The following is a 44,736-nucleotide window of genomic DNA, read 5'->3' as shown; positions in this document are numbered from 1 at the left end:
CTTGGGGCCGCGCCGGCCACGGGGGCGGGCCCCCCGGGGGGGGGGGCCCCGGGGGTGGGGCCGGCCCGGCGGTGGGGACGACGGCCCGGTGGGGACGACGGCCCGGTGGGGACGACGGCCCGGTGGGGACGACGGCCCGGTGGGGACGACGGCCCGGTGGTGGGTGCGACCCGATGGTGAGGACGGCCCGGTGGTGGATGCGGGTCAGCGGTCCAGGGTGCGGTACCGGCGGACCGAGAGCGGGAAGAAGACCGCGATGAGCAGCAGCGGCCAGGCGAGCGCCAGCAACGGCGCCTGCTGGGCCGCCCAGGAACCGCCGCCCCAGCCGGGGTTGCCGAACAGCTCCCGGGTCGCCGCGACCGTCGCCGACATGGGATTCCATTCGACGACCGCGCCGAGCCACCCCGGCATCGTGGCCGGCGAGGCGAAGGTGTTGGACAGGAACCCCAGCGGCCACACCAGGATCTGCACGGCCATGACCGCCTCGGGGTTGCGGATGGCCAGCCCGAGGTAGACGCCCGTCCACAGCAGGGCGAACCGCAGCAGCAGGAGCAGCCCGACGGCCGCCAGGGCGGGTCCGAGACCGTGGTGCCACCGCCAGCCGACCGCCAGCCCGCAGGCGATCATGACCGCCAGCCCGAGCGCGGAGTTGAGCATGTCGGCGGCGCAGCGGCCGGTCACCACCGCCGAGGGGGCCATGGGTATCGAGCGGAACCGGTCGGTGACGCCCTTGGCCGCGTCGGCGCTGACCGCGGTGAAGGTGGCCTCGATCCCGAAGACCATCGTCATGGCGAACATTCCCGGCATGAGGAACTCGCGGTAGTCCCCTCCTCCGGGGATGGCCATGCCGCCGCCGAACAGGTAGGCGAACATCAACACGATCATGACGGGGAAGAGCAGCTCCACGACGACCTGGCCGGGCCGCCGGGCCCGGTGCGCCAGGTCGCGGTGGGTGATGGTCCAGCCGTCGGCCAGCGCCCACCGCAACCGCGCGGCGGCCGTGCGGGGCGGCGCGGGCGCCGCCACCGAATCCATGACGGTCATGCCGCCACCTCCCACCCGTGCCGCGCCCCCGCGTCCCCGCATCCAGCGGGCCCGCCGAGCGCTCCGGGCATCACCAGGACCGTCCCCATGCCGCCGTCCCCCTCCGTCCGCGCCACGCCTCCACGCGCCCCGCGTTCACCGAGTCCGATGGGGGTACTCGTGATCGTCTCTACGCCACCGTCAACCTCCGTCCCCGGCCGGCCGCCGCGCCGCCTGTATCCACCGGGTCCGATGGGGGTACTCGTGGTCGTCCCCATGCCGCCGTCACCCTCCGTCCGCGCCACGCCTCCACGCGGCCCGCGGTCATGGGGTCCGACGTGGGTGCTCGTGGTCGTCCTCATGCCGCCGCCGCCTTCTTCGTCGGGTCGGGTGCCGTCGCCTGGTGGCCGGTGAGGTGGAGGAACACTTCGTCCAGGGTGGGACGGCGCAGGAGGATGTCCTCGACCGGTACCCCCTCCTCCGAGAGCGCGCGGGTCACGGCGGTCAGCGCGGCCACCCGGTCGCGTACCGGGACGCTCACGCGCCGCCGGTCGGTGTCGCGGTCGGCGCGCGCGCCCGCCACCCGTTCGGCGACCGCCGCGGCGGCGCCCATGTCGGCGGGCTCGCGCACCACGAGCTCGACGCGGTCGCCGCCGACGAGCGACTTCAGCTCCTCCGGGGTGCCCTGGGCGATCGTCCGGCCGGCCGAGAGGACGCAGATGTCGGTGGCCAGCCGGTCGGCCTCCTCCAGGTACTGGGTGGTGAGCAGCACGGTGGTGCCGCCGGCGACGAGCGAGGCGACGGCCTGCCAGACCTCTCCGCGTCCGCGCGGGTCCAGCCCGGTGGTGGGCTCGTCCAGGAACAGGACCGGCGGGGTGAGGATGAGGCCGGCGGCCAGGTCGAGCCGGCGGCGCATGCCTCCGGAGTACAGCTTGACCGGCTTGTCCCCGGTGTCGGCCAGCCCGAACCGTTCGAGCAGTTCGTCGGCGCGGCGGCGCGCTCCCGCCGTGCCGAGGTGGTACAGCCGGCCGAACATCACCAGGTTCTGCCGGCCGCTCAGCACCTCGTCCAGGGCGGCGTTCTGCCCCACCAGCCCGATGCGGCAGCGCGCCCGCGCGGCGTCGCGGACCACGTCGAAGCCGGCAACCTCGGCCCGGCCCGCGTCCGGCCGCAGCAGCGTGGTCAGGATGCGCACCGCCGTGGTCTTACCCGCGCCGTTGGGCCCGAGCAGCCCGCATACCGTGCCCGCCGGCACCGCCAGGTCGAACCCGGCCAGGGCCTCGGTGCGGCCGTACCGCTTGCGCAGCCCTTCGGCGAGGATCGCGTGTCCTGTGGACCCCACTCCCGCCTCCTTCCCATTAACTCCGTACGTTGTACCGTACATCATACGGGACATCGTACGGAATAACCGGGTCCGACGGAGACCTTGGGTGGGCGAGCGTTCAGCGGCCGGGTTTCGCCTCCGCGAACGGCCACGAGGACGGCGCGGGAAGCGGCGCGGCGATGGCGCCGGCGATGACCGTGCGCAGTGAAAGTTTCACGGTCGGTTGACGCAGGACGGCGTCAGCTCCCAGGATCATGGGTGCTTCCCGGTCGGGAGGCATGAGATGTCCATGGCGAGGGGTCCGATGCCGAAAGCTCTGTTAGCGCTAACATCCGCCGTCGTGCTGACGCTGGCCGGCCTGAACGTGCCCGCCGCGCACGCCGATGAGCCCGCCGCGGTCGCGGTGACCGTCAACGCCCGCGCCGCCCTCGCCACCGTCCCCGCGACCGGCATCGGCGCCAACCACGCGATCTGGGACGCCAACCTGGGCACCGACGCGACCGCCGACCTGCTGAAGGACGCCGGCGTGAAGGTGCTGCGCTATCCCGGCGGCTCCTACTCCGACATCTACCACTGGGCCGATCACACCGCGCCCGGCGGGTACGTGGCGCCCGGCACCGACTTCGACACCTTCATGCGCGGCGTACGGCGCACCGGCGCCCAGCCGATGGTGACCGCCAACTACGGCACCGGCACCGCCGCGGAGGCCGCCGCCTGGGTCCACCAGGCCAACGTCGTCAAGGGCTACGGCGTGAAGTACTGGGAGATCGGCAACGAGAACTACGGCAACGGCCGCTACGGCAGTGCCTGGGAGGCCGACGACCACGCCGACAAGAGCCCGGCCGAGTACGCGCGCAACGTCGTCGCCTACGCCGACGCGATGAAGGCGGCCGACCCCTCCATCAAGATCGGCGCGGTGCTGACCACGCCCGCCAACTGGCCCGACGGGCTGGTCGCCGCCGGCGACGACGGCACCTGGAACAAGGTCGTCCTGTCGGCCGCCGGACCGAAGATCGACTTCGTGATCGTGCACTGGTACCCGGGCGCGCTCGACAGAGCCGGCCAGATCCCCGACATGATCGACCTCACCCGGCGGCAGATCGCCGCGTACGCGGGCCCGGGGGCCGAGCGCATCGGCATCGCGATGACCGAGTTCAACACCGGCACCAGCAGCGCCGGCGCCACCACCCAGCCCGGCGCGCTGGCCGCCGCCGACGCCTACGCGACCCTGCTGGCGAACGGGGTGTTCACCGTCGACTGGTGGAACACCCACAACGGCATCGGCCCCGTCACCCAGGTGGCCGGGCAGACCGACTACGGCGACTTCGGCCTGCTGTCGAGCGGGGCCTGCACCTCCGGCGGCGAGGTGTGCGAGCCGGCGCTGAACACGCCCTTCGCGCCGTACTTCGCGCTGCAGATGGTGAGCAGGTTCGCCCGTCCCGGCGACCGGTTCCTCCGGGCCGCCACCGACCAGCCCAAGGTGGTCGCGCACGCCGTCCGGCGCCCGGACGGCGACCTCGCGGTGCTGCTGCTCAACACCTCGGCCGACACCTCCTACCCCGTCACCATCGGGTACGCCGGCTTCGCCCCGGCCGGCGCGGCGCCGACCGTGCTCACCCACACCAACGGCGCAACGAGCATCACCACCGCCACCGCCGGCAGCGCGACCGCCCAGACGCTGCCGCCCCTGTCGATGACGACGATCGTCGTGCGTCCCTCCTCCTCCCAGACCGGGCTGCCGGGGGCGCCCGGCCAGCCCACGGTTTCGGGGGTGACCGACCACGGAGCCACCATCTCCTGGCCCGCCGCCTCCGCCGGCGCCCGCCCGATCGTCAAGTACGAGATCCACCGCCAGAACGGCGTTGTCAGCGAGCAGCTCGGCGAGACCGCGGGCACCTCCTTCACCGTCGCCAACCTCAACCCCGGTACGCGCTACACGGTGAATGTGATCGCCCGGGACGGCGGCGGCGGCCTGTCGCCGGCGTCCCCGCCGCTGACCTTCACCACCGGCACGCCCGCGTCCAGTTCCTGCACGGTCCGGCTGAGCGACCAGAACGACTGGGGCAGCGGGTACGTCGGCGCCATCGACGTCACCAACAACGGCGCGCCGATCGACGGCTGGACGCTGGACTTCGCCTGGCCGCGTTCCTGGCAGAGCCTCGGCAGCGGCTGGGGCGGCGTCTGGACGCAGGACGGATCGCAGGTCAAGGTCGTCAACGAGGCCGGTCACGGCTCGCTGCCCACGGGGGCGACGGTCAGCGTCGGCTTCGTCGGCAACTACAGCGGCCCCAACGTCCTGCCCACGGTCTTCACTCTCAACGGGACACTCTGCTCGGCCGCGTAGCCTCCGTCCTCCTGCGGCGTCCCGCGGCCGTCCTCCTCTGAGGGCCGCGGGACGCCGGCGCAGTGCCCGTCCGTCCGGTGACGCGGGGCGCCGTTCACCGCCGGGCGGGGTGCGTCCGGCGTGGAGGGGGGCCGTTCGCCCGGGGCGGCGGGGTGCGGGTCCGGTGTGGTCCCGGGCGGCGGCCGTAGGATCGGGACCACGATGACCACGGAGTACACCGGCGGGGGCGACCCCGCGCGCAGCCTCGCCCTGCTGTGGCGCACCCGCGAGAAGTCCGGGCGCAAGGGCGGGCCCGACCTCAGCGTCGACCGCGTCGTCCGCGCCGCCGTCGAGCTCGCCGACGCCGACGGCCTGGCGGCGCTGTCCATGCGGCGCGTCGCCCAGCGCCTCGGCGTGGGCACCATGTCGCTGTACACCTACGTGCCGGGCAAGGCCGAGCTGCTCGACCTCATGCTCGACACGGTGTGCGGCGAGCCCGCCCGGCCGGCCGAGGTGCCCGGGGGGTGGCGCGGCAGGCTGGAGTTCGTGGCCAGGGAGAAGTGGGCGCTCTACCAGCGCCACCCGTGGATGCTGTACGTCGCCACCAGCCGGCCGCCGCTCGGTCCCAACGTGGCCGGCGCCTACGAGTACGAGCTGGCCGCCGTCGAGGGCATCGGACTGACCGACCTGGAGATGGACTCCGTCGTCACCCTGGTCGCGGGGTTCGTGCACGGCGCCGCGCGCGGCGCGGTCGACGCCGCCCAGGTCGCACAGCGCACCGGCGTGTCGGACGAGCAGTGGTGGTGGGCCCACGCCCCCTACCTGGCCAAGGTGATGGACCCGTCCCGCTACCCGCTGTCGGCGCGGGTGGGCACGGCCGCCGGGGAGGAGTACGGCGCGGCCTCCGCTCCGCAGCAGGCGTTCGAGTTCGGCCTCCAGCGGGTCCTGGACGGCGTCGAGGCCCTGGTGACCCGTCGGACGGCCGCGTCCTAGGACGGCCGGCGCCCTAGACGAGTAAGTCCTAAGTCCGGTCAGTGGTCGTAGGCGATCAGTGACCGGGTGATGGGCTGGCTGGTGGCCCGGTTGTGCCAGATCGCGGCGGTCAATGCCAGGATCCGTTGGGCGACGCGGGCGGCGACGCCCAGCGGGCTGCGTCCGCCGTGCAGTTCCAGGTCGAGTTGGCCTTTGAGGGTGTCGTTGACTGACTCGATGAGCTGGCGGATGGGTTTGAGGTGCTGTTCGCCGGGGCGGGGTGTGCGGTTGCGGTAGGACGGGCGTAGCAGCTGCATCCCACGTTCGGCCAGGTAGGCGTCCAGTTCCGCCGAGATGTACCCCTTGTCGGCGACGATCAGCAGGCCGGGGCGTTCGGCGAGCAGGTGCGGGTCGTGGTCGAGTACGGCCATCAGGACCTGACGTTCGTCGACCTTCGGGGTGGCCAGGGCCCAGGTGATCGGCAGGCCGGCCGGGGTACAGATCAGGTGCAGGCGCAGGCCCCAGAAGTAGCGGGAGCGGTGAGAAGGGTGTTGATGTCTGTCGTCACAAACGGATCATCGACACCCTTCACCCTTCCCCACAGCCCGCCTCAAAGCGACTTAGAGTTTACTCGGATTAGTTGTCGGCGGTAAGACCTTCGGCGATCTTGGTCAGCTCGCGGTCGACGGCCTTGGCGTTGGCGAATCTCTTCGCGTACGTGGGGCTGAACATGATCTCGGCCCGCCGCTGCTCCCCCATGTTCAGGATGAGCGTGGGGGTGCCCTTCATGCCGTCCTCGCCGACGTCTGCGATGACCGAATAGCCGGTCCGGTCGCCGACGGTCACCTCTTCGCCCTCCCCCTCGTCGCGGTACCCCTGCACACGGTCGTCGACCTCCTGGACGGCCTTACCCTCGTACACGAAGATCTGCACGCAGTAGAAGCTGTGCTTGTCGCCATCGAAGTTCCACGAGGTCGAGTAGCTGTCGCCGTAGTCCACCGACCAGTGGCCCCACTGCAGGACCTCGGGCAGGTAACCCACCTTGACGTGCTTGAGCGTCTTCCCGTCGCCCAGGTCCCCGAGGCTGGGAGGGGCGGACGGCACGGGCGGGATGTCGTCGATGGCGGGCGGCCCCTGCGTCTCGGAGGCGGCTGGCGTCTCCGAGACAGCGGGCGTCTGCATGGCGCCCGGGGCCACCGTCAGGTAGAGGGAGCCTGCCGCGAGGACGGCCGCCGACGTGGCCAGGGCCGCGACCCCGCCCCGCCTCCTCTTCCGCCGGGTTGACCGGACGACCCGGTCCACCAGGTCGGGCGCGGCGTACAGCCTCGCGGATTCGTCCGCCATGACCTGGCGGAGGCGTTCCTCAAGCGTGGGCATTGCCGATCACTCCTTCCACGGATGCCTCGCCGAGCGCTGCACGCAGCTTGGCCATCGCCTTCGACGTCTGACTTTTCACCGTGCCGACCGTGCAGCCGAGCACCTCCGCGGTCTGTGCCTCGCTGAGGTCCTCCCAGTACCGCAGGACGACCACCGCGCGCTGCCGGGGAGGTAGGCCACGCAGCGCGTCCATGAGCAGGTGGCGCAGATCGACGTCGGTCGAGCGCGCCGCCCTCTCCGGCAGGATGCGCATCGGGATGATGCTCAGGATCGCCCGGCGGCGGGCCCGGCTGATGGCGGTGTTGATGATGACGCGGCGCACATAGGGCTCGGGGCTGTCGTGCCGCACCCTGTCCCAGTTCCTGTAGGTACGCTCCAGCGCCGTCTGCAGCAGGTCCTCCGCCTCCGCCTCGTTCCCGCAGGCGAGATAGGCGACCCGCAGCAGCGTCGTGGCCCTTGCGGCCACGAATGCGCCGAAGTCGTGCTCCGCGCCGCTCACGTCTGTCTGTCCCGTTTCACGCCTCCTAATACGCCTTGGATCCTCCAGCAGTTGCCCGAGTGCCGCAGGCAACCTTGTGAGGCGCCCAGGCGTATTGGGGGACGTCACTTCGGACCTCTGGAGGAAACATATGAAGCTCGCGACAGCACCGGTCCGGCCGCTGATCGCCGTCGGCACCGGCCTGGCCGCCGTGGGCACCGCCGCCCTGCTGGGCCTGCCGAGCGTCGTTAAGGCGCCGGAGACGCGGCTCGCGGCCGCCGCGTCGGCTCCGCCTGAAGGCGCCTACTGGCATACGAGGGTGCTGACCCAGCGCACCGGTCCCCGCCAAATGGGCAGCGGCGCGAATCGCTACTGGGTGGTGGAGCAGGAGCTCAGTGAGGAATGGACCGCGCCCGACGGCAAGGCCTGGTTCGGATACCGGAAGGCTGGGGCGCACCCGAAGAGCGCGACGGACCGGAAGGCGTGGCGCCGCGACGGCTCGCCGGCCAAGTGGACCCGCACGGCCGACGGCCAGGTCGTGAAGCTGTCGACCGAGCCGGACAAGGGCCACGTCGGGCCCGTACGCGGCAACGACGACCAGTTCTTTCTGGCCGGGCAGAAGTTGACGTACGAGGAGGTCCAGCGGCTGCCCGCGGACCCGAACGCGTTGAAGTCCTGGCTCTCCGAGGCCGCGCGGGTCTCACGGGTCAAGCAGAACAACGTGGACCAGTACATCACCGGGGCGCTGCCGGGCATGCTCAACCAGCTTCCGGCGCCCAAGAACGTCCGCGCCGCGGCCTACCAGCTCTTGCTGACGATGCCCAGTGTCCGTTCGCAGGGAGAGACCAAGGACCGCATGGGCAGAGCCGGCGCGGCCCTGTCGATCGACCACCCGAAGGCCGTTCAGGACAACGGACTGACGATCAAGGAGAAGACCGACCTAGTCGTGGACACCGGCACGATGCTTCTGCTGTCCCAGAGCCAGACGACCGCGATCAGTGGCAAGCTGTCCCTCAACGAGACGAGCACCCAGATCGTGCTCGAGGCCGGCTGGACCAACACCGCGCCGGCCGTGCCCGCCCTGCCGTAGCGGCGCCCGCGGGTGAACTTGTCACCCGCGCTCTTTCGCCAAGCGCGGGGCCGGCCCGTCGGAAGCCGGTCCGACCTGGCGCCGGCCGCGATCGCCCGCAGTGCCAACGACCTGCGCGCCCGCGCGGAGGCGGAGTTCCCCGGTTCCGAGCTGCGCCGCTCGGTCGAGGAGACGTTCGCCTGGCTGCGCACCCGGCTCGCCGGGGTCCTCGCGGACGCGTTGTCACAGGGCGAGCTGGACACCTCGCTCGACCCGGCGGGCGCGGGGGGCTGCTTCGGCGCCGGGTTCGTCGCGGGGTGGCCGGACTTAGGACTTACTCGTCTAGGACGCGCCCGCCTGCGTGGAAGCGTTGTGGAAGTAGTGGCCTTTGTCCAGGTCGTCGATAAGTCCCGGCTGGGTCGGCCGCCACCCCAGCAGCTCGCGGGTCAGTGCGCTGGAGGCCGGGCTGTCGGCGGCGAGGAAGCCCGCCAGCCAGCCGAAGTGCGCGCCCGCGTCCTCGGGAGCGACGGCGGCCACCGGCAGGCCGAGATGCCGGCCGATCACCTCGGCGACGTCGCGGATGGGCACGCCCTCGTCGGCGACGGCGTGCAGGACCGATCCCGCCGGCGCCTGCTCCAGCGCCAGGCGGAACAGGTGGGCGGCGTCGAGCCGGTGCGCGGCGGGCCAGCGATCGGCCCCCTCGCCGACGTGGCCGGAGATGCCCTTGCCGCAGGCGATCGCGACCAGGACCGCGATGAAGCCGGGGTCCCCATCCCCGTGCACCGTCGGGGGGAGCCGCACGACCGACGAGCGGACGCCGCGCGAGGCCAGTGACAGCGTCATCTGGGCGGTCGCCAGCCGATCCCGCGCCGCGCCGCCCGCGTGGGCCACGTCCGGGCCGGACTCTCGCCCGTCCTGCTCGGTGGCCACCCGCCCGGGGGCGAGTCCGAGGATCCCGGAGGCGATGACCAGCGGCCGACCAGAGCCCGCGAGCGCCTCGCCGAAGGTCTCGACGGCGCGCCGATCGGCCTCCGTGGCCTCCGCGAAGCCACCGGAGAAGGCGATGTCGTGCTTGAACGCCAGGTGGATCACCCCGTCGGAGGCGACGGCCGCGTCGCGCAGGCCGTCGAGATCGTCGATGGTGCCGCGACGCACCTGTGCGCCGGCCGCGGTGAGCGCGGCGGCGGAGGCATCCGAGCGCGCCAGCCCGACGACCTGGTGACCCGCGCCGACCAGTTCGGGGACGACGGCGGAACCGATCCATCCGGAAGCGCCGGTGACGAATACGCGCATGAGAAGTACTCCAAAGGGTCGATCGTCCGGGGCATCCAGGCCCCCAGACCGATGTCAGTGACTGTCATCAACGTAGCACTGATGTCAGCCACTGTCATCAAGGTAGGATTCCGGCATGGGACGATGGGAGCCGAACGCGCGCGGCCGGCTGGAGCAGGCGGCGCTGGAGCTCTACATCGAGCGCGGGTACGAGCAGACCACGGTGGCCGAGATCGCCGGACGGGCCGGGCTGACCGAGCGCACGTTCTTCCGGCACTTCGCCGACAAGCGCGAGGTGCTGTTCTGGGGCTCGGGCCCGCTGCGCGAGCACCTGGTGGCCGCCGTCGAGGACGCCCCCGACGCGGCGGCCCCGATCGAGATGGTGGCACGCGCCGTCGAAGCCGTGGGCGAGCTGCTCGGCGAGCGCCGCGAGAGCGCCCGGCGGCGCCGGTCGGTCATCGCCGCGAACCCCGAGCTACAGGAACGCGAGCTGATCAAACTCGCCACGTTGTCCGCGGCGCTCGCCGGCACGTTGCGCGGGCGCGGCGTCACCGATCCGGCGGCGAGCCTGGCCGCCGAGGTCGGCCTCGCCGTCTTCAAGGTCGCGTTCGAGCGCTGGGTCGGCGACGACCCCGGGCAGCCCGGCCTGTCCGAGCTCATCCGGGAGTCCTTCGACGAACTGAAGGCCGTGACCGCGGGCGGATGACGACGGACGGCGCGTCCGCCGCGCCCGGCTCCCCGGCCGGACGGCGGTCACCGTCCGGCCTGCGAGGCGACGGCGGTCACCGGCCGCCGGCCGTTCGGCGAACGAAGAGGCGGCGCAGAGCCGAGCGGCTGCGTACGGCGAGATCGTCTGAGATGATCGCGCCTGGAGATCATCGGACCCCGGCGCACCCCTCGGAAGGTCGGCAGTGGACGGGTTCTTCGTCGATCACGGCGGACTACGTGACCTCGTACGGGGACACTCGGCGCGGCAGCTGGACGTGGACGCCTTCCCCGGCGTTCTCTCCGAGCTGACCGGGGCCCTGTCGGAGGTGGCCGAGAGGCTGGGGAGGGACCGCCCCGCGCCGGGCCGGCCCCCCACGGTGACCATCTGACGCGACGGTCCCGCCGAGGACGGCCCCCTGCCCGCCGCGCGGCCTCCAGGAGGTCAGAGGTTCTCGGCCAGGACGATGACGTTGTCGTCGGCGCCGAAGGTCAGCGGCGCGGTCTTCGGCGGGTTGAGCATCACCCCGAAGGAGGGGGTGTGGTCGCTGTGCCGCTTGACCCGGTAGCCGATGGCGGTCTGCCCTCGCCGCTTGGCCACCTCCACGACGGTCGCGAAGTTCGCCTCCACGCCAGGGACGAGGTAGTCCGAGGCGGGCAGCAGGTGGATCTCCGGGCCGGTGGGGTCGAACAGCTGGGAGAACACGCCGTGCAGATGCCGGTTCTCCGCGAGCTGGGTCAGCAGCAGGCTGATGAGCTTGGTGCTGATGATGAAGTCGTCGGCCTTGGTGACCTGGAAGATCTCCCGGTTGGCGTCGTCGTTGATCTCGGTCACGATGGTGTAGGGGTCTCCGAGGCTCACCTTGATGTCGCGCAGGTGCAGCAGCGTCACCAGCGTGCGGTCGTCGGCGTGCTCGGGGTCGACCTCGTCGTCGGCCAGCACGACCAGGTGCCGGTAGCCGCCGAGGTCGAGGTTCTCCAGCGACCGCCGGCTCGTCGGCCGGCAGTACTTGTAGCCGACGGTCAGGTTCTCCCGACCGGTCTCAAGGACGTCCACCGGCCGGCCAGGGGCGGCGATGTCCACCACCGACGCCGGCTCGACCAGGCGGTCCAGCAGGTCGATCAGCTTCAGAGCGCGCGAGTTCCACCCGATGAGCAGGGTGCGGTCGGGCGTCTGCGCCCGGTCGGGGGCCGCCGCGACGGCCTCCGGGACGATCGCGGGAGCGGAGCCGGCGAGCTGGATGAGCAGGTCGTCCTCGGCCAGGACGATCACCTGGTCCCTGGCGTCGATCACGGTCTCCTGCGCGGGGTTGAGCATGACCCGCCCGTCCATCCGGCGCAGCCCGACCGGGATGCCGAGGTCGTAGGCGCTGAGCGCCTCTCCGTAGGTGCGGCCGGTGAGCGCGGGCTCGGGGCGGATGTACAGCTCGTTGCCGTCGAAGTCCAGTAGGTCGGTGCAGACCGTGGACAGCCCCGACTGGCGGTGCGACTGGGCGACCAGCCGCACGGTGATGTCGTCGGCGTCGATCACGATGGCCGACTCGCCTCCGGCGAGGCGCGCGGCGGCGAGGTTCTCCGACTCCTGCACGGCGGCGACCACGTGCGGCCGCGCCCCCCGCCAGGCGCGGTTGTTCAGCAGCAGCAACGCCTTGATCACATCGACGTCGGCGTCCTTGTCCGGAGAGGGCAGCACCATGATCGCTTTGGCGGTGTCCGGGCTGACGAGCTCCAGGTCCACCCGCTTGAGCGGGCTTCCCGACCGGCAGATGACCCTGGTGCGGCCGGTCTCCCCCACCCGGGCGCGGATCTGGTCGTCCATGTCGACCTTGTCGCGGTCCGCCAGGATCACCACACAGGACCGCCGTTGCCCCTCGTTGGCCTTGACCAGCTCCTCGATCACGGTGAAGACCTGCTCCGACCAGCCGAGCACGATCGTGTGACCGCTCTCGATCAGCCGGGACCGGCCCTTGCGCAGCTCGCTGATCCGGTTCTCCAGACCGGTGGTCAGCACACCGATGAGCGAACTGACGATGAAGATGCCGCCGATGGTGATGGTCAGCATCAGCGCCAGGAACACCGGGCTCCCGCTGTCGCCGCCCATGGTGCCGGGGTCGATGGCGCGCATCAGGCTCATCCACCCGACGGTCCCCCAGCCGCCGTTCTCCTCGGTATCGGTGAAGGCGACCACCGCGGCGGTGACCACCACGATGAGCACGACGGACGCCAGCGCCAGCCAGCCGATCAGCGCCGGTGTGCCGCGGTCCATCGTCCCGTCGAACCAGTACCGCAGACGCCCGCGCAGTCTCCGCATCCTTGCCCCCGCCCATCGCAGCCGTGAAAAGCCGGCGTCCTCAGCCGCCGGCCATCGATCATTGAAGCAGTAACCCAGGGCGAACCGTGCACGTGTCAGGACATCGCCCCGGCTCCCCGGCGGAGACAACGCCGTTCCGGCCCAGCTCAGAGGGCTCCTCGCCGCCGGACGCCGTCCGCAGGGGTCATGCGAGGACTGCCGCCACCGACAGGGTGAGACGGGCACGTGCTCGCAGAGGTGAGGCGGGGTCGCGGGCGGCGGAGCGGTACTCCGCGGCTCGCCACGGCGGGCCCTCAGAGGCCGGACAGCAGGGCCGCGGCGTCCGGGGCGGGTGAGGAGGCGCCCGCGCGCCATGCCGCGGCGAGAGCGGCCTCCCCCAACGCGCCCCGGCATCGGGCGACCAGCGCGGCCACCTCGCGGTCGGCGCTGTCGGGCACGCCCCGCAGCCGGGCCGCCGCCGCCAGAGCGGCGGCGGCCCGTCCGGGCTCGCCCGCCCCCACGAGCCACTCGGCCGCTCCCTCCAGGACGGTGGCGCGCGCGGTGTCGTCCGAGGTCGCCGCCACCGCCTCCAGAGCCTCCCGCAGACGCCGCCCGCCGGCGGCGAGGTCGCCCGCCAGGGTCTCCACCCGGGCCGCCTCCAGCCACACGAACGCCACCAGCTGCGCCGGGATCATCGGCGGCCGTGACCCCGTGCCGCCGCCGGCGGACCGCTCGGCCGGCAGCAGGTCCATCGCCCGGCGCAGGCGCGTGCGCGCCCCCGCGTGGTCTCCCGCGCGGCGCGCCGTCTCGCCCAGGGCGTGCCAGGTGCGGGCCTGCGCCAGCGCGTCCCCCGCCCGCTCGGCCGCCACCCGCGCCTGCTGGAGCACCGCCTCCGCGCCCGCGAGGTCGCCGGTGCGGGCCCTCAACTGGCCCAGCCGCACCGGCAGCATCGCCGGGCCGGGCAGCGCGTCGACGCCGCCGATCTCCGCCGCCCGCGCCGCCGACTCCTCCAGCAGGACCAGCGCCTCCGCCGGCTCGCCGCGGTTCTCCGCAACCAGCGACAGCCAGAACAGCGCCAGCGCCATCCCCCAGCGCTCGCCGAGCCCGTGGAAGGCCCGCGAGGCCGAGCGCACCATCACCTCGGCGCGTGGCGCGCCGCCGGGGACGAACTCGAACTCCACGATGCCCTCGATGAGCAGCGTCGTGGCCCGCGCCCACGCGTCCGGGTGGCGGCCGAAGTGCTCGACCGCGGCGGCGCGGCGCCGGATGTCGGCGACGCCGCCCGCGTACGCGCCCACGATCGCCCACGAGCCGAGCACCGCCGGCCGGTCGGACCGGTACATGCGGTCCAGCAGCTCACCGGGCCGCGTCCCGGCGACGCCCGCGCCGTCGCCTTCGCCGCCGGTGTCCCCGGACCCGGCCAGGAGCAGGCACATCGCGTGCTCGGCGGCCAGCCCGGGCGGCGGCGCGTCGCCGGTGGCGCGGGCCACCGCCGCCGCCCAGTCGGCCGCCTCCCGCCGCCTGCCCCGCATCACCCACGACCACAGCCGCGCCGTGTACAGCCGGACCGCCGTCTCGGCCCACCCGCACTCGATCGCGTGGCCGAGGGCCGCGTCCAGGTCGCCTTGATGGCCGTCCAGCAGGCGCAGCGCGGCGGCCTGCTCCGGGCCGCGCAACGACGGCTCGCAGCGCTCGGCCAGCTCGAGGAAGTACGCGGCATGCGCCGCCCGCACCCGCCGTTCCTCCGCCCCCACCCCGGTGCCGTCCGCGCACTGGGTGCTCTCGGTGCCGTCCGGGGTCTCCGGGGTCTCCGGGGTCTGGGCGAGTTTCTCGGACGCGTAGTGGCGCACCGTCTCCAGCAGGCGGTAGCGCACCCCGCCGCCGTCCCCGGCGAGGGGCGGGCCCGGCCGGGGGTCATCGGCGGCCTGGACCAGCAGGGACCGGTCGACCAGCGACGTCAGCACGTCCAGGCCGGCTCCGCACACGCGCGCCGCGGCCTCGGCCGACGCCCCGCCGCCCGCGAACACCGACAGCCGCCGCAACGCCGCCCGCTCGGGCTCGGTGAGCAGCTCCCAACTCCAGTCGATCGTCGCCCGCAACGTGCGGTGCCGCCGCTCCACCGCGCGGCTGCCGCGTCCCAGCACCTCCAGGCGGTCGCCGATCATGCCGGCGAGCTGGGCGAGGGTCAGGGAGCGCAGCCGGGCGGCGGCCAGCTCGATCGCCAGCGGCATGCCGTCCAGCTCCCGGCACAGCCGCACGACGTCGGCGAGGTTGCCCTCGTCGACGGCGAAACCCGGGCGGACGGCCGCGGCGCGCTCGGCGAACAGGGCGACCGCGGCGAACGACGGCGCCGACAGCGGCGTGACGTCCTCGCCGGGCACCGCGAGCGGCGGCAGGGGATGCAGGGCCTCACCGGGGACGCCGAGCGGTTCCCTGCCGGTGGCCAGCACCCGCACGCCCGGCGCGGCGGCGAGCACGCGCTGGACCAGCTCGGCGGCCTCCTCCACCACATGCTCGCAGTTGTCCAGCACCAGCAGGGCACGGCGCCCGGCCAGCGACGCGCACAGCCGCTCGGCCGGCCCGGCCCCCGGGGCGCCGCCGAGGCCGGCGAGCAGGCCGGTGCCGGCCAGGGCCGCGTGGACGGCCGCCGCGACGCCGGACGGACGGGCCAGGTGGCCCTGGACGCCGGACGGAGGGCGCAGGTGACCCAGGACGCCGGACGGACGGGTCACGTGGGCCAGCTCGACCAGCCATACCCCGTCCGGCGCCCGTTCGCGTCGCGCCGCCTCCACGGCCAGCCGGGTCTTGCCCGCCCCTCCCGGCCCGGTCACGGTGACCAGGCGCGCCTCCCCCAGCAGGCGGCCGACCCTGGCCAGGTCGTCGCGCCTTCCAACCAGGCGGGTCAGCGGCGCCGGCAGGTTGCCCCCGGCCGCCGTGCCCTGGACGGCCGGGGAGGCGTCGGCGCGGAGGGCGTGCAGGTGGGCCGCGCGGAGTTCGGCGCCCGGGTCCACGCCGAGCCCGTCCGCCAGCGCCGCGCGCACGCGCTCGTACACCCCCAGCGCGTCCGCCCGCCGGCCGTCGGCGCACAGCGCCCGCATGAGCCGGGCCTGGAACGGCTCCCTGGTGGGATGCGCGGCCGCCAGCTCCTCCAGCTCGGCGACCAGCCCGGGAACCGCGCACGCCAGGTCGGCGTCGATGCGGGCCTCGAGCGTGGCCAGCCGCAGCTCCTCCAGCCGCGCGGCGGGCGCGGCGGCGAAGGGGAACCGGGAGGCGTCCACCAGCGCGGGCCCGCGCCACAGCTCCAGCGCCTCGCGCAGCGGCCCGCCCGCGCCGGACGGGTCGCCGGCGCGCAGCAGGGCCGCGCCCCGGGCGGCCCGCGCGTCGAAGACCCACGCGTCCACGGCCGGCCCCTCCGCGCCCAGCCGATACCCCGACGGGTGGGAGGCGACCGCCTCCCGTCCGCCGAGCTCACGGCGAAGGCGCGCCACAAGGGACTGCAGCGCCGCCGCCGGGTTGGCGGGCGGCTCGCCCGGCCACAGGTCGTCGACCAGACGCTCGACGGTGACGACCCGCCCGGGGTCGAGGGCGAGCCGTACGAGCAGCGCCCGCAGCCGCGCGCCCGCGACCTCGACCGGGTTCCCGCCCGCGTCCTGGACCCGGAGCGGCCCGAGGATCCCGACGCGCACGGCATCCCGCCCTTCCCTCGATCACGACGGCTCCATTCTCGTGGACCCGCGTCGGCCGCGTGGTTCGTCCCTGCACTTACCTGGACCGGAACGCATGGAGTGCCGTATCTCTGTTATCGCCGGGCTCACGGGGTAACAGGTGAATTCTCCGGCCCCGGGATGCGGCGCGCCGATTCGTCCTTACCGTACGGTTGTGCGGACGCCGCGCCGCCGGGGGTGGGAGAGCGGCCGGTGCGTGACCCAGGACGTCCAGGCGTTATGGTCAAGCCCGTGGCGGAGTTCTGACAGGTGGACGACTGGCGGCGTGGCAGGAGGGTGCCGGTGGATCGCAGGGGGCATGCGTCCGCGCAGTGGCCGATCACCGATGATCTCAGCACCTTGCGGGGGCAGGTGCGCGGGTACGCCGCTCTGGCGGGTCTTTCCGGCGTGCGCCTGCAAGACCTGGTGCTGGCGGTGAACGAGGCCGCCGCCAACGTGCTCGACCACGCCCACGGCGAGGGGCACGTCCAAGCCTGGCATGACGAGCGCTCCGTCACCGTCGAGGTGCACGACCGTCTCGGGCAGCTCGTGCCCGCGCACGCCACCGCCGGCGACCCCGGGGTGACCACGCTGCGCGGCCGGGGCCTTTGGCTCATGCAACAGCTGTGCGACGAGGTGCGCATCACCAGGGACGCCCAGGGGTCGGCGGTGCTGCTGCGCCAGGAGATCAACGGCCTGCCGAAGGCCTGACCCCGACCGGGTCCCCTCACTTACCGATCAAGCATCGCTCTATCTGTGGGCAGGGGTGGCCGCTTCGCATATCGTCACCGATGTGGAGCATCAGCTAGTCGCCATGCGGGCCGGTCCCGGTGCGCGCACCCCCGGTCACTCGCCCGCGGCCCTGTCCGCCGTCCCGCCGATCCAATGCTCGCTCCGTGAATAGGTCGCCCATGAACTTCACCGTGCAGGTCGAAGGCGGCTCCGCCGACGGCCACTCCTCCCCGGTGCGCACGCTGGTCCTGACGGGGGAACTGGACCACGGCAGCGTCCCGCACCTGCAGAAGGCGCTCGACAAGGCCTACGCCGACCAGTGCCGGCACCTGATCATCGACGTCACCGGCCTGGCCTTCTGCGACTCCACCGGCATCAGCGTGTTCCTGGGCGCCCGGCGCGCGCTGGCCGCCCGCGAGGGGAGCGTCGCGCTCGCCGGCCTGAACGCGCGCGTCCAGCGCACCTTCCGCCTGACCGGGGTGGCCGACGCCTTCTCGACCTACCCCACCGCCGACGAGGCCCGCGCCGCCCTGTCCGCGTCCTGACCGGGGCGCCCGCACCGCCCTCTCCCGGCCGGGCATCTTGACCGGGGCCATGACCGCGCGCCCGCACCGGCGCCACCGCCGAGCGGCGCCGGCCTGCACGTCCTCCATGCCGGGAGTAAGGGGATCGTTGACCGGCCCCGGGAGAGAAGTTACGTTACGTCGGCGGGGCGGGGGTTTCCGGTGTTCGGAAGGGAGAACCGTCCTCATGCTCCGACGAATGCTCTTCTCCGCCGCTGCGGCGGCACTGCTGCTGCTCGGCGGCGTCCCGCCGGCCGCGCTGGCGGCGGACGCGACCCGCACGCCCGCCACCGCCGTCTACACGGTCACGCTGGCCAGTAACGCCTCGGGCAGCACCTGGACCGGCCATCAGAGCGTCAGCTTCGGCAACCCGTCCGCCGACCCGCTCACCGAGGTCTACCTGCGGCTGTGGGACAACTACCACGGCAGCTGCCCCTCCACCCCGGTCACGGTCACCAACGTGACGGGGGGCACGCCCGCGCCGCTGTCGGTGAACTGCACCGCTCTGAAGATCACGCTCCCGTCACCGCTCAACCAGGGCCAGAGCACCTCGATCGGATTCGATCTGAGCATCGTGGTCCCGAGCGGCGCCGACCGGTTCGGCCGAGACGGGTCCTACAACTTCATCGGCAACGCCCTGCCGGTGCTGGCCGTCCGGGACGGCAACGGCTGGCACCTGGACCCCTACACCGACAACGGCGAGGCGTTCTACCAGCTGATCAGCGACTACACCGTCACCCTCGACCATCCGACCTCGCTGCTGGTGCCCGCCACCGGCACTTCGGTGGACACGCCCGGCGCCTCCGGCCGGACGGTGACCACGGCCACGGCGAGCAAGGTGCGCGAGTTCGCCTGGGCGGCGGGGCCGTTCGTCAAGACGACGAGCACGACCACCACCGGCGTCACGGTGAACGTCTACCGGGTGAGCTCGATCAGCTCCAGCAGCGCCGCGTCCATGATGACGACCGCCAAGAACGCGCTGGTGGCGCACGCGGGGCGTTTCGGCGCCTTCCCCTACGGCGAGGTCGACGCGGTGCTGGACAACAACTTCTGGTTCGGCGGCATGGAGTATCCCGGCTTCGTCCTGGACGTGATCAGTTCCACGGCGCTGGCGCATGAGCTGGCCCACCAGTGGTGGTACGGCATCGTCGGCGACGACGAGTACAACAGTCCGTGGCTGGACGAGTCCTTCGCCGACTACGCGACCGACCTGTACAACGGCATCTCGGGCACCAACTGCTGGAACAGCGTCTCCTGGCAGTCCTCCGCCGAGAAGATCAGCAATTCGATGGCCTACTGGGACGCCCATTCCGGCCGGTACGGCACGGTCGTCTACGGCTACGGCAAGTGCGCGCTGCACGACCTGCGCCGCGCCATCGGCACGACCGCGATGCAGAACCTGCTGAAGGACTACGCCGCCTCCCACTGGCTCGGCGTCTCCACCACCGCCGACTTCAAGGCCGCCGCCCAGGCCGCGACCTCGGTGAACCTGTCCTCGTTCTGGACCACGCACCGCATCGACGGCTGACCGCCCCGGCCGGACCTGAACTAATGTTCAGGTCCGGCTAGCCTTGGCGGCATGACACGAGTCTCCTGGCGGGCCGCGCAACTGACGGTCGGCGAACTGTCCGAGCGCAGCGGCGTGCCCGCCTCGGCCCTGCGGTTCTACGAGCGGCAGGGCCTGATCCACAGCCGGCGGACGGCCGGCAACCAGCGGCGCTACACCCGCGACACCCTGCGCCGGGTGGCCTTCATCCGGGCGTCCCAGCGCGTCGGCATCCCGCTGGCCACGATCAGGGACGTGCTCGCGCTGCTGCCCGAGGGGCGCACGCCCACCCGCGCCGACTGGGCCCGGGTGTCCCAGTGCTGGCGCGAGGACCTCAACGGGCGCATCGAGCAACTGGAGCAACTGCGCGACCGCCTCGCCGACTGCATCGGCTGCGGCTGCCTGTCCATCGACATCTGCGCTCTGGCCAATCCCAAGGACGCTCTCGGCGAGCGGGGTCCGGGCGCGCATCGCCTGATGAAGACCTGAGGTTCAGCAAGCCGGCCCCTTTACAAAGTATATCGTGTCGGTGCGGGATCCGGTTCGCGGCCACGCGGCGCCGCCGGCGCCCGGGTGGGCGTCAGCGGCCGTCGGCGACCATGCGCAGGCCGAGGCCGATGAGCACCACGCCGGAGACCTGCTCCAAGCGGCGGCGCACCGAGGGCCGCTCGAACACCGGGCGCACCCGGCCCACCATGGAGATCACCCCGAGGTACCAGACCGTGTCGACCAGCACCCAGACCACGGCGAGCAGCATGAGCGTCACCGGCACGTCAGCGCCGGCCGGCACGAACTGCGGCAGGAACGACATGGCGAACACCGCCGCCTTGGGGTTGGCCATCGCCGTGCCGAGCCCGAGCAGGAACGACCGCCGCGGTCCTCCCGAGCCGTCCGGGCGGGCGGTGACCGCGGCGGGAGCCGGCGAGGCCACGGGACGGGAGCGGCGGGCCTGCCACAGCGACTGCGCGCCCATCGCCAGCAGCAGCGCCGCGCCGGCGACGCGCATCACCTCGTAGGCCACCTCGGACGCCGCGACCAGGGCCGACAGGCCGAACACCGCGGCGAGCGCCCACAGCAGCACCCCCACCTCGTTGCCGAGCATCGCGGCGACCCCGGCGGGGCGACCGGCGCGCACGGTCTGGCGGAGGATGATCGCGGTGCTCACGCCGGGGATCATCGCGATCAGGAAGCAGGAGCCGATGAAGGCGGCGAGGTACATGCGGGCATCCTCGCCACACCATGTCACCGCGGGCAACCCTTTTTCCCACCGCCCCGGCCGCCCTGACCCCCAGCCGGCTCACCCGTCATGCCGGGCAGGGGCGGTCACGGGGCAGGGGATGCATGGCGGGCTGCGACGGGGCGAGCAATGCCACACCCAGAGTGATGAATTGTGTGTGTATTGTGACATTTAGTGAGCATTTTTCCCGAGCTTTGGCGGCTCGTCACCTGTCTCACGCGATGATCGATGGGGAGGAGGTCCCCGTGACGCACAACACGAGTCGACCACGCATCGTCGTGGGCGTGAGCCACTCCCCCGCGGCGACGGCCGCCCTGCGCTGGGCGCTCGGCGAGGCCCGGCTCCGGGACGCGATGATCCAGCCGGTGCACGCCTGGCAGTGGTCGGGGCAGCACCGCGCGTCGTACGCGCCCATGGGCACCTGGCGCTCCCACGACGAGGAGTACGCCGCCGCCAGGGAGCAGACCCGCCGTGTCGTCGCCCAGGTCGCGCCCTCCCTCACGCCCATCGTGGCGCACGGGCCGCCCGCACAGGTGCTGCTCACACACTGCGAGGGCGCCGAGATGCTGGTGCTGGGCATCCGCAACCCCGAGCCCGGCACGCCGGTCGCCGCGACGCCCGTGCTCGCGGCGCTGATCATGAGCGCCCCCTGCCCGGTGGTGGTCGTCTCCCCCAAGTCCGTCCCCCGGCCGGCCTTCCCCTCCTACGAGGTCACCCTCAGCGTGGCGCCGACCGGATGACCCCGCCGGGGTCGTCGCGGCCCGCCGTGTCGCCGTACATGGCGGCCAGGCGCGTCACGGTGCCGGCCATCATCTCGCGCAGCTCCGGCGGCCCGAGGACCTCCAGGTTCGCGCCCAGGCGCAGCAGCTGCCAGCAGGCGTGCCGCACCGACTCGACCGGCAGCCGCAGCACCGTCCAGCCGTCCTCGCCCGGCGGCCCGGCCTCGGCCAGCGCGGCGTCGACCGGGCGCGCGCCGAGGGTGTGGCTCAGCAGACCCTCCATCCCCGGCGCCAGCCGCACGGTGGCCTCGGCGGTGTACATGCGCTCACGGAACTCGGCCGTGTAGGTCTGCCAGAACTCCCCGAGGTCGAAGCCCTCCGGGCGGGCGAAGCGCTCGGGCAGCACCTCCAGCGACACGATGCGCGAGACACGGTAGGTGCGCGCGGCCGACTCCTCCGGCGCCGCGACCATGTACCAGGATCCGCCCTTGAGGACCAGACCGTACGGGCGGACCTCCCGCACCACCTCGGCGGGCCCCCAGCGGCGGTAGACCATGCGCAGCCCGCGCCCCTCCCACACCGCGTCGGCGACCTGCCCCAGGTGGGGGGCGTCGTCGGCGTCGCGGTACCAGCCGGGGACGTCCAGCAGGAACCGCTCGCGCATGCGTGAGGCCTGGGAACGCGGCTCGGGCGGCAGGGCGGCCAGCAGCTTGAGCTCGGCGGCGGCGGCCACCTCGGCCAGGCCGAGCTCGGCGGCCGGCCCGGGCAGCCCGGCCAGGAACAGCGAGGACGCCTCCTCGGCGGTCAGGCCGTTGAGCCGGGTGCGGTAGCCGTCCAGCAACCGGTAGCCGCCCGCCGGGCCCCGATCGGCGTAGACGGGGACGCCCGCGGACGACAGCGCCTCCACGTCGCGGTAGACGGTGCGCACGGACACCTCGAGCTCCTCCGACAGCTCGGCGGCCGTCATCCGGCCGCGCGCCTGCAGGACCAGCAGTAGGGAGATCAACCGGCTCGCGCGCACGCCCCCAGTCTCCACGATTTGCCAAACAAACACCAAAAATGTTCATATGAACACATGGATCGATTGCGGGCGATCATGGACGCCCTGATGACCGCGGACAGCGTGTCGGTCGCCGAACTCGCGGCCCGGCACGGAGTCTCGGAGATGACCATCCGGCGCGACCTGGACGAGCTCGCCCAGCAGGGCGTGGTCCGCCGGGTGCGCGGCGGGGCCCAGAGCCTGCTGCTGCGCGGCGAGGAGCCGCCGTTCGGCGTGCGCGAGCACGAGGCGCCGGAGGCCAAGCTCCGCATCGCCGCCGAGGTCGCCGGCCTGCTCGCCGACGGAGAGGCGGTCGTGCTGGACGGCGGCACCACCGCTCTGGCGGTCGCCCGGGAGATCCGCGACCGCCGGCTCACCGTCCTCCCGCTGTCGGTGCAGGGCATCCAGGCTCTCAGCGACGCCCCCCGCGTACGGCTGGTCCTGCCCGGCGGCGAGGTGCGGCACGGCGAGCTCAACATCGGCGGCCCCCTGACCGTGAACACCATCGCCTCCCTGCGCTTCGACACCGCCGTCATCGGCTGCTGCGGACTGTCGGCCGAGCACGGGGTCACCGCGCACGCGCTGGACGACGTCGCGGTCAAACAGGCCGCCATCGCCTCCGCCCGCCGGGTGGTCGTCGCCGCCGACTCGGCGAAGTTCCGCCAGACGGCCTTCGCCGCCGTCTGCCCGCCCGCCGCGGTCGACGTACTGGTCACCGACGAGGGCATTCCCCGCGACCAGCGGGAGGCGTTCGCCGCCGCCGGCGTCACCGTGCGCGTCGCCGCATGACGCTCACGCTCCACCGCGACGCCGCCCTGCGCGGCGCCCGCCTCGCGGTGTGCCTCGCGTTCCTGATCCCCGGGATGGCCATCGGCGTGTGGACCTCCCGCATCCCCGCGCTCAAGGAGGCGCTGGCGCTCGGCGACGGGCAGCTCAGCGTCGCCCTGCTCGCCATCGCGGCGGGCGCGCTCGCCGGGATGCAGCTCGTCGGGCGGCTGGTCGACCGGCTGGGCAGCGCCCGGGTCACCGTGCCGCTGGCCTTCGCCCAGGCCGCGGTCCTCCCTCTGCCCGCCCTCATGCCCTCCCTGGTCTCCCTCGCCGCCTCGCTGGCCGTGTTCGGCGCCGTCCACGGCATGCTCGACGTGGCGATGAACGCGCGCGCCGTCGAGGTCGAGCGGGCGTGGGGAGGGCCGCTGATGTCGTCCTTCCACGCCGTGTTCAGCATCGGGGGCTTCCTCGGCGCCGCGCTCGGCGGGCTGTCGGCGCACGCGGGCGTGGGCCCCCTGCCCGCCTTCGCCGCCGTCGGCGTCCTGCTCGCCGCGCTCGCCGCCCTGATCGCGCGCCGCCTGGCCGGCGGAACGCGCGGCGGACGGGACCGGACGGCCGACGCCGTCCCCGAGCCGCTCCCCGGACGTCGGCGCGGGCTCGGGGGAGGGCTCGGCGGGGTGCTGCTGCTCGGCCTGCTCGGGTTCTGCTGCATGGTCGGCGAAGGCGCCTCGGCCGACTGGGGCTCGGTCTACCTGCGCGAGCACCTCGGCAGCTCACCCGGCTTCGCCGCCGCCGCCTACGCCGCCTTCTCGATCGCGATGACCGCCGGCCGCCTGACCGGCGACCGCCTCGCGGCCCGCTTCGGCCCGGTGGCGCTCGTCCGCTGCTGCGGGACGCTGGCCGGCGTCGGCCTGGCCTCGGCGCTGCTGATCGGCGACCCGCTGGCCGGGGTGATCGGGTTCGGCTGCTTCGGCGCCGGTCTGTCGTGCATCGTCCCGCAGGTGTTCTCCGCGGCCGGCAACCGCGACCCGGCCCGCGCCGGGCAGGCGCTCGCCCGGGTGGCGAGCCTTGGATACCTGGGTTTTTTGACCGGGCCGGTACTGATCGGCGCCGTCGCCGAACTGCTGGACCTGCCGCGCGCCCTGGCCATCCCCGCCCTGCTCGCCCTCTTCGTCGCCCTGGCCGCCCCCGCCGTCCGTCCTTCTCGTCCCTGACGCCCCTCAGATGGGGTCGCCCTCGTCGCCGGGCAGGCTCGGGCCGGGTGAGACGGTGCCGCTGTCCCCCGGAGAGGGCACCGGCGACGGCTTGAGGGTGTCGTCGGGCGAGGGCAGCGGCGGCGGCGTCGGCACGAACATCGTCGGCGGCAGCGGCCGGGACGGCGGCGCGGTGTCCTCGTCGCGGCCCAGCAGCAGCCACGCGATCGCCCCGGTCAGCACCACCAGCACCACCAGGGCCGACAGCGCGGCCAGCACCGCGCGGCGGGTCTCGGTCAGGGGCGGCGCGGGCGGCGGCGGCTCCGGGACCGCCGGGGCGCGGTCGCCGAGCCAGTAGGGGACGAAGTCGGGCCCGTGGGTCTCCCCGATCAGCGTGCCGCTGACCAGCACCGACCGCAGGAACCACGCCGCGCCGACCCCGCCGGACGCGTACGGCACCGCCACCCAGGGCGCCGCGCCGTCGTCCATGGCGATGATCTGCGGCGCGCCGGCCGGCCCGCGGCCGCGGGCCCGCGCCATCCACCCGCGCACGCCGCCGCGCGCGGGCGCCGCCTGGCGCGCCGCCGCCAGGAACCGCTCGCGGGCCGCCGCGTCCAGCGCGGCGCCGCGGGTCAGCAGCGCGATGGACACCGCGCGCCCCTCGGCGTCCTGCGCCAGGTACACGAACCCGGTGGCGAGCGACTGCAGCCGCGCCTGCACGACGTAGGGACCCAGCCTGGGCGGGTCACCGTACTGGAGCGGAGTGGCCACGCAGCCATGAAAGCACACCACGACACCCGGCTCACCGCGACGGTGCCGTGCACCTTTGCGCCGTGTTTGATGGAATGGCCGCATGACCGTTGCCGAAGAGCGCAGTGACGGGTCCGGGCCGGACGACGGCGCCGACGCGGACCTCCGTCTCCTACAGCAGTCCCTCGCCGAGGTCCGCCGGGTGATCGTCGGCCAGGACCACATGATCGAACGGCTGCTGGTGGCGTTGCTGGCACGCGGTCACTGCCTGCTGGAGGGCGTGCCCGGCGTGGCCAAGACGCTGGCCGCCTCCACCCTGGCGACCGTGGTGGGCGGCACCTTCGCCCGCATCCAGTTCACTCCCGACCTGGTGCCCAGCGACATCGTCGGCACCCGGGTGTACCACCCCTCCAGTGAGAGCTTCGACATCGAGCTCGGCCCGGTGTTCGTCAATTTCCTGCTCGCCGACGAGGTCAACCGGGCCCCGGCCAAGGTGCAGTCGGCGCTGCTGGAGGTCATGGCCGAGCGGCAGGTCACCCTCGCGGGGCGCACCCATCCGCTGCCGCGGCCGTTCATCGTGCTGGCCACCCAGAACCCCATCGAGTCCGAGGGGGTCTACCCGCTGCCGGAGGTGCAGCGCGACCGGTTCCTGTTCAAGGTGAGCGTCGCCCACCCGACCGCCGGCGAGGAGCTGGAGATCCTGCACCGCATGAGCGTCTCCCCGCCGCTGCCCTCCCAGGTGCTGGACCCGGCGCGGCTGATGGCGCTGCAGAAGCTCGCCGACCAGGTGTCGGTGCACCAGCTCGTCGCCGACTACGTCGTCCGCCTGGTCATGGCCACCCGCTCCCCCGCCGAGTACGGGCTGCGAGAGCTGGAGGAGGCCGTCGAGATCGGGGTGAGCCCGCGGGCCACGCTCGGCCTGGTGGCGGCCGGGCGCGGGCTGGCGCTGCTGCGCGGGCGCGACTACCTGCTGCCCGACGACGTGCGCGACGTCGCCGTGGACGTCATGGGCCACCGCCTGATGCTGACCTTCGACGCGCTGGCCGACGGCGTCGAGCCGGAGGACGTGGTGCGCCAGATCCTGGCCGCCGTGCCTCCTCCGCTCGTCGTGTGGAACCAGGCGCAGCGATGAGCGGCGCGCACGCCCCCGCCACCGGGCGGGCGGCCGGCCCCGAGCACGCCCTGCGGCGCCTGGAGCTGACCGTGGTCCGCCGCCTGGACGGCCTGCTGCACGGGCAGCACCAGGGGCTGCTGCCGGGCCCGGGCAGCGAGCCCGGCGACAGCCGGGTGTACGTGCCCGGCGAGGACGACGTGCGCCGCATGGACTGGTCGGTCACCGCCCGCACGACCGTCCCGCACGTCCGCGACCTGGTCGCCGACCGCGAGCTGGAGACGTGGGTGCTGGCCGACCTGTCCCCGAGCATGGACTTCGGCACCGCCGCGATGGAGAAGCGCGACCTGGTCGTCGCCACGGTGGGCGCCATCGGCTTTCTGACCAGCCGCATCGGCGACCGGTTCGGCGCGTATGTGATCCACGGTGACGAGGTGCACCGCCTGCCGGCCCGCACCGGCCGACCGGCCATGTACGCGCTGCTGCAGACGCTGCTCGACGCCCCGCGCGGCGCCGCGGTCTCCGGCCCCACCGGCCTGGCCGAGGCCATCGACCTGATGGGCAAGGCGCGGCGCAAGCGGGGCCTGCGGGTGGTCGTCTCCGACTTCCTGGACCTCGGCAGGGACGGCGACCTGGCGACCGAGCGCGACTGGGAGCGGCCGATGCGCCGCCTGGCCGCCCGCCACCAGGTGCTGGCCGTGGAGGTGGTCGACCCACGCGAGCTGGAGCTGCCCGACGTGGGCCTGGTCGCCCTGACCGACCCCGAGACCGGGCGCACCCGGGAGATCCACCTCACCCCGAAGATCCGCCGCGCCTACGCCGAGGCCGCCGCGGCGCAGCGGGAGGCCAACCGGGTGGCGCTGCGCCGGTGCGGGGTGGGCCACCTGGTGCTGCGCACCGACCGCGACTGGGTGTACGACATCGTCCAGTACACCCTCAGGCACCGTCGCACCGCCCACCTGGCCGGTCGGCACCCCACCAGGAGGGCGGGCGCGTGACCTTTCTGTCTCCGGGATGGCTGTGGCTGTTCGCGGCGCTCGCGCTGATCGTGGCGGCCTACGTCTACACCCAGTTCGCCCGCCGCCGGTACGCGATGCGCTTCACCAACCTGGCGCTGCTCAGCCTGGTCGCGCCCGAGCGGCCCGGGTGGCGGCGCCACGTGCCCGCCGCGCTGTTCCTGCTGATGATGGCCCTGCTGATCACCGCCGCGGCCCGGCCGGCCGACGCGACGCGGGTGCCCAGAGACCGGGCGACGATCATCATCGCGGTGGACATCTCGCTGTCGATGGAGGCCGCCGACGTCTCTCCCACCCGGCTGGTCGCGGCCCAGCAGGCGGCCCAGCAGTTCGTCAAGGACCTTCCCGAGCGGTTCAACGTGGGCCTGGTCTCCTTCGCCCGCTCGGCCGCGGTGGTCATCTCGCCGACCACCGACCACCTGGCGGTGATCACCGCCATCGGCAACCTGTCCACCCGTCCGGGCACCGCGATCGGCGAGGCGGTGTTCAACTCGCTGGACTCGGTGCGCTCGTTCGACCAGCGCGCGGTGACCGACCCGCCGCCCTCGGCGATCGTGCTGCTGTCCGACGGCGACAACACCTCAGGCCGCTCGGTCAACGAGGCCATCCAGGCGGCGTCGGGCCTGCACGTGCCGGTCTCCACCATCGCCTACGGCACGCCGGACGGCACGGTGAGCATCGACGGGCGCGACGTGCAGGTGCCGGTCAACAAGACCACCCTGCAGTCGCTGGCGGACGGCACCAGCGGGCGGGCCTACACCGCCGAGTCGGGCGACGAGCTGCGCGAGGTCTACAGCCAGATCGGCAGCTCGCTGGGCTACCGCATCGTGCACCAGGAGGTCGGCCAGTGGTTCACCGTGGCCGGCGTCCTGGCCGGCCTGCTGGTGGCCGGGGCCGCCATGCTCCTCGGCACCCGCCTCCCCTGACGCCGCCGCCGGGGCGGGCGTGGCGGCGAGCACCGCCGTGTGGTTGGTAACGTCTCTGCACGTGACGTCCAAGGGGGCACACTACTTCGACGAGCGGCCCGGCGCGGCCGCCCGGCCGGGCACGGTCGACGTCGTGCTGCCCGACCTGCACCTGCGCCTGGCCACCGACAGCGGCGTCTTCTCGCCCGGTCGGCTCGACCCGGGCACCCGGGTGCTGCTGGAGAGCGTGCCCGCGCCGCCGCGGGAGGGCGACCTGCTCGACCTCGGCTGCGGCTACGGGCCGGTGGCCCTCACCATGGCCTCCCGCGCGCCCGAGGCGACGGTGTGGGCGGTGGACGTCAACCGGCGCGCGCTGGAGCTGTGTGAGCGGAACGCCCAAAGCGCGGGCCTTTACAAAGTAAGAGCGGCCCATGTGGAAGAGGTGCCGCGGCACGTGCGGTTCTCGGCGATCTGGTCCAACCCGGCCATCCGCATCGGCAAGCCCGCGCTGCACGCCATGCTCACCCGCTGGCTCGACCGGCTCACCCCCGACGGCACGGCCTACCTGGTGGTGCAGAAGCACCTCGGCTCGGACTCCCTGCAGCGGTGGCTCGGCGAACAGGGCTGGGAGGCGACGCGCGCGGCCTCCCGGTCGGCCTACCGCGTGCTGCGGGTCGCCCGGGGCGGCCGCACATCCCCAGGCGACGACGAGGAGCGATGAACGCCCGATGAGCACAGGCACCCGCAGGCAGCTGCGCCCGACCGACGTCAAGCGGCTCAACCGCTCCTGGCGCCGGGGCACCGAGAACCGGCTGTCGCTGATCCTGGAGTCGGTGACGGGCCCGTTCAACGTCGGCTCGATCTTCCGCACCGCCGCCGCGTTCGGCGCCGACCAGCTGTGGCTGGCCGGCAACGCCATCCCGCCCACCAACCCCAAGGTGCAGAAGACCGCCCTCGGCACCGACCGGCTGGTGACCTGGCACGACCCCGTCCCCGCGCTGGAGGCGGTGCGCGAGGCCAAGGACCACGGCTACACGGTGATCGCCGTCGAGCTGACCGGCGACGCGGTGCCGCTGCACCGGGCGAGACTCGGCCGCGACGTGTGCCTGGTGCTGGGCAGCGAGGACCACGGCTGCTCCCCCGCCGTGCTGGAGGCCGCCGACGAGGTGATCTACATCCCGCAGGTCGGCCGGGTCGGCTCGTTCAACGTGGGCGTCGCCGCCGCGATCGTGCTGGCCGAGGCCCGCCGCCAGGAGTGGGCGGCGGCCGACGCCTCCGGCGCCGCGCCCGACGGCGACACCGATTCCGATTCCGATTGGGGCGCCGAGGGCGACACCGAGGACGCCGGCGGCACCTGACGGCCGCCCGCGGACCCGCCGCCCGCCGACCCGCCGCCGGGACGTGACCTGCCATGGCGGAGACCCGTCGGCGGCACCTGACGGCCGCCGCGCGAGCCCGCCGGAAGCATCCGGCGGCCCGCGCGGGCCCGTCCCGATCGGGTGATCGACTCCTCCCCGCGCCGGGAGAAGTGGCTTCGTGACCCGAATGTTCATCCAGGTAGGCTGACGTGACAGCCTTACACAGGGGATACTCCTCGTCGTGCAACGCCGCTACCCGTTCCTGGACCATCCCGGACCGCTCGCCTTCGCCCACCGTGGCGGGGCCGCCGAAGGCCGGGAGAACACCATGGCCGCCTTCTCCCGGGCCGTCGAGATGGGGTACTCCTACCTGGAGACCGACGCCCACGCGACCGCCGACGGGGTGCTGCTGGCCTTCCACGACCACACCCTCGACCGGGTGACCGACCGCCACGGCAGGGTGGCAGAGCTGCCCTACCGCGAGGTGCGCCGGGCGCTCATCGGCGGCGTCGAGCAGATCCCGCTGCTGGAGGAGGTCCTCGGCACCTGGCCGGACGTGCGGGTCAACATCGACGTCAAGGAGGCCCCGGCGATCGGCCCGCTGGCCGAGGCGATCCGCCGCACCGCCTCCTACGACCGGGTGTGCCTGACCTCCTTCTCCGACATGCGCCTGGCCAGGGCCCGCATGGCGGTCGGCCGTCCGATCTGCTCGGCGCTCGGCCCGCGCGGGGTGGCCCGGCTGCGAGCCGCCGCCATGGGCTCCGGATACGGCCGGCTGCTCGGGGGCCTCGCCCGCGAGGGCGTCCCGTGCGCGCAGGTGCCGGTCGGGTTCCGCGGCGTGCGGGTCACCACCCGCGCGCTGGTCCGCACGGCCCACGCCCTCGGCATGCAGGTGCACGTGTGGACGGTGGACGACCCGCGGGTCATGGAGCGGCTGCTCGACCTCGGCGTGGACGGCATCATGACCGACAACATCTCCGGGCTGCGCGACGTGCTGCGCGACCGGGGCCAGTGGCACCCGAGACGTCCCGCCGCCCACGCCTGAGGCTTCCCGCCGCCCCTTCCCTGGGGCGGCGGCCCCCACTCCGCTCCCGCCGCTCCTCGCCCCCTCCGGGGCGCCGGACGGCAGTCCGCTCCCCGTCCCCTTCGCGGCCCGGCGCCCGCCGCGGCGCCGCCCGCACCCCCTGTGACCCATCAGGAGACCCCCATGAGCAGCACCTCCGTCGTCGCCGAAGACCCCCCAGAGTCGCGCAGGCGGGAGCAGCGGGGCTGGTACTGGTACGACTTCGCCAACTCCGGCTTCCAGACGACGGTCATCACGGTCTTCCTCGGCCCCTACCTGACCTCCCTGGCCGAGCGGGCCGCCGGCGGGGAGGAGGGGCTGGTCGGCTTCCTCGGCTTCGACGTGCGCGCCAAGGCGTACTTCTCGGCCGTCGTGACGGCGTCGGTGGTGCTGCAGATTTTGATCATGCCGATCGCCGGGGCGCTGGCCGACCACACCGGCCGCAAGCGGGAGCTGCTCGGCCTGTTCGCCTACCTGGGCGCGGCGGCGACCCTCGGGTTCTACTTCGTCGCCGGGGACGCCTACCTGCTCGGCGGCGTGCTGTTCATCGTCGCCAACACCTCCTTCGGCGCGGCCATGGTCGTCTACAACTCCTTCCTGCCGCAGATCGCGGGCGCCGAGGAGCGCGACGCGGTCTCCTCGCGCGGGTGGGGCTTCGGCTACCTCGGCGGGTTCGCGCTGCTGGCGATCAACCTGGCGCTGTACCTGGGCAGCGGCATCGAGGAGGGCCTGGCCGTGCGCATCAGCCTGGCCTCCGCGGGCGTGTGGTGGGCCGTGTTCACCGTGATCCCGCTGCTGCGCCTGCGAAACCGCCCGGTGGGCACCCACGACGCCACGTCCGTCAGGGCCGTGGCCGGCAGCTTCCGCCAGCTCGGCCGCACGCTGGCCGACCTGCGCCGCTACCCGCGCAGCCTGCTGTTCCTGCTGGCCTATCTGATCTACAACGACGGCGTGCAGACGGTGATCTCGTTCTCGGCGACCTACGCCGACCAGGAGCTCGGGCTGAACAAGACCGTGCAGATCACCGCGATCCTGGCGGTGCAGTTCTTCGCCTTCGGCGGCGCGCTGCTGCTCGGCCGGCTCGCCGGGCGGTTCGGCACCAAGCGCACGGTGCTGGTCAGCCTGGTGGTGTGGACCGGCGTGGTCGCGGTGTCGTACTTCCTGCAGAAGGGCGCGGCCGTGCAGTTCTACGCCATCGCCCTGATCATCGCGATCGTCCTCGGCGGCACGCAGGCCCTGTCGCGGTCGCTGTACTCGCTGGTGATCCCGGCGGGCAAGGAGGCGGAGTACTTCAGCCTGTTCGAGGTCAGCGACAAGGGCTCGGCGTTCCTGGGGTCGTTCACGCTCACGCTGGCGCTGCAGCTGACCGACAGCTACCGCTCGGCGATCCTTTCGCTGCTGGTGTTCTTCGTGGCCGGTTTCGCGTTGCTGCTGGCGGTGAACCTGCCCCGGGCCGTGCGCGAGGCGGGCAACGCGGTGCCCTCCCACCTGTAACCCCGCGGGGGCCGGGCGAGCGCCGCCCGGCCGGAGGGCGGGAAGATCGGCGGGTATCGAGGACCGCGCGAAATGGCGCGATTGGATCACCCTCAGGGTGGGAATCCATCCACGGTATCAAGCGTTGTAAGCCGTGGAGACCCACCCCTCATGATGGGGCCCTCAGGAGGCATTGAAACATGGGCGAGCGTGCACTACGCGGTACCCGTCTCGGAGCCACCAGCTACGAGAACGACCGCAACACCGATCTGGCCCCGCGCCAGGAGGTGCCTTACACCTGCCCGAAGGGCCATCGCTTCGACGTGCCCCTTGCCGCGGAGGCGGAGATCCCGGCGACCTGGGAGTGCCGTAGTTGCGGCGCCACCGCCCTACGGGTGGACGCCGAGCAGCCGCAGCAGAAGAAGGCCAAGCCACCGCGCACCCACTGGGACATGCTACTGGAGCGCCGCACGATCGAGGACCTGGAAGAGGTGCTGAACGAGCGCCTGGCGATCCTTCGGGCACAACGGCGCAAGAGCGCCTGACCTACCGGCCGATGCCTCCGAGCCGCCCTCCGCGGGCGGCGCCGGGGGCATCGTTGTTCTCACCGGACTTTCATCCGGTCTTCACCGGTCGTGTACCCGCTCACCGCGCCGCGGCCGCCTCACGCCGTCGGACGGCGCCGCGCGGCACGAGGTGGACGGCCCTGCCGCGCAGGAACGGCGCCTCGAAGGGACGGGTGTCGAGGTCCCCGCCGCCGCTGAACACCTCAAGGCGCAGCTCGCGGCCGGGGCGGGGTCCGGCGTAGGCCAGGAAGAAGGACGGGTCGCTGAGGCGGCCCAGGTGGAGCAGCAGGTCGGCCTGGTCGGCGCCGGTTTCGGGGTCGACGCTCTGGGACGGGACGCCGGTGAAGCCCAGACGCCACTTGAAGCCGAACAGGCCCGGCTTGGCGACATGGCCGTAGATGTTGGGGTCCATCCCCAAGGTGAGCGTCGGGTAGCCGCGCTCTCTGGCCACCTGGGCGGCCGCCATGTAGAGCACTCTGGCCAGGCTGGACTCCCGGTGGCGCGGGCCGACCGCCGAGAAGCGCAGGTGGACGGCGGAAAGGTGCGGCCGCTGCCAGGCCAGGCAGCATCCGGCCAGCTCGCCGCCATCGTAGGCGCACACCGCGAAGTGCTCCCCCGCGTCCCGCATGAGCGCATCGCGCTGCTCGGCGGCGACGGCCCAGCCGTGCCGCATGCCGGCGACGCGCCCGGCGTACAGCGGCAGGAACGCCGCGAGCAGGCGTTCGTCCACCGGTTCGGCGCGCACCGTGAGCCCGTCGGAGGCGGCACGGCGCCGCGCCGTCCTGACGTTCTGGCGCTCCTTGGTGGACAGGCGGGCCAGGAACTCCTCCTCGCTTCCGCCCGTGGCGGCCGTCCAGGTGATCAGGAACGGCTTGGGCAGGAACCCGGTCCGGCGCAGCCGCGCCCACTCGGCCACGGGCGGGTCGGGCACCCGTACGACGTCCAGTCGCTCGCGGTGGGCCCGCCAGCCGCCCTCGAGGGCCTCGGCCGCGTCGACCAGGCCGATCCTGATGCCGCGGAACTCGGTGATCTCCATCGTCTCCCCAACCGCGCCGGGCAGGGCCGGCGCCTCGTGACCGGTGGTGTCAGGCTCCGGACCGCGCCGGCACGGCGGCCGTACCGGCCGTCCCGGCCCGTCCGGCCGCGGCGGCGGGCCGGTCCTGCGCGGCCGCCGGCGGGCCGGTGGCGGCGGCCAGGTGGGCGCCGGCGCGGCGCAGCGGGCTCGCCAGGAACCCGGCGGCCACGACGAGCTGGACGACTCCGAGCCCGGCGAACACCGGCGCGGCCCCCACCCGGGCGGTCACCCACCCGCCGAGGACCGCCCCGAGCGGCACCGGCGTCCAGGACATCACCTGGCCGACGGTGACCACCCGGGCCAGCATCCCGGCCGGCGCCAGGCGCTGCCGCAGCGTGCGCAGGTTGACCACGAAGAACATCCCGAGTCCCGAGCCGAGCGCCCACAGCAGCACGACCGCCGGGTAGGAATCCACGACGCCGATGCCGAACATGCACGCCGCACCGCCGAAGAACGGCAGCAGGATGGCCCGCCCGGGGCCGAGGCGCCGTCCCAGCCGGTCGCTGAACAGCGAGAACAGCGCGGTGCCCGCGCCCGCCGACACGAACAGCCAGCTCACGGCGCTGTCGGCGGCCAGGTAGTGCTGCTTGGCCAGGGTCACGATCTGCTTCTCCGCCGTGGCGCCCACCAGGAGGTTGGTCAGCGCCAGCATGATCGCGCAGGCCCGCAGCACGGGGTGGCCGAAGACGAAGCGGACCCCCTCGGCGATGGCCCGGCGCACCGGCTCACGCCCGCCGCCCGTGACCCGCTCGGGCAGCGAGCGGCGCAGCCCGGCCAGGCAGCAGGCCGAGAAGGCGAACGTCGCCGCGTCCAGCAGCAGCGCGGTGGCGGCCGGCATGACCATCAGGCCGGCACCGGCCACCGCCGGGCCGAGGACCCCTGCCGTCGAGGAGGCGGCCGAGAGCCGGGCGTTGGCCGTGTCGAGCCGGTCGGGGCCCACCAGCGACGGCATGACCGCGAACTCGGCGGCGTTATAGGCGATGGTGAGCGTCGAGGCGGCGAACCCGGTCAGGTAGATCCACCAGATCTCCAGCGCCCCCAGATGCGCCAGGACGGGGATGGAGGCGATGAGCGCGGTCCGCCCGGCGTCCGCGGCGATCATGACCGTGCGGCGGGAGAGCCGGTCCACGTAGGCGCCGATGACCAGGCCGAACAGCGGGTAGGGCAGGAACTCCACGGCCATCGTGATCCCCAGGTCGAGCGGGGACCCGGTGAGCCGCAGCACCAGCAGGGGGATCAGCACCAGCGACACGGCCGACCCGAGGTTGGAGACCGACTGGGCCACCAGGAACACCCGGTACGGCCTGCCCAGCCCGCCGCGGGCGTGCCGGGCCATCAGCCGAGGGTGTAGCCGAGGGCGGTGGCGACCGACTCGGTCTGCTTCTTGTGCTCCAGCTCGTGCAGGGACATGGCCCGGCAGATGTCCAGGACGGTCACCGTGCCGTCGCGGGTGTGCTCGCCGGAGTACTCCAGCTCCTCGGCGGTGATCTGGTCCAGCGCGGCGATCCACTCCTTGCGGCGGGACTCGAAGGCGGCCAGGCGGTCCTCGAGCGGCGTCCTGGCCCGGGCCAGCACCCGCTGCACCTCGGTCACGTCCATGTCGGGCAGGGTGACGCCCGGCTGGGTGAGCACCTGGAGCACGCGGGGCGCCATGATCGAGTCGGCCGCGATGACGTGCAGCGCGATCTCGGTGATCGTCCACTCGCCCGGCGCGGGGCGGGTGGCGGCGTCCTGGCCGACCATGCCGGCGGTACGGCGCAGCTTGGCGGGGGTCTGGGAAAGGTCGGCCAGCAGCCCGGCCAGCTCCAGGGAGGCGGCGCGGCCGCCGGTGCGCATGCCGTAGGGGCGCCACTCGACAAGGGCGCTGTAGTGTTCGGCCGGCTCGACGGTGGACCACCCCTCGGGGTCCTTCCGGGCGGCCTCGTCGATGTCGTAGTAGTTGATCCAGGGGACGTATCCCGCGACCCGCCTGCCGTCCTGCTCAAGGACGCTGACCATGCTGGGCGTGGCCGGGCCGCCGCCGGGCCGCTGCTCCACGTCGATGTAGACGATCTTCTCGGTGGTGCCGCTGCCCGGCGACCTGCGCACGCCCATCAGCGTGCCGGTCATGGTGATCTCGGACATGGTGGCCATCACTCCCGTGCCATTGTCGGTGCGAAGATGAACAAAGGGGCGGGTCACCGCCCGGGCCGCGACTGCGGCGCCGGACGGCGGCACGCGCCGGGATGGGCTTCAGGAGGCGCCGAGCGGGACGATCGCCGGCAGGCGGAAGAAGGTGTGGTACCGGGTGTCGGTGCTGCCGAGGTAGATGATCACGTCGTAGGGGTCGATCGGCTCCTCACGCGGCTCCAGCCAGGTGGCCTGGAAGTGCTGCTCGACCAGCAGGCCGTCGCCGATCGCCTCGAACAGCTCCTCGCGGGTGTAGGCGCGCGTCTCGCGCTCGTCGGGGGTGCTGGTGAGGAAGCCGGAGAAGTACATGTCCTCGGGCAGTCGCCGGCCGGTGCGGGCGAACAGCTCGGTGGCCTTGCGGGCGGTGTCCTCGCTGTGGATCCAGTGGACGTCCTCGCCGCCGATCTTCAGGCACTCGCCTTCACTGGCGTTCTTGCGGTTGACGAAGATCGGATTGCAGTCGACCCGGTGCTCCTTCTTGATCGCCATGACGACCTCGAGGTGCGTGCTCTCGGGGAGGTGCTCCATCTCGTGGCGGGCGATCTCGAACCCGTAGCTGATGTGCAGGTGCGGCAGGTGCTCGTGCAGGTGCTCCTCGAGGTTCTCGAAGGGCGCGTGCGGCATGTGGGTCGCGACGGGGGTCTCCCGCCCCGGCAGGTCGAAGATGCCTCCGAACGGGGGCAGACAGGGCCGGATGATCAGGTCGGGCTCGGCCAGAGCGGTCGTCATTGCCTCACTCCATTCCCTCGGCGCCGGCGACGGCCGGCGGTTCCCCACCGCCTGGGCCGGGCCTGCGGGCTCACCCCGGCGGCGGCCATCGGCGATGGCCGGGCGCGGCGCCGGGACGGGACGATCGCAAGGTGCCCGCCGGGCGCGCGCGGGCACGCCTGTCCCGGCGTGCGCGATGGTCGGGTGCGAGGGCCGGCCGTTCCCCGTCCGGCGGCGGTTGGATCTCTGGAGTGTCGCAGCCGCCCGCCGGAGGGTCGAGACGCCGTAGGGGGCTAAGGGCCCGAAGTGGGGTACCCCACCCCAAGCCAGGCATGGGGTGGGGCACCCTTGCTCAAGCCGGGCATGGGTCGGACTCGCCCTGGCCAGAGCCACGGGGTCTCGGAGGTACCCCGGCCGGAGCCACGGGGTCTCGAAGGCACCCCGGCCGGAGCCGGGCGCGGGTCAGCGGGGAGGGCGTTCGGCGCCGTCGTCGGCGGGGGTTCCGGGGGTCAGGCGCGGGCCTGAGGCGGCGTCGCGGGGGCGCTCGTGCTCCTCGACGACCTGGCCGCTGACCACGCGCACCCCGTCCGGGCGCCGCGCGGACCCTCCGGGAGCGCCGCCGGAGAACATCACGCCGAACGGCGAGGCCGACGCCATCGCGCGCACGCGGCGGCCGAGGAACCAGCCCAGGCCGCGGCGGGCCAGCGGCCGGGTGAAGGGCAGGATCAGGAAGAAGCCCAGCACGTCGGACAGGAAGCCCGGCGTCACCAGCAGGGTGCCGCCCGCGACGACGAGCGCCCCGTCGGCGAGCTCGCGCTCGGGCATCCGCCCGGACTCAAGGGCCTGCCGCAGCGCCCGCCAGGCGCGCCGGCCCTCCCGGCGGACGAGCCAGGCGCCGATCAGGCTGTCCAGGATGAGCAGCCCGACGGTCTGCCAGCCGCCGATCACCTGGCCGATCTGGATGAGCACCCAGATCTCCAGCACCGGCACGACGAGGAACATCAGGAACAGAACGACACGCAGCATGGCCACACACCACCTCTCGACCTAGAACGTCCGGCCATCCCGGAGGGTTCCCGAGGACCATCAGGCGCGACCCGGGCGGGGGCCGGCAGGATCAGGCCCCCTCCAGGGGTCGCCGGCGTCCCGGGGGTCAGCGGGAGCGGCGCAGGCGGCGGGGCAGCGAGGCCAGGCCCCACACGGTGACCAGCCACAGGGCCTCGGCGAAGACGGCGCGGCTCATCTTGCTGGCCCCGGCCGTGCGCTCGACGAAGGTGATCGGCACCTCGGCGACCCGCAGGCCCTGCCGCACGGTGCGCAACGTCAGGTCGACCTGGAAGCAGTAGCCCTGGGACTGCACCTCGTCCAGTGCGATCTTCTCCAGCGCGGAGGCGCGGTAGGCGCGGAACCCGGCCGTGGTGTCGTGCGTCGGCACCCCGAGCATGAGGCGGACGTAGATGTTGGCGCCCTTGGACAGGGCCTTGCGCGAGGCCGGCCAGTTGACCAGCTCGCCCCCGGGCACGTAGCGGGACCCGATGACCAGGTCGGCCCCCTGCGCCAGGGCGTCCAGCAGCCGGGGCAGCTCCTCGGGGCTGTGGGAGCCGTCGGCGTCCATCTCCACCAGGACGTCGAACCCCTCGGCCAGGCCCCAGCGGAACCCGGCGATGTAGGCCGCGCCGAGGCCCTGCTTGCCCGGGCGGTGCAGCACGTGGACGTGGTCGTCCTCGGCGGCGAGCCGGTCGGCGATCTCCCCCGTGCCGTCGGGGCTGTTGTCGTCGGCGACCAGCAGGTGCGCCTCGGGCACCGCCGCCCGCAGCCGCTCGATGATCATGGGGAGGTTCTCGCGCTCGTTGTACGTCGGCACGATGACGAGTACCCGCCCGAGAATCCGCTCCATCACCCATCCTCTTCGTCGGAACTGTCGTGTTCTGGCGTGGGACGCCGCCGGAGGGCGGCGACCAGGGAGCCCGCCGCGATGAGCACCAGCGCCCATTCGGGCGCCGCTCCCACCCGCGTCGCGATCGTCTCGCCGGTGCGGACGGGCACGGTCACCACCGCCATGTCGGCCACGCGTTCGGCGGTCCGCCAGCGCACCCGCCCATCGGGGTCGACATATGCCGAGATGCCGGTCGTCGCGGCGGTGATCACCGCGCGATTGTGCTCCACCGCCCGCAGCCGGGACATGGCGAGCTGCTGCGGTGGCAGATTGGTGAGCGCGTAGGTGGCGTTGTTGGTCTGCACGACCAGGGGCGTGGCGCCAGTGCGGACGGTGCTCCCCACGATGCCGTCGAAGGCGACCTCGTAGCACTCGACGGCGCCGACCGTCACCGGGCCCATCTTCAGATCGCCCTCGCGGTCGCCCGGGAGCGACTGGAGACCCACCAGTTCGACGCGCTTGATGAACTTCTGCAACAGGTCCTTGAAGGGGACGAACTCCCCGAACGGGACGAGCTTCCGCTTGTCGTAGTAGGCGCCCGGCCCGGTGGCGGGATCCCAGACGATGCCGCGGGTGTAGCGGTGCAGACCGTCGGGGGCGCGCACCACGGCGCCGACGAGCACCGGCACCCCGATGTCGCGCACCGCGCCGTCGATCACCGTACGGGCGTAGGAGCTCTGGTAGGGGTCGATGTCGGTGGAGTTCTCCGGCCAGATCACGATGTCGGGCCGCTCCACCTTGCCCGCGCGCACGGCCTCGGCCAGCTCGTGGGTCTTGTCGGCGTGGTTGCGCAGCACGACGGCCGGTTCGTCGCCGAGGAAGCCCATGCCCGTGCCGGGGACGTCGCCCTGGATCACCCCGACCCGGATGGCGCGCGCCGCCTCCGCCCCCGGGCGCGGCACCGCGTACCCCAGCAGCGGCACCGCCACGGCCCCCGCCAGAGCCCACACCGCGGGCCGCGCGGCGCCCCGGAGGAACGCCGCGAGCCCGCCGGACAGTAACGCACCGCACAGGGCGACGGTGAAAGTTACAAGCGGAGCACCCCCCAGAGCGGCGTAAGGGGTGAACGCCGAGCCGCCCTGGCTGAACGCCACCCGGACCCAGGGGAACCCGCCGAGCGGGAATGCCCCCCTGGCCCACTCTTGTGCCACCCACAGGGCCGCCACCCACAGCGGCCAGGACCGCAGCCTGGTCACCAGGGCCACCCCGGCCGACATCACGGCGAAGAACAGGCTCTCCACGGCCACCAGCAGCAGCCACGCGTCGTCCCCGATGGGACGCACCCAGGTCAGGGCGGGCAGCAGGAACGCCGCGCCCCCCGCGTACCCCAGCACGGCGGCCCGCCGCACTCCCGCCCCGCGCACCGCCAGGGTCAGCAGCGCGACGCCGATCGGCGCAAGAAACCACAGGTCAATGGGGGGAAAGGCCAGGAAGAGCAGCACGCCGCCGATCGGTGCGGCGGCTGACCGCCACAAAGCACGCGAAGCCGACAGCACGCCGGAAGGGGCCGGCGCCCGCTCGATGTCCTGCACAGTGGGGTGGGCCACAGGGGCGGGTCTTCCTTCGGGGTCTTCGGTAACCCCCGAACGCTACCGCCCAGCGCTCCGCGCTCCAACCGCCGGGCATCCGCGGCGGCGAAAGATCACGCATGGTGATCCCTGGGCCTCCCCCGTCGGGCGGGAACCCAGGAACCACGCTGCGACTCTGGCACGAGACGGGAAGAGGGCCCGGACGACCCTTCGGACCGGATCCGTCCCGTCGGCGGCGAGCGCGGAATTCCGTTGTCTACTGGGTGTCCAGGCCCCTCCCGGGTCCAACCCCCCACCCGGCTGGGGTGCCCCGACTCGACCGAACGCCGGCGCTGCGCCTGGCTGAGCAGACGGAGTCGTGCTCCGTCATGACGCAGAATCCGACGATGTCTGAAGACGGCCAACCGGTAGTCCCGTGCTGGACTGTCCAGCAAACTACCGACCTCAGCTCAGATGTCAACCGTGTCCTGATCAGCGGAAACACCAAGTTTTCGCAGCTAGGACAGGAGACGTGAGTACCCGTCAATGCCGCCATGTGGTCCTTAAGCCGGTCAGAGGCGGTCTCCCCCGCGACGGCCCGGCCTCCATCCCGCCCTCACGCGAGCACCGGTCAAAGGCGCCCGAACCCCGCGCGAGCGAAGCGAGCGCCAAGGAACACGACCTAGGGGGAGGGGATCCTTTCGCAGCGGGACAGGGCGGGGGGCAGGTCGCCGGTGTGCAGGACGCCGAGGCGGCTGGTGGCGCGGGTGAGCGCCACGTACAGATCGCTCGGGCCGCGCGGCGACTCGGCGAGGATCTCGGCCGGCTCGGCGATGAGCACCGCGTCGAACTCCAGGCCCTTGGCGTCGGCCACGGTGAGCACGACGACGGGGGCCTCGAGCGCGCCGGGCACCGGGCCCGCGACCGCGCCGGGCACGGCCGAGGTGACGGCCTCCCCCAGTTCGGCGGCGCGCGAGGCGGGGACGATGACCGCGAGCCGGCCGCCCTCGACGATCTCACCGGCCGCGATCGGCCCGATCTCGCGCGCGGCGGCCAGCTTCCTGGCCCACGGGGGCACTCCGGTCTCCCGCACCGAGTCGGGCGCCTTGAGGCCGGGGCCGACGAGGGTGAGGACGTCGGCGGCCACGGCCATGAGTTCGACCGGGGTGCGGTAGTTGACGGTCAGCGTCTCCTCGCGCCAGCGCCCCCGCGCGTAGGGGTCGAGCACCTGGCCCCAGGAGGCGGCGCCCGCGGCTGACCCGGTCTGGGCGATGTCCCCCACGATGGTCATGGAGCGGTTGGGGCTGCGGCGCATGAGCATCCGCCAGGCCATGGGAGACAGTTCTTGGGCCTCGTCGACGATGATGTGCCCGTAGGCCCAGGTGCGGTCGCCCGCGGCGCGCTCCGCGGTGGTCAGGTAGTTCTCGTCGCCCCGGTGCCGTGCGGCCAGGCGCTCCGCGTCGATCATGTCGGACATGCCGGTCAATTCCAGCACTTCGCGGGCGTAGGTGAGCTCGGAGTCGCGCTCGGCCTCCTCGGCGCGCCGGGCGGCGGCCAGCTCCTCCTCGGCCTGCATGGCGGTGGCCCGCAGCACCTGGGGGTCGATGTCGCCGAGCAGCTCGGCGGCCTCGTCCAGCAGCGGCACGTCGGCCTCGGTCCAGGACACGCCGCCACGGGGCGTCTCGCGGAACAGGATGTCCTGCTCGGCGTCGCTCAGCCCGGCGTAGGCCATGCGCGGGCGGGACCCGAACAGGCCGATGAGAAGCTGCTGGGGGGTGAGGTAGGGCCACAGGCGGTTGAGCGCGCTCTTGACCGCCGGCTCGGTGCGCAGGTCCTCGCGCAGGTCGGCGAGCTCGTCCTCCTCCAGCATGCCGCGGCCGAGCGCCTTGGCGGCCTGCTTGGCCAGCACGTTGAGCACATGACGGACGAACACCGCCCTGGCCTGGTTGTGCGGGCGGCGGCTGCGCACCGCACGGCTCTTGGCCGCCTCGCAGGTGCGCTGGTCCAGGCGCAGGGTGAAGTTGCCCATGGGGATGTCGACCGGCTCGCGGGGAACGCGCTGGCGGTCGCGCAGCGCCCGCGCCACCACCTCGACCATGCGGGCCGATCCTTTGATCGCGGCCGCCGGCGCGGACTCGCGGGCGGTGGCGGTGATCCCCGGGTACAGCTCGCCGACGGTGGACAGCAGCACGTCGGTCTCGCCCAGCGAGGGGAGCACCTGCTCGATGTAGCGCAGGAAGGTGAGGTTGGGGCCGACGATGAGCACGCCCCGGCGCGCCAGCCGCTCGCGGTGGGTGTAGAGCAGGTACGCGGCGCGGTGCAGGGCCACGACCGTCTTGCCGGTGCCCGGGCCCCCCTGGACGACCAGCACGCCGTTGAGGTCGCTGCGGATGACGCGGTCCTGCTCGGCCTGGATGGTGGCGACGATGTCGCGCATGCGCCCGGTGCGCTTCTCGTCCAGCGCGGCGAGCAGGGCGGCCTCGCCGTTCAGGGTGGCCCGGTCGGCCTCGCTCAGCCGGTCCAGGTCCAGCAGGTCGTCGTCGAGGCCGATCACCCGCCGTCCCTTGGTCTGCAGGTGGCGCCTGCGGGTGACGCCCATGGGCGCGGCGGGGGTGGCCCGGTAGAACGGCTGGGCGACCGGGGCGCGCCAGTCGATGAGCAGGCGGGCCTGGTCGTCGTCGGAAAGGCCCAGCCGGCCGATGTAAAGGGGCCCTTCCTGCGCCAGGTCGAGCCGCCCGAAGCACAGGCCGTTCTCGACGGCCCACAGCCGGGCGAGGCGTTCGGCGTACATTCCGGCGAAGGAGTCGCGTTCGGAGCGGTTCTGGTGGGTGCCGCCGCCGCCCTGCGCGAGCACCTCGTCGAGCTGCCCGCGGGTGCGTTCGCGCAGCACGTCGAGCCGCTCGTAGAGCGCGCCGACGTAAGTCTGCTCCTTTACGAGCTCTATTTGACGAGAAGCCCCTGCTTCATTATTATTGGTGGTAATGTGAAACTCCGGGCCTTTATGCGCTTTATGGTGAATAAGAGGACAAGGGCCCAGAATAGCAGATCGGCCACCGGCCATCAGTTCTCCCGCGCCGCCCTTCGAGGCGGCGTTCGTGCTTTCCGGCCGCCCACCCGCGCGAACCTCGCCGCGAACCTCCTTGTCACAGCTTGGTAGCGCCTCTTGACCAGGCGCGGGGCCACGGCTGTACGTTCTCTCTTAGTTAGGAAACCTTCCTAACTCCAGGACGCGGCCGCCGCCATGCCGGAAGGTCCGCGACCGCCGCCCGAACGGGGAGGGAGCCCGTGCCCAGCACGAACACGGACGCGCGACCGGGAAGGCCCCGCCTGCTGCGGGAGATCAACGACCGCGCCGCGCTGCGGGTCATGCTGGAACGCGGGCCGCTCACCCGCCCCGAGCTCGGCGCGCTCACCGGCCTGTCCAAGCCCACGGCCTCCCAGTTGCTGGCTCGCCTGCGCACCGCGGGCCTGGTCGTGCTGGACGGGGTGCGCGAGGGCATGCCGGGCCGCACGGCCGAGCTGTACCGCATCAATCCGGCCGCCGCCCACGTCGCCGCGCTGGACGTCACCCGCACGCGCATCGCCGCCTCCGTGGCCGACATCACCGGCACGGTGCTCGCCGAGCACGTCCACCCCACCCCGGGCCGCAGCGGCGGCGACGTGGTGGCCAAGGTGCGCGCCGCCGCCGAGGGCGCCTGCCACGCGGCGGGCATCGCCGTCGACGACCTGCACCGGGTGGTGATCGGCATCCAGGGCGCGGTCGACCCGGCCACCGCCCGCCTCGGGTACGCGGCCCACATCCCCGGCTGGCACATCCCCGACCTGGTGGGAACGCTCCGCGCGGGTCTCGGCGTGGCGGTGGACGTCGAGAACGACGTCAACCTCGTCGCCCTGACCGAGCGGGCCCACGGCGTCGCGCGCGGCCACGCCGACTTCGTGCTGCTGTGGGCCGACGAGGGCATAGGAGCCGCGCTGGTGCTCGGCGGCCGGCTGCACCGGGGCGCGACCGGCGGCGCGGGCGAGGTCGGGTACATGCCCATCGCCGGCGCCCCGACCGCCAAGCAGACCGGCAAGCGGGGCGACCACGGGTTCCAGTCCCTGGCCGGCGGCCCCGCCGTGCTGCGGATGCTGCGCTCCCACGGCCTGCGCGGCGGCGACCCGGCCCGCGCCGTGCGCGCCGCCGTGCGGGACGCCGCCCGGGGCGGCGAGGCCGGCGAGCGGGCCTGCCGCGGGCTGCGCGAGCTCGCGTCGCGCCTGGCCGTGGGGCTCGCGCCGATCGTCGCGGTGGCCGACCCGGAGATCGTCGTGCTGACCGGCGGCATGCTGCTGGCCGGCGGCGAGGCGCTCGCCGGGCTCGTGGAGGAGGAACTGCACGCGCTCACCCTGCCCCGCCCGCCGGTGCGGCCGTCCGCCGTCGAGGGCAACCCCGTGCTGACCGGCGCCCTCGGCCTCGCCCTGTCCACCGCCCGGGACGAGGTCTTCGGCTCGGCCGTCACCGCCTGAGCCCCCTGTTCCGTCCCGTCGTCCACCCCACTCCACCACCTCCATCCCCGGCCCGCCGACCGTCGTCCACCCACTCCACCGCCTTCGTCCCCGGCCGGCCGTCCCTACCGCCGTTCCCGACCCCTTCCGTCCGTTGTCCGCCCAGCCCCGGGGGGGGGGGGGGGGCCCCCCCGCCGGGGGGGGGGGCCGCCCCCCCCCCCCCCCCCCCCCTAGGAGTTTTGGAGAGGGAAGGCCCCCCGGCCCCCACGGAAAAAAAAGGGG

40 protein-coding genes and 1 pseudogene are annotated in these 44,736 nt (G+C 73.4%); 21 read left to right on the top strand and 20 right to left on the bottom strand.

Annotated features, from left to right (window positions below):
• Positions 1–204 precede the first annotated feature (204 nt).
• The 3 genes from ABZT47_RS38880 to ABZT47_RS38870 all read right to left on the bottom strand — a co-directional run bounded on the left by ABZT47_RS38880 (position 205) and on the right by ABZT47_RS38870 (position 2,603).
• Positions 205–1,035, bottom strand: coding sequence for an ABC transporter permease (locus ABZT47_RS38880; RefSeq protein ID WP_354853361.1), 831 nt, complete (start codon positions 1,033–1,035; stop codon positions 205–207).
• A 346-nt stretch (positions 1,036–1,381) separates the two neighbouring features.
• The gene (locus ABZT47_RS38875; protein ID WP_354853359.1) at positions 1,382–2,365 is read right to left on the bottom strand and encodes an ATP-binding cassette domain-containing protein; all 984 of its coding nucleotides are present in this window, start codon (positions 2,363–2,365) and stop codon (positions 1,382–1,384) included.
• A 100-nt stretch (positions 2,366–2,465) separates the two neighbouring features.
• Positions 2,466–2,603, bottom strand: coding sequence for a hypothetical protein (locus ABZT47_RS38870; protein ID WP_354853357.1), 138 nt, complete (start codon positions 2,601–2,603; stop codon positions 2,466–2,468).
• Positions 2,604–2,687: 84 nt separating this feature from the next.
• Between ABZT47_RS38870 and ABZT47_RS38865 the strand changes: the two genes are divergently transcribed.
• A complete protein-coding gene (locus tag ABZT47_RS38865) occupies positions 2,688–4,691 on the top strand; it encodes a cellulose binding domain-containing protein (protein ID WP_354853355.1) in 2,004 nt (667 codons plus the stop codon).
• A gap of 201 nt (positions 4,692–4,892) precedes the next feature.
• Positions 4,893–5,663, top strand: a complete 771-nt coding sequence (locus ABZT47_RS38860) for a TetR/AcrR family transcriptional regulator (protein WP_354853354.1) — start codon at positions 4,893–4,895, stop codon at positions 5,661–5,663.
• 38 nt (positions 5,664–5,701) lie between these two features.
• Here ABZT47_RS38860 and ABZT47_RS38855 read toward each other — a convergent pair.
• The 3 genes and pseudogenes from ABZT47_RS38855 to ABZT47_RS38845 form a co-directional block, all read right to left on the bottom strand.
• Positions 5,702–6,172: pseudogene (locus ABZT47_RS38855) on the bottom strand (transposase); the annotation flags it as partial.
• A gap of 106 nt (positions 6,173–6,278) precedes the next feature.
• Complete coding sequence (locus ABZT47_RS38850) at positions 6,279–7,019, bottom strand: hypothetical protein (RefSeq protein WP_354853352.1); 741 nt, start codon at positions 7,017–7,019, stop codon at positions 6,279–6,281.
• Positions 7,006–7,518 (bottom strand): SigE family RNA polymerase sigma factor, encoded by a 513-nt coding sequence (locus ABZT47_RS38845; protein WP_354853350.1) that lies wholly within the window; start codon positions 7,516–7,518, stop codon positions 7,006–7,008. The genes ABZT47_RS38850 and ABZT47_RS38845 overlap by 14 nt, the downstream gene beginning before the upstream one ends.
• Before the next feature lie 130 nt (positions 7,519–7,648).
• On the opposite strand from ABZT47_RS38845, the gene ABZT47_RS38840 reads away from it, so the two are divergent.
• Positions 7,649–8,587 carry a hypothetical protein gene (locus ABZT47_RS38840; RefSeq protein ID WP_354853349.1) on the top strand — a complete coding sequence of 313 codons (939 nt, stop codon included), beginning with the start codon at positions 7,649–7,651 and terminating at the stop codon, positions 8,585–8,587.
• A gap of 321 nt (positions 8,588–8,908) precedes the next feature.
• On the opposite strand, the gene ABZT47_RS38835 is transcribed toward ABZT47_RS38840, so the two are convergent.
• Positions 8,909–9,859, bottom strand: a complete 951-nt coding sequence (locus ABZT47_RS38835; protein ID WP_354853347.1) for an SDR family oxidoreductase — start codon at positions 9,857–9,859, stop codon at positions 8,909–8,911.
• 115 nt (positions 9,860–9,974) lie between these two features.
• Here ABZT47_RS38835 and ABZT47_RS38830 point away from each other — a divergent pair, with 115 nt between their 5' ends.
• On the top strand, positions 9,975–10,544 hold the full coding sequence (locus ABZT47_RS38830) for a helix-turn-helix domain-containing protein (RefSeq protein WP_354853345.1): 570 nt from the start codon (positions 9,975–9,977) through the stop codon (positions 10,542–10,544).
• Positions 10,545–10,749: 205 nt separating this feature from the next.
• Positions 10,750–10,935 carry a hypothetical protein gene (locus ABZT47_RS38825; RefSeq protein ID WP_354853343.1) on the top strand — a complete coding sequence of 62 codons (186 nt, stop codon included), beginning with the start codon at positions 10,750–10,752 and terminating at the stop codon, positions 10,933–10,935.
• Positions 10,936–10,988: 53 nt separating this feature from the next.
• Here the strand turns inward: ABZT47_RS38825 and ABZT47_RS38820 are convergent, their stop codons facing one another.
• Together ABZT47_RS38820 and ABZT47_RS38815 are read right to left on the bottom strand one after the other, a co-directional pair.
• The gene (locus ABZT47_RS38820) at positions 10,989–12,854 is read right to left on the bottom strand and encodes a potassium transporter TrkA (RefSeq protein WP_354853341.1); all 1,866 of its coding nucleotides are present in this window, start codon (positions 12,852–12,854) and stop codon (positions 10,989–10,991) included.
• Positions 12,855–13,147: 293 nt separating this feature from the next.
• Positions 13,148–16,519, bottom strand: coding sequence for a BTAD domain-containing putative transcriptional regulator (locus ABZT47_RS38815; RefSeq protein ID WP_354853340.1), 3,372 nt, complete (start codon positions 16,517–16,519; stop codon positions 13,148–13,150).
• Between the two features lie 321 nt (positions 16,520–16,840).
• On the opposite strand from ABZT47_RS38815, the gene ABZT47_RS38810 reads away from it, so the two are divergent.
• The 4 genes from ABZT47_RS38810 to soxR all read left to right on the top strand — a co-directional run bounded on the left by ABZT47_RS38810 (position 16,841) and on the right by soxR (position 19,867).
• Positions 16,841–17,248, top strand: a complete 408-nt coding sequence (locus ABZT47_RS38810; protein ID WP_354853338.1) for an ATP-binding protein — start codon at positions 16,841–16,843, stop codon at positions 17,246–17,248.
• 185 nt (positions 17,249–17,433) lie between these two features.
• Entirely contained in the window at positions 17,434–17,814 is a 381-nt protein-coding gene (locus ABZT47_RS38805; protein ID WP_354853336.1) for an STAS domain-containing protein, read from the top strand.
• A 205-nt stretch (positions 17,815–18,019) separates the two neighbouring features.
• The gene (locus ABZT47_RS38800; RefSeq protein WP_354853334.1) at positions 18,020–19,360 is read left to right on the top strand and encodes a M1 family metallopeptidase; all 1,341 of its coding nucleotides are present in this window, start codon (positions 18,020–18,022) and stop codon (positions 19,358–19,360) included.
• A gap of 51 nt (positions 19,361–19,411) precedes the next feature.
• Positions 19,412–19,867 carry a redox-sensitive transcriptional activator SoxR gene (gene soxR, locus ABZT47_RS38795; RefSeq protein WP_354853332.1) on the top strand — a complete coding sequence of 152 codons (456 nt, stop codon included), beginning with the start codon at positions 19,412–19,414 and terminating at the stop codon, positions 19,865–19,867.
• Positions 19,868–19,958: 91 nt separating this feature from the next.
• Here soxR and ABZT47_RS38790 read toward each other — a convergent pair whose 3' ends face one another.
• Positions 19,959–20,597: a LysE family translocator gene (locus tag ABZT47_RS38790; protein ID WP_354853330.1), complete on the bottom strand. Its 639-nt coding sequence runs from the start codon at positions 20,595–20,597 to the stop codon at positions 19,959–19,961.
• A 263-nt stretch (positions 20,598–20,860) separates the two neighbouring features.
• Between ABZT47_RS38790 and ABZT47_RS38785 the strand changes: the two genes are divergently transcribed.
• Positions 20,861–21,355, top strand: coding sequence for a universal stress protein (locus ABZT47_RS38785; protein WP_354853328.1), 495 nt, complete (start codon positions 20,861–20,863; stop codon positions 21,353–21,355).
• Here the strand turns inward: ABZT47_RS38785 and ABZT47_RS38780 are convergent.
• Positions 21,333–22,355, bottom strand: coding sequence for a YafY family protein (locus tag ABZT47_RS38780; RefSeq protein ID WP_354853326.1), 1,023 nt, complete (start codon positions 22,353–22,355; stop codon positions 21,333–21,335). The two genes, ABZT47_RS38785 and ABZT47_RS38780, sit on opposite strands and share 23 nt — an antisense overlap.
• A 54-nt stretch (positions 22,356–22,409) precedes the next feature.
• On the opposite strand from ABZT47_RS38780, the gene ABZT47_RS38775 reads away from it, so the two are divergent.
• On the top strand, positions 22,410–23,162 hold the full coding sequence (locus ABZT47_RS38775) for a DeoR/GlpR family DNA-binding transcription regulator (protein WP_354853324.1): 753 nt from the start codon (positions 22,410–22,412) through the stop codon (positions 23,160–23,162).
• Complete coding sequence (locus ABZT47_RS38770; protein ID WP_354853322.1) at positions 23,159–24,355, top strand: MFS transporter; 1,197 nt, start codon at positions 23,159–23,161, stop codon at positions 24,353–24,355. The genes ABZT47_RS38775 and ABZT47_RS38770 overlap by 4 nt, the downstream gene beginning before the upstream one ends.
• A gap of 6 nt (positions 24,356–24,361) precedes the next feature.
• On the opposite strand, the gene ABZT47_RS38765 is transcribed toward ABZT47_RS38770, so the two are convergent.
• Entirely contained in the window at positions 24,362–25,105 is a 744-nt protein-coding gene (locus tag ABZT47_RS38765) for a hypothetical protein (RefSeq protein ID WP_354853320.1), read from the bottom strand.
• A gap of 82 nt (positions 25,106–25,187) precedes the next feature.
• On the opposite strand from ABZT47_RS38765, the gene ABZT47_RS38760 reads away from it, so the two are divergent.
• From ABZT47_RS38760 to ABZT47_RS38725, 8 genes are all read left to right on the top strand, one after another.
• Entirely contained in the window at positions 25,188–26,216 is a 1,029-nt protein-coding gene (locus ABZT47_RS38760; RefSeq protein ID WP_354853318.1) for an AAA family ATPase, read from the top strand.
• Positions 26,213–27,193 (top strand): DUF58 domain-containing protein, encoded by a 981-nt coding sequence (locus ABZT47_RS38755; protein ID WP_354853316.1) that lies wholly within the window; start codon positions 26,213–26,215, stop codon positions 27,191–27,193. Before ABZT47_RS38760 ends, ABZT47_RS38755 begins: the two co-directional genes overlap by 4 nt.
• Positions 27,190–28,137 carry a VWA domain-containing protein gene (locus ABZT47_RS38750; RefSeq protein WP_354853314.1) on the top strand — a complete coding sequence of 316 codons (948 nt, stop codon included), beginning with the start codon at positions 27,190–27,192 and terminating at the stop codon, positions 28,135–28,137. The genes ABZT47_RS38755 and ABZT47_RS38750 overlap by 4 nt, the downstream gene beginning before the upstream one ends.
• A gap of 61 nt (positions 28,138–28,198) precedes the next feature.
• Positions 28,199–28,837 (top strand): methyltransferase, encoded by a 639-nt coding sequence (locus tag ABZT47_RS38745; protein WP_354853312.1) that lies wholly within the window; start codon positions 28,199–28,201, stop codon positions 28,835–28,837.
• Between the two features lie 7 nt (positions 28,838–28,844).
• Complete coding sequence (locus tag ABZT47_RS38740) at positions 28,845–29,474, top strand: RNA methyltransferase (RefSeq protein WP_354853310.1); 630 nt, start codon at positions 28,845–28,847, stop codon at positions 29,472–29,474.
• Between the two features lie 241 nt (positions 29,475–29,715).
• Positions 29,716–30,519, top strand: a complete 804-nt coding sequence (locus ABZT47_RS38735; RefSeq protein ID WP_354853308.1) for a glycerophosphodiester phosphodiesterase — start codon at positions 29,716–29,718, stop codon at positions 30,517–30,519.
• Between the two features lie 162 nt (positions 30,520–30,681).
• A complete protein-coding gene (locus tag ABZT47_RS38730; protein ID WP_354853306.1) occupies positions 30,682–32,031 on the top strand; it encodes an MFS transporter in 1,350 nt (449 codons plus the stop codon).
• A gap of 179 nt (positions 32,032–32,210) precedes the next feature.
• On the top strand, positions 32,211–32,555 hold the full coding sequence (locus ABZT47_RS38725; protein WP_184981820.1) for an RNA polymerase-binding protein RbpA: 345 nt from the start codon (positions 32,211–32,213) through the stop codon (positions 32,553–32,555).
• A 100-nt stretch (positions 32,556–32,655) separates the two neighbouring features.
• Here the strand turns inward: ABZT47_RS38725 and ABZT47_RS38720 are convergent, their stop codons facing one another.
• The 8 genes from ABZT47_RS38720 to ABZT47_RS38685 all read right to left on the bottom strand — a co-directional run bounded on the left by ABZT47_RS38720 (position 32,656) and on the right by ABZT47_RS38685 (position 42,862).
• Positions 32,656–33,612, bottom strand: coding sequence for a GNAT family N-acetyltransferase (locus ABZT47_RS38720; protein WP_354853304.1), 957 nt, complete (start codon positions 33,610–33,612; stop codon positions 32,656–32,658).
• 49 nt (positions 33,613–33,661) lie between these two features.
• Positions 33,662–34,987: an MFS transporter gene (locus ABZT47_RS38715; protein ID WP_354853302.1), complete on the bottom strand. Its 1,326-nt coding sequence runs from the start codon at positions 34,985–34,987 to the stop codon at positions 33,662–33,664.
• Positions 34,987–35,784 carry a DinB family protein gene (locus ABZT47_RS38710; RefSeq protein ID WP_354853300.1) on the bottom strand — a complete coding sequence of 266 codons (798 nt, stop codon included), beginning with the start codon at positions 35,782–35,784 and terminating at the stop codon, positions 34,987–34,989. Before ABZT47_RS38710 ends, ABZT47_RS38715 begins: the two co-directional genes overlap by 1 nt.
• A 99-nt stretch (positions 35,785–35,883) precedes the next feature.
• Entirely contained in the window at positions 35,884–36,549 is a 666-nt protein-coding gene (locus ABZT47_RS38705) for a hypothetical protein (RefSeq protein WP_354853298.1), read from the bottom strand.
• 441 nt (positions 36,550–36,990) lie between these two features.
• Positions 36,991–37,554 (bottom strand): FxsA family protein, encoded by a 564-nt coding sequence (locus tag ABZT47_RS38700; RefSeq protein ID WP_354853296.1) that lies wholly within the window; start codon positions 37,552–37,554, stop codon positions 36,991–36,993.
• 127 nt (positions 37,555–37,681) lie between these two features.
• A complete protein-coding gene (locus ABZT47_RS38695) occupies positions 37,682–38,425 on the bottom strand; it encodes a polyprenol monophosphomannose synthase (RefSeq protein ID WP_354853295.1) in 744 nt (247 codons plus the stop codon).
• Positions 38,425–40,011, bottom strand: coding sequence for an apolipoprotein N-acyltransferase (gene lnt, locus ABZT47_RS38690; RefSeq protein WP_354853293.1), 1,587 nt, complete (start codon positions 40,009–40,011; stop codon positions 38,425–38,427). Before lnt ends, ABZT47_RS38695 begins: the two co-directional genes overlap by 1 nt.
• Before the next feature lie 643 nt (positions 40,012–40,654).
• On the bottom strand, positions 40,655–42,862 hold the full coding sequence (locus ABZT47_RS38685; RefSeq protein WP_354853292.1) for a helicase: 2,208 nt from the start codon (positions 42,860–42,862) through the stop codon (positions 40,655–40,657).
• A gap of 395 nt (positions 42,863–43,257) precedes the next feature.
• On the opposite strand from ABZT47_RS38685, the gene ABZT47_RS38680 reads away from it, so the two are divergent.
• Positions 43,258–44,475 carry an ROK family transcriptional regulator gene (locus ABZT47_RS38680; RefSeq protein WP_354853290.1) on the top strand — a complete coding sequence of 406 codons (1,218 nt, stop codon included), beginning with the start codon at positions 43,258–43,260 and terminating at the stop codon, positions 44,473–44,475.
• The last annotated feature ends 261 nt before the right edge of the window (positions 44,476–44,736 follow it).

Source organism: Sphaerisporangium sp. NPDC005289 (genome assembly GCF_040607455.1).
Classification (GTDB): Bacteria; Actinomycetota; Actinomycetes; order Streptosporangiales; family Streptosporangiaceae; genus Sphaerisporangium; species Sphaerisporangium rhizosphaerae.
Note: the sequence above shows the minus strand (reverse complement) of the source record. Positions and strands in the feature narration are given on the sequence as shown.

Bases quoted from the DNA above. Each gene is read 5' to 3' on its own strand.
- ABZT47_RS38775 (WP_354853324.1), top strand. From the start codon at position 22,410: ATGGATCGATTGCGGGCGATCATGGACGCCCTGATGACCGCGGACAGC.
- ABZT47_RS38715 (WP_354853302.1), bottom strand. From the start codon at position 34,987: ATGGCCCGGCACGCCCGCGGCGGGCTGGGCAGGCCGTACCGGGTGTTC.
- ABZT47_RS38740 (WP_354853310.1), top strand. From the start codon at position 28,845: ATGAGCACAGGCACCCGCAGGCAGCTGCGCCCGACCGACGTCAAGCGG.
- ABZT47_RS38705 (WP_354853298.1), bottom strand. From the start codon at position 36,549: ATGACGACCGCTCTGGCCGAGCCCGACCTGATCATCCGGCCCTGTCTG.
- ABZT47_RS38725 (WP_184981820.1), top strand. From the start codon at position 32,211: ATGGGCGAGCGTGCACTACGCGGTACCCGTCTCGGAGCCACCAGCTAC.
- ABZT47_RS38830 (WP_354853345.1), top strand. From the start codon at position 9,975: ATGGGACGATGGGAGCCGAACGCGCGCGGCCGGCTGGAGCAGGCGGCG.
- ABZT47_RS38835 (WP_354853347.1), bottom strand. From the start codon at position 9,859: ATGCGCGTATTCGTCACCGGCGCTTCCGGATGGATCGGTTCCGCCGTC.
- ABZT47_RS38860 (WP_354853354.1), top strand. From the start codon at position 4,893: ATGACCACGGAGTACACCGGCGGGGGCGACCCCGCGCGCAGCCTCGCC.
- soxR (WP_354853332.1), top strand. From the start codon at position 19,412: ATGACACGAGTCTCCTGGCGGGCCGCGCAACTGACGGTCGGCGAACTG.
- ABZT47_RS38720 (WP_354853304.1), bottom strand. From the start codon at position 33,612: ATGGAGATCACCGAGTTCCGCGGCATCAGGATCGGCCTGGTCGACGCG.
- ABZT47_RS38710 (WP_354853300.1), bottom strand. From the start codon at position 35,784: ATGGCCACCATGTCCGAGATCACCATGACCGGCACGCTGATGGGCGTG.
- ABZT47_RS38840 (WP_354853349.1), top strand. From the start codon at position 7,649: ATGAAGCTCGCGACAGCACCGGTCCGGCCGCTGATCGCCGTCGGCACC.
- ABZT47_RS38755 (WP_354853316.1), top strand. From the start codon at position 26,213: ATGAGCGGCGCGCACGCCCCCGCCACCGGGCGGGCGGCCGGCCCCGAG.
- ABZT47_RS38695 (WP_354853295.1), bottom strand. From the start codon at position 38,425: ATGGAGCGGATTCTCGGGCGGGTACTCGTCATCGTGCCGACGTACAAC.
- ABZT47_RS38850 (WP_354853352.1), bottom strand. From the start codon at position 7,019: ATGCCCACGCTTGAGGAACGCCTCCGCCAGGTCATGGCGGACGAATCC.
- ABZT47_RS38700 (WP_354853296.1), bottom strand. From the start codon at position 37,554: ATGCTGCGTGTCGTTCTGTTCCTGATGTTCCTCGTCGTGCCGGTGCTG.
- ABZT47_RS38870 (WP_354853357.1), bottom strand. From the start codon at position 2,603: ATGATCCTGGGAGCTGACGCCGTCCTGCGTCAACCGACCGTGAAACTT.
- ABZT47_RS38790 (WP_354853330.1), bottom strand. From the start codon at position 20,597: ATGTACCTCGCCGCCTTCATCGGCTCCTGCTTCCTGATCGCGATGATC.
- ABZT47_RS38760 (WP_354853318.1), top strand. From the start codon at position 25,188: ATGACCGTTGCCGAAGAGCGCAGTGACGGGTCCGGGCCGGACGACGGC.
- ABZT47_RS38820 (WP_354853341.1), bottom strand. From the start codon at position 12,854: ATGCGGAGACTGCGCGGGCGTCTGCGGTACTGGTTCGACGGGACGATG.
- ABZT47_RS38770 (WP_354853322.1), top strand. From the start codon at position 23,159: ATGACGCTCACGCTCCACCGCGACGCCGCCCTGCGCGGCGCCCGCCTC.
- ABZT47_RS38730 (WP_354853306.1), top strand. From the start codon at position 30,682: ATGAGCAGCACCTCCGTCGTCGCCGAAGACCCCCCAGAGTCGCGCAGG.
- ABZT47_RS38880 (WP_354853361.1), bottom strand. From the start codon at position 1,035: ATGGATTCGGTGGCGGCGCCCGCGCCGCCCCGCACGGCCGCCGCGCGG.
- ABZT47_RS38800 (WP_354853334.1), top strand. From the start codon at position 18,020: ATGCTCCGACGAATGCTCTTCTCCGCCGCTGCGGCGGCACTGCTGCTG.